The organism is Paenibacillus thailandensis (genome assembly GCF_042685365.1).
GTDB classification, from domain to species: Bacteria; Bacillota; Bacilli; order Paenibacillales; family Paenibacillaceae; genus Paenibacillus_AP; species Paenibacillus_AP thailandensis.
The window spans coordinates 1-57671 of record NZ_JBHUMY010000041.1 but is presented as its reverse complement, the minus strand read 5'-3'; the positions used below and the strand labels follow the sequence as shown (position 1 = coordinate 57671).

Below are 57671 nucleotides of genomic sequence, written 5' to 3'. Positions count from 1 at the left end.
CGGTCGTGCTGTTTTTTATGGCGGTGATTTGGATCGCGCTGACGTACTACAACCAAAAAACCCATGATCAATACAACGCTATTCTTCAGCGCTATTTGGCGATGAACGAAGTGACGACCGCCAGCCAGCAGACGGTTGCGGCTTTAAACAATTATTTGCTTTCGCCCACCTTGCACAATCTGGCGCAAATCGACGCAAGCAAGGAAAACGTCCGCAAGGCGAAAGCCGAGGTGATGGCGCTGAGAAACGGGGAGAACAGCTTTGCGCTTGCCAATTATATGAATCTGATCGACAGCCTCATCGAGACGACGGACCGGTCGCTCATGTTTCGATCGGAGAAGGAAACGGAGGATTCCACGAAAGCGTTCACCGAGGCAACCCGCATCTCCAAGTACATTTCCGAAATGACGCTTTCTTTGCTCGATTCGGAGCTGAAAACGTACGACCGGTTTTACCGCGGCATCATCGAGCAGTCCAAGGAGCTGAAGAAGCTGGGCATATGGCTGCTCCTGCTCATGACGTTTCTGCTGCTTTTGTTCACGTACTGGTTCTCGCTCAGCATTACGCGGCCGGTGCTTAAGCTGACGAAGGCGGCCAAGGAGCTGTCGCGGGGCCGGTTCGATCTGCAAATCGAGGTCGAGTCCAATGACGAAATTTCGTTCCTGGCCAAAATGTTCGATCGGATGCGCATCAACATCAACAACCTGATCTCGGAAATTCAGCAAAAGGCGCAGCTCGAGCACGAGCTTCAGCGGAACAAGCTGCTGCTGCAGGAAAGCCAGCTCCGCAGTCTGCAAAGCCAAATTAATCCGCATTTTCTGTTTAATACGCTGGACACCTTGTCCAAGAAGGCTTATCTGGAAGGAGCCGAAGAGACGAGCGACCTGCTGGTGAACGTCGCGTCGCTGCTCCGCTACAACCTCAAGCGGCTGAACCGCCCGGTTACGCTTTACGAGGAGGCAAATGTGCTTCGCCAATACATCGAAATCCAGAAAACGCGGTTTACCGAGCGCTTGAGCTTTTATGCCGACATCGACGAAGCTTGTTTGCATGTGCAGATACCGGGGCTGACGCTGCAGCCGATTGTCGAGAATGCCGTCATTCACGCGGTCGAGCCGATGGAAGACGGCGGAACGATATGGTTCCGCATTATTGCCGGCGACGATCGGGTGACGGTGGAAATCGAAGACGACGGACCGGGCATGGAGGAATCGAGAATCAAACAAATTTTGGAGGAGGCGCCCGTTGCGGCGGAAGGCCATTCGACCGGGATCGGCCTCGGCAACGTGGTGCGGCGGCTTCGGCTCTTTTACGGCCGCGACGACGTAATCGGCATCGAAAGCGGCGGCGCGGTGCGCGGCACGAAAGTCGTAATGCAAATACCGGCGGCAAGGAGACTGGAATGCGATGACGATAAAAGTTCTGATCGTGGATGACGAGCAGGTGGAGCGGGAAGGGCTGCACGCGATGCTGCGGAAAGGATTTCCCGGCTTGAACATCGCCGAGGCGAAAAACGGACGGATCGCCGTCGAGATGGCCGCGGAGTTCGAGCCCGATCTTATATTAATGGATATCAAGATGCCGGGCATGAGCGGACTGGAGGCGGTCGAACGGATTGGCGCCAAGTATCCCGGAATCAAGTTCATCATGGTGACGGCCTACGATACGTTCGACTATGCGCGCAAAGCGATCAAGCTTGGCGTGAGAGACTATGTGCTGAAGCCTAGCAAGGCCGGCGAAATTACGGCGACGGTCGGCCGGGTGCTGCGGCAGATCGAGGAAGAGCGGCAATCGGCGGAGACGAGCAGAAGGCAGCTGGATACGCTGCAGAAGGCGCTGCCGCTTGTGGAAACCGATGTCGTGACGCAGCTGCTGTTCGATCATGTGCATGAAGTGCATCTGGACGAGCTGATCGGATTGCTCGGCATCCGTCCGGCGAGCGGGATGTTCGTTATGGTCGTGCTGCTGCCGCATGGAGCGGAGAGCAGCTATTCGGCGGTGAAGGACAAAGTGAGGCAGGCGGGAACCGGCTGGGTCGGCGCATTATACGGGCGGCAGCTTCCGATCATCGTATTCCGGGAGACGGGCCGTTCGTTCCGTTCCCAGGCGGCGGCCTTGGCCGGCGGAATCGTTGCCGCGGCAAGACCGGGAGCGCTGCCGGGCTGGTTCGTCGGCATCGGGAACGAATGCGCTTCGCTTGACGGCATCCGGCAATCGTACCAGGAGGCGCTTATCGCTTCGATGGATCCGACACTGCCGGTCAAGTACCGTTTCTATGCCGATACGCCCGTGCCCGGCGCCCGGCAAGGAGGGGCGCTTGCCAAGCAGCGGGAGAAGCGGTTTCTGGACCGGATCCGGCTCGGGCAATGGGAGCAGGTGCGGGCGGATATGATGGAGCTTCTCCAGCATGATGAATCGGAAGGGACGGACCTGCTGCAGGCGCAGCAGCGGGCGCTCGAGCAGCTTTGGATCGTCGCGCGCGTAATGGAGGAGATGGGCATCGAGACAAGTACCCCTGTGTTTTCGTTTCAGGCGCGCGATTACCGTCAGCTTCGCGCCGAATCGGGACAGCTTCTCGACCGCATCGCCCGGCAGCATAAGGAGCACCAAGCCCGCCACGAGCCGGGCGCGATTCAACGGATTAAACAATATATTTTGGAGCATTCCCACAAGGATATGACGCTGGAGTCGATCGGCGCCGCCTTTGATTTAAGCCCGTTCTACATCAGCAAGCTGTTTAAGGAGCAGCTCGGCGTCAATTATATCGATTTTTTGACCGAATGCCGCATCGACAAGGCGAAGAAGCTGATGGCCGACCCGCAGCTCAGTTTGAAGGAAATCGCCTACGGGATCGGATACCACGATCCGAATTATTTCAGCAAAGTATTTAAAAAAACATGCGGCGTTTCGCCCACGGAATACCGCAAAGCGCTGCTGGGCCGCTAAGTTCTTTACTGGCTGGCGTTCAAGCCGAAGGCCATATGGAAGACCGTATGGAAGGCCGTATGCGCGGTATAAGCGAACGCTTATGCCTACGTTGATCAATAAGGGGGCAAGCCCTGTGAAAGCCGGTTTTACATCGATACAATGGATAGTTCTCGTTTTGCTTTTGGGCGTCGTTTCCGCTTGCAGCTTTAGCGAAGGAAGCGGGAACTTGCTGGGGGCGGGTTCCGTTCCTCCCGGAGCTATGTCCGGCAACGCGGTTGAGCGCTCCTCCGGGTTAACAGCCGGCTCATTGAACGGAACGGGCGAAGGCGATTCCTTCGATGGAGGTGCCGCCAAAGGCGTAAGCGAATCCAACGACGACGGCATGCAAGCAGCCGCTTCGTCCGACGCGGATAACCCCATTATCGTCGGCTTCTCCATGGACACGTTTCAGGAGGAGCGCTGGATGAAGGACCGGGATATGTTCAAGGAAGCGGCGCTCGCGCTAGGGGCTCAGGTACGGATTATGGTGGCGGACGGCGACGACGCCAAGCAGATCGAGCAGGCGGAAACGATGATCAGCGAAGGCGTCGACGTGCTTGTCGTCGTTCCCCATAACGCCGAAGCGACCGCGGCGATCGTGCAGAAGGCCCACGCAGCCGGCATCAAGGTCGTTTCATACGACCGCATGATCAAAAACGCCGACGTCGATTTATACGTCTCCTTCGACAACGTCGAGGTCGGAGAATTGCAGGCAAAGGCGATAACGCGGCTCGTTCCGAAAGGCAAATACGTCTATATCGGCGGCGCGGACACGGACAATAACGCTCATATGTTCAAGAAGGGCGTGTTTAATGTTCTTCAGCCGCTTATCGACAAGGGAGATATTACGGTCGTTTACGACCAGTGGTCGAAAGACTGGAGGCCGGCCAACGCTTTAACCAATATGCGCGAGGCGCTAAAGTCCAACGGCAACCGGATCGACGCCGTCATCGCGGCAAACGACGCGACCGCGGGAAGCGTCGTTCAGGCGCTTGCCGAGCAAGGATTGGCCGGCCGTATTCCGGTAGCGGGGCAGGACGCGGATTTAGCCGGCGCCCAGCGGATCGTTGAAGGGACGCAAACGATGACGGTGTACAAACCGATCAAGCGGTTGGCGGAAACGGCGGCGGAGCTGGCGGTCAAGCTGGCTAAAGGCGAGACCGTCGATGCAGACCGGAAAGTCAATAACGGGAAAACCGAAGTGCCTTCCGTGCTTCTGTCGCCAATAGCCGTCGACAAGGAGAACATCGACGATACCGTCATCGCCGACGGCTTCCACGCCCGGGAAGACGTCTACAAGAGCGGTTCCGGCTTCTTTACGACACTCTCCCCGTAGTTCAGGAGCGGTTCCGGCTTCTTTACGACGCTCTCCCCGTAGTTTAGGAGCGGTTCCGGCTTCTTTACGACGCTCTCCCTGTAGTTCAGGAGCGGTTCCGGCTTCTTTACGACGCTCTCCCCGTAGTTCAGGAAGAGTTCCCGGATCATCTTGCCTGACCTTGCGGCGTTGTAAATTAAATGGATTTGACAGGTTCCTGATACCAAAAAAGCGCATAGTCGTTCATGGTCGATGCGTGGCCGAGCTGACGCAACATTGTAGAAATATTGCCCCTGTGATAAGTGCCGTGATTGACCACATGCAGTACGATTTCAGATAAGCGTGTTTGGCGGATTCCGGCGAACGGATTGTCAAGCAGAATCGTTTGCTCCAAATCCGTTTGGCTTCGGAACCAGTCCCCGTATTGCTCCGATAGCCGGGCAAAGATATCGGCGTATTGATCCGCAGAATACAGGCGGCTATCGTTTACCGGCATGCATGCTTGGAACGCCTCTTTCATACCGGTGCCCGTCAATACCAGATACCACATCTTATCCACCGCATAGATATGGCTAAGGGCATGGGCGATAGTGGGAAACGAGCTGTTCACTTCTTGGCTTAGCACAGAGGACGGGAGCTCCTTGATTCTCCCCAGGATCGTTTGGTTCGCCCATGTGTGGTATTTGTACATTTCTGCCGGATGATTCGTCATTCTTATCGTCTCCTTTTAAACTTCATGGATTTGTTTTATTCCTCGGTTGTCATTATAAAAAAAGAAGTATGACAGCAGTCTGTCATACTTCTCAATTAAACCGTCTTTAGATCCCGGGAAGCCGACGTTATCCCATTTCGTCATGCCGGTTAGGTTTTATCGCAACTTCATTCCGCTAAGAATACTAGGTGGTATCTTGTCGAACAAAGTGAAATTATAGACAAGGAGTAGCCCTTGCCTAAGCGGTCAATGAACGGTGGACGGCTTCGTTGCGCCCGGACTCGGCGTGTCGCTGCTGCCGTGGTCGCGGGGCTAATGCTGGACGGCATGCGCTAAATACGCGTAGCCACGCCGGGCTAATTGGCGAACCGGTCAGTCAGAAGAATTCCACAACGATCTTGCCAATCGTTCGTCCCGATTCGACGAGGGCGTGCGCTTGCTTCAAGGTAGACGCGTTGATCGGCGACAACCGCTTCGTCAGCGTTGTGCGCAGCTCGCCGGCGTCGACCCGCCGCGCGACTTCGTTCAGCAGCCGGTGCTGTTCGATCATGTCGGCCGTTTGATAGGTAGACCGCGTGAACATCGTTTCCCAGGCGAATGTGACGCTTTTATTTTTCAGCTTCGTCAAGTCGAGCCGTTCGTCGGTCTCGACAATGGAGCAGATGCGGCCTTGGGGAGCGATGGCTTCCGCCATCTGGTCCCAATGTTGAGCCGTATCGTTTAGGCAAAGAATCAAATCGACGCTCGCGAAACCGATAGCTTGAAGCTGCGGCACAAACGGTTCGAAGTGGTTAATCGTATGCGCGGCACCATGCTCGCGCGCGAAGCGAGCCGATTCCTCGCGGGATGCGGTTCCGATAACGATCAAACCGGCTGCAGCGGCAAGCTGGGTGGCGATCGAGCCAACGCCGCCGGACGATCCGATGACGAGTAAGGTCCGTCCTTCGTTATAACTCCGCTCCTTGGCAATTCCGAGTCGGTCGAACAGGCTTTCCCACGCGGTAATCGCAGTCAGCGGAAGAGCGGCCGCTTCGGCGAAATCCAGCGTCTTAGGCTTGCGGCCTGCGATTCGTTCGTCCACCAGATGGAATTCGCTGTTGCCCCCTGGACGGAATAGGCTGCCGGCATAATACACTTCGTCGCCCGGCTTGAACAGCGCACATTCCTGACCGACGGCCTCGACAACACCCGCGACATCCCATCCCAACACCCGTGGCGGCGATTCCACGCGCTCCTTTGACTTCGGCGCGCGCACTTTCACGTCGACCGGGTTGACCGATACGGCCTTCACGCGAACGAGCAAGTCGCGCCCTCCGGGCACCGGCTTTTCCAGGACCAAATCCATCAAGCTATCCTCATGCTCGATCGGCAAGTACCGTTCGAGCCCTACCGCCTTCATTTTCGGCATAGGTGTCATCCTCCCTTTCGCAACATGGGTTTGATGGAAGTTTACAAGAGCTGTATTCATTTTCGCAAGTACGTACATTTTTGTAGTATAGTATAAAAAATATACGATGAAAGGCGGTCGAGGAAGAGATGCCCCGTAAAAGCCGACACGGCGAAAATCCTGAAGGAGAGGCTTGCCCGGTCGAGTATACGCTCGAAAGGATCGGAGGCAAGTGGAAGGGAATTTTGCTGTATCACCTTTTGGATGGTACCAAGCGGTTCAGCGAGCTTCGAAACATGAGCCCGGCGATTACGCAGCGGATGCTTACGTTGCAGCTTCGGGAATTGGAAGAGGATGGAATCGTCCACCGCGAAGTGTATCAGCAGATACCGCCGAGAGTGGAGTACTCGCTTACGGAGTACGGCCTGACGTTGAAGCCAATCATCATGGCGATGAAGAAGTGGGGGGAAGCGCATAAACAGGGCCATCCGGCTCCCCGCGTTTCCGCGAAAGGAAACGCAGCCATCGACTCGCCGTAAAAGCGGAACGGTGATATTAATTTCATAACTGCACGGTCGTTAAAGATTCTCCACTAGACAATCTAACGCAAGCAAGGTCATCAATCCTCGGAACAAGGAACGATGACCTTGCTGCGTTGAATTGTCTTTCTCAAAGCGCTTGGTGCAATTAAACCAAACCATATTGCGCTTTAATACCATTACATCGGAAGGAACGTGGCTAGTGTCCAAAATTAGGAGGGTAGCCCGTTCCCCGGATCTTTATGCCGTTCTCCCCGCAGCTCAGGGGCCGTTGCAGCATTAAAGTAGCTCTCCCCGAAGTTAAGAGAAGTTTTGTGCTTATCCGTTGCCTTGACGATGAATTTCTGTCCCCTCTGAGCTAAGGGGATACCGGCGAAAAGAAGCGGAAGGATAACCGGACCGGATCACGGGAGAAGCCAAAGGCGGATCCCAACCCGACTTTCTAACTGAGCAGAGGGATATCGGCCAAAGGTGCAAAGCAGCGGTCAAAGTATACCTCGCCAAAAAATTACAGATCATTGCAAAAGAGTGCTATTCGTTAGCGCTTTCAAGCCCCTTGTCCCATGCTATATTTGACCTTGCCGGTAGCCATGCACCATTTTTGGGGAGGGGTATAGAAGTGAAACATAATAAGATCAAAGCGGTTTCAATCATGCTCGTAGCTGTCATGATGGCGGTTCTATTCGCCGCGTGCAGCAACAGCGGAGGCAAAATCAGCGTTGGCATCGTGCTTCCGACGAAAGACGAGTCGAGATGGCTGCAGGATGAAGAGCGCTTCAAGAGCGCGCTTAGCGAGACGAAATATTCGACCGAAATTTTGTTCAGCCAAGGCTCCTCGGCCAAGGAGAAAGAAAACGTAGAGACGCTGATCAACAAAGGCATCGAAGTATTGATTATTTGCCCGCAGGACGGAGATGCGGCGGCCGCGGCGGTCGAAGCCGCGAAGAAGGAAGGCATCACCGTCATTGCCTACGACCGTCTGATAACGAATACGGACGCGGTAGACTATTACGTCACGTTCGACAGCGTCGCCGTAGGGGCCGCTCAAGCGCAGTACCTCGTCGACCATGCGAAGGGCTCCGGCGTGCCGCTGTACCTGTATGCGGGTTCCGCTTCGGACAATAACGCGTACTTATTCTTCCAAGGCTCCTGGCAGGTGCTTCAACCGAAAATCGCCGACGGCACGTTCGTCATCGCGAACTCCAGCGAAGCCGAGGCTTTGAAAGGGAAAGCGGAGCTGTCCCGCGACGAGCTTAGCAAAATTATCGGCCAAGTCACAACGAACTGGGACCCTAACGAAGCGAAAAACAAAGCGCAAACGCATCTGACCGCGGCTTCCGCCGACTTGAAGGGCGATGTCGCCATTCTTGGACCTAACGACGCCACTTCCCGTTCCATCGCCGACGTGTTCGCTACCGACTCCGCCATAACGAGCTATGTCATCACCGGGCAGGACGCCGAGAAAGCGACCGCGCAATACATTATCGACGGCAAGCAATCGATGACCGTGTTCAAAGACGTGCGCACGCTTGTCAAAGACGCCATCGGCATGGCGGTGTCGGTACTCGACGGCAAGACTCCGGAGACGACCGGCTCCTATAACAACGGCAAGATCGACGTCAAGGCGAAGCAGACGAACGTCATTATCGTCGACAAGGACAACGTCAAGAAGGAGCTTGTCGATTCGGGTTATTACCAAGCGAGCGACTTCACCGGCCTGTAAGCGGTAGGAAGCTTGTACCGGCCTGCGCGGAATAGCGGCTCCCGCCGTTATTCCGCCGTTTTTGCTGCGGATGTCCGGAGCGGAGGGGGAGAACGATGAGCGAATATATTTTGGAAATGCGGCAAATATCCAAGACGTTTACCGGCGTCAAGGCGCTGACCGACGTCAATTTCAAAGTAAGAAAGGGCGAAATCCATTGCCTGATCGGCGAGAACGGGGCCGGAAAATCGACGTTGATGAAGGTGCTGAGCGGGGTATATCCTTACGGCACGTATTCGGGCGACATCGTATTCGACGGCAAAGTGCAGACGTTCGGCAACATCAGCGACAGCGTAAACGCGGGGATCGCGATTATTTATCAGGAGCTGGCTTTGTTCCCGGACTTGACCGTTTATGAGAATATTTTTGCCGGCAACGAGGTGAAACGGCGCGGCGGTATCGTCGATTGGAACGAAACGATCGTGCAGGCGAACCGGATGCTGCAGAAGGTGAAGCTGGACGTCAATCCGGAAACGCTGATTAAAGATTTGGGCGTCGGCAAGCAGCAGCTGGTCGAAATCGCCAAAGCGTTGAGCAAAAACGTCAAGCTGCTCATTCTGGACGAGCCGACGGCCGCGCTGAACGAAAACGACAGCGAAAACTTGCTGCAGCTGCTGCGCGAGCTGAAACGGCAAGGCATTACGAGCATCATGATCTCCCATAAGCTGAAGGAGGTCATCTCCATCGCGGATCAAGCGACCGTGCTTCGGGACGGCCGAACGATCTGCACGCTCGACGCGGCGAAAGGCGAAATTTCCGAAAGCGTCATTATTAAAAACATGGTCGGCCGCGAGATCGACGACATTTATCCGAAGCGGCCGCGCCAAGCTTTTGGCGGCAACGTCCTCGAAGTCCGCAACTGGAGCGCGTACGACGCTCAGCTTGGCAGGAAGGTCGCGGACAACGTCAATCTGCATGTCAAAAAAGGCGAAATCGTCGGCATAGCCGGCTTAATGGGCTCCGGCCGGACGGAGCTGGCGCTGAGCATTTTCGGCAATCCGAGGTCCTACAAACTGCAAGGGGAATTGCTGCTGGAGGGCGTTCCCGCCGCGTTCAAGCATACAAGCGACGCGATTCGGGCGGGCATCGCTTACGTAACCGAAGACCGGAAGGGCGACGGCCTGTTCCTTATTCAAGATATCAAAAGCAACGTAACCGCGGCGAATTTACGAGACATTTCTTCGAAACGAGGGGTTATAAACGATAACGAGGAAGTGGCGGTCGCCAACCGTTATAAAGAGTCGCTGTACGTGAAAGCGCCCTCCGTGGCGCAAATCGTCGGCAACTTGAGCGGCGGCAACCAGCAGAAGGTATCGCTCGGCAAGTGGCTGTTCGTCGGGCCCAAGCTGCTTATTCTCGACGAGCCGACGCGCGGAATCGACGTAGGGGCCAAATACGAAATTTATACGATCATGAACGAGCTGATCGGCCAAGGGATGAGCATTCTGATGATTTCATCCGAGCTCGGCGAGGTGCTTGGGATGAGCGATCGCATATACGTGATGGCCGAAGGCAGGATTACGGGCGAGCTGCCGATCGAAGAGGCCGATCAGGAAAAAATCATGCAGCTCGCCACGCAATAGGAGGGGCGTCCCATGAAAGTGTTGAACGAAACGGAAACGAAGCCGCTCGGCATCATCAATCCAAACGAAAAAAGATCGCCGCTTGCGACGTTCAATATACGCGAATACGGCATGTATATCGCTTTGGCCGTTATTATGATCGTCTTTACGATATTGACGGACGGCTTGTTTATGTCATCCCGCAACATTAGCAATTTGCTCGACGCGACCGGCTACATCGCCGTGCTGGCGGTCGGCATGACGCTTGTCATCGTCATTCGCCATATCGATTTGTCCGTCGGGTTCGCGGCCGGATTTATGGGGGCGATTGCCGCCATTTTATTAACCCAGGGCGGTGTTCCGGTCTATTTGACCGTGCCGATTATTCTCGTGCTGGGCGTCGTTATCGGTCTGTTCAACGGCGCGATGGTGGCGGCGCTCGGCATTCCTTCGTTCGTCGCCACGCTTGCGGCGATGCTTATTTTCCGGGGGGCGCTGCTCAGAGTAACGGAGAAGACCGGCACGATCGGCATTAAGGACGAGCATTTCAACGCGATCGGCAACGGCTTTATTCCGGCGATCGCCACCGTCGGCGGGTTGAATTTGCTTTCTCTAATCATCGGCGTTCTGGTGATCCTTCTGTTTATTTACAGCGAAATTTCCAAACGCCGCAACAAGCTGAAATATCAATTCGAGGTCATTTCGAGGGGCATGTTTGCGCTTAAGCTGGCGTTCGTGTCGGCGATTATCGCTTATTTGACTTGGGTGATCGCAGGGTATAACGGCTTTTCGTGGACGGTGGTCATTATGCTGGCCGTCGTGGCGGTTTATCATTTTTTGACGACGAAAACGGTGCTCGGCCGCCATATTTACGCCGTAGGCAGCAACCCGGAAGCTGCGCATTTGAGCGGGATCAACGTGAACAAAATTACGTATATCGTGTTTGGCTCGATGGGCTTGCTTTCGGCATTGTCCGGCATTCTGTTCACTTCCCGCCTGCAGTCGGCGACGACGACGGCCGGCACGCTGTTCGAGCTTGACGCGATTGCGGCCGCTTACGTAGGCGGCGTCTCCGCTGCCGGCGGCGTAGGCAAGGTCACCGGCTCGATTATCGGCGCGATCGTCATGGCTTCGCTTTCCAGCGGCATGAACCTGCTGGGCGTCGGCATTTCGTACCAGTATATGATTCGCGGGGCGGTGCTGGCCGCGGCGGTTATTTTCGATGTGATGACCCGCAAGCGTAGAGGATAATTGGACAACCTGACGGGTATTGAAAGCCACAAGAGGCTTCTCTTGTGGTTTTTTGCTTTTTCGTTATGGCGAATTATCGCATCAATGCTTTGCTGTTGCACCTCTTCGGGGACCTTGTGGCTTTCGCCCCGCCAACATGATATAGTGGACACGAAATCCTTCAGGACGGAGACGGTCGACGATGAAAGAACGTTTGCACCCCGGCAAAGGGGCTAACATACAGAATAAAACAAAACGGGATTCGCGCGGGGCTAACCCGCAAGGTTCGCGCCAAGGCGGAAAGCCCGGCGAAGCTTCGGCTCGCGGCCCGCGCAAAGCGGGAGCGCATGACCTGCGCGGTTATGCTTCGCAAGGTTCGCGCCAAGCCGGAGAGGCCCCGCGCGGCTCCGCGCAGGACAGCGGCGGTTTCCGGGGATCGAAACCGCAACCGCGCCGCGAAGGCCGCGAAGCAGCGCCGCATGGCAAGGCGGCGTCCCAAGGGGCGCGCCATGCGGACGAGCTGCAGGCGGGCGACCGCATCGTCGTGACGATCAAGCGGATCGGCATTAACGGCGAAGGCGTCGGGTATTACAAGCGCAAGGCCGTTTTTATTAACGGGGCGATTCCGGACGAGGTCGTCAAGGCGAAGGTGACGAAGGTCAACCCGGGGTACTTGACCGCCGAGCTTATCGAGGTCGAGAAGAAATCGCCGTTCCGGCAAGCGCCTCCTTGCCCGGTTTACGACGTTTGCGGCGGCTGCCAGCTGCAGCATATGACCTACGAAGCGCAGCTGAAAGCGAAGGAAGAGATCGTGCGGGAGTCGTTCCAGCGTTACGCCGGTTTAAGCGAGCTGCCGCTCCGGCCGATTCTCGGCATGGACGATCCATGGGGCTACCGCAACAAAGCGCAGCTGCAAGCCGGCCTTGCGGGCGAATCGGTCATAACCGGGCTTTATGCGGCGGATTCCCACAAGCTGGTCGACGTAAGCGGCTGCGCGGTGCAGCATCCCGGGGTCAACGAAGCGATCGACCGGGTCAAAACGATCCTCTCGGAGCTGCGCATCCCGATCTACAACGAACGGACGCGCGAAGGCGCGGTTCGCACGATCGTGGCCCGCGTCGGCCAGGCGACAGGCCATGTGCAGCTGACTTTGATTACAGCGACCGACCGGCTGCCGGACTCCCGGCAGCTGGTAAACCGCATCCGGGAGCGGCTGCCGATGGTCGTCACGATCGCGCAGAACGTCAACAAGAGCAAGTCGCCGCTTATATTCGGCGATAAAACGACGGTTCTGTGGGGCAAGGAACGATTGGAGGAGGAGCTTGGAGACGTCAAGTTCTCGCTTTCGCCGAGGGCGTTCTTCCAATTGAATCCGGAGCAGACGGTCAAGCTGTACAATTCGGTTCGGGAAGCGGCGTCCCTTACCGGCAACGAGCTTGTCGTCGACGCGTATTGCGGCACGGGTACGATCGGCTTGTGGCTGGCGCCGCATGCCCGCGAGGTGCGGGGTATCGAACTCATCCCCGAAGCGGTGCAGGACGCGCGGGACAACGCGCGCGCAAGCGGCATCGACAACGCGCGTTTCGTCGAGGGCCGCGCCGAGCAGGTGCTGCCGGAGTGGGTGCGTAACGGCATCCGGCCCGACGTCGTGGTCGTCGACCCGCCCCGCACCGGCTGCGAGCTGCCGCTGCTTCACGCGATAGCCGAAGCGAAGCCGAAGCGGCTGGTCTACGTGTCGTGCAACCCGGCCACCTTGGCCAAAGACTGCAACGTGCTGCTGAACGAAGGTTATCGTCTGGAGTGGGTGCAGCCGGTGGACATGTTCCCGCAGACGAGCCATGTGGAGTGCGTAATATTGATGGAATGGAGGGGCGAGCCTAATTAAAGGCTACGCCCTCTGTTTTAGTGGGTTTTGGAAGTTGTAACTGATTTCGATTGAACCGTCTTCGTGAACGTCCACACGGTTAATCGTCTTTTGAATCATATCCCTCAGGATTTCCTCGTTACTTACGTCTAGCGCGGTAAACTTCATTAACTCCGCCTTAAACGCTGATACACGCGATTCTGTATCGTGTTCGTGGGCGATTTCTACTTGAAGTCGCGCCCCTTGTTCTTCTAGTGCTTGGCGTTCGTTCTTGACCGCCACAGAACAAGCATTAAACATTTCCTTTTCAATATCGCCGCTCGTCCATTTCCTTGTAAGCTGTACAAGTTCCCTATCCAATTTGCTTATTTCGCGTTGAACCTTATCAAGTTCCTTAACGGCGTTGTTTTTCTTGATTCCTGCCCTTTGGATAGTCACATCAACCAATGATTGCATATTCAACGAGTTATCAATTAAATCCTTGAGATGAGCAAGGACAGCCTTTTTTAGAACGTCATGCTTGATGATATGCGAGGAACACTTTTTAACCGTGTTCTTTTGATACGTTGAGCATACATAGGACTGACGGTCATTTTTGAAGTTCATTCCTGCTCCACAATCCGCGCAGAATGCGACCCTCGCAAATAAGGATTTACGCCCCCTGCCCCTGAACACTCGCACAGCTTTTTGCTTCATTTTCTCCTGAACGGCTTCAAACATCTCACGAGTAATAAGCGGTTCATGTTGGTTAGGAATGACTATCCATTCGCTTTCCTCGATTTTATGCCGTTTCTTATAACCCTTCTCTTGAAGAAACTTCTTGCTCTTAACGTCCACCTTGGAACGCCCTTGAACCAAGTCGCCAATATAGTGGCGGTTAGTCAGCACCAAGCGGATAGAGGAGTCATACCACTTCTCTGTATTCTTTCTTGAAGGTAGCACGCCTAATTCGTCATTCAAGTAGTTGGCTATCGCTTGAACGCCCATACCTTTGTTTAGATAGAGGTCGAATATTAACTGCACCGTAGGAGCATGAACAGGGTTCGGAACTAACTTCCCCGGAGGATCATCTAAACCATCTATACGGTATTGAAGTCTCTCCAATGATGATCTCGAACGCGACGAATAAGATCGTCCCACTCATCAAAGAATGGCAGAACCGGCCGCTGCAGAGCATTTACGCGGTCGTCTTTATGGATGCCATTTACTACAAAGTGAAGCAAGACTGTGCCATCGTGAACAAGGCGGCCTATATGGTCATTGGCATCGATTTGGACGGCAACAAGGACGTGCTGGGCATGTGGATTGGGGAGAAGGAGTCCTTCAAGTTCTGGCTCAGCGTCTTGAGCGACCTGTGTAACCGTGGGGTTCAAGACATTCTGATCACTTGTGTGGATAACCTCACAGGCTTCTCTGATGCCATTTTCGCCTGCTATCCGAACACGGAGATCCAGAAGTGCATCATCCACCGAATCCGCAATTCTACCCGTTACGTTTCCTACAAAGATCTGAAGAAGGTAACGGCTGATCTGAAGCCCATTTACAAGGCTGTAACAACAAAAACTGGACAGACCCGTTTTTATTTAAAAGATATTCATTATCAATACGCCATTCGAATTTGCGTGCAATGGCTACGACATCACCTGGATTCGCCATTGAGACAGCACGTTCGTGTGTGATCCGCTGTCAATTCATAACTGTCCACCGAATAATTCTTCTCTCGGAGACAAGCCTCGATATCCACCAGAATCTGTTCTCGATTCTACGAAGGTGGATTGTCAGATGTAACAACCACATAGTCACTGTACTCCGCCGCATAGCCACCCATGATCGGGCGCTTCATCCGGTTGCGGTCGCCACCGCAGCCAGACACTTTGATGATCTGTTTTTCAAGCGAACCCCCGACTGCTTGTAGTAGTTTGTTCAGTCCGTCCAGAGTATGAGCCAAATCAACCAGTAGGGGAATGGTTGCCAATTTGATAAAGGAGAGAGTAGAGAAGTTGAGGATATTAAATTATTTTTTTTTTCATTATTTTCTTTAATGTTATTGAGTGCATGTTCAGTAAATTCGAGCAACGAGATAGCGATAAAGGTAGAGAATGAAGAGATTACTCTATCGGATATTTCAGAAGTATTTGTCGATCAATACTACGACGTAATTGCAGAAAATTTAACAGCTCAAAAACTAATAGAAATTGAGGCAAAGAATTTAGGAGTTAACTTAAAAGATATTAGAAAGTCCGTTGAAAGTGATAAATTAACTTCAAGGCAGGTGCAAGTAGAATATGAGATCGCTCTTACTAAGGCTGTTCTAAAGAGAACTATTGATGAAACCGTTATTGAGGCTTTCTTTAAAGATAATCAAAAATCACTTGTTTCAACTGCCACCAACGTAACCATTTATACAATTGATCATGAATTGGGCTCTAAGCTTTTAACGTTGTACCAAAGAGATAAAAACATTGATATTGCTGAAAGTACTCTAGGAATAAAAGAGAGTTCTAAGAAGAATGAATTGGTTAATAGTGAGAACCCGCTGTATAACCAAATTGCAGATTTGCTTGAAGGCGAAATGACTATGATCATGAATGGAGATTCACATCAAATTGTCTTAGTAAATAGTATTGAGGAAAAATTATCACTTCAATGGCCTAAAGATAAGGAATTAATAACAGAAGAATACTTGGCTGCTAATATGTTCAATGAAAAAATAGCTTTAATAGAATCTCTAAAGAATAAATATAAAATCGATAGAAAAACATACTCAACCTTAACTTTGAATTCATAGAAGTTAATATTCATACCAAAGGACCACCAAATGATTGGAGGATTAAATATGAGAAAATTTGTCGCAGTTTTTTTATATCCTTAATCTGTGCTTTTTTCAATAGCTCCAACAATATTTGCAGCTGGATTATCAGGAGTAAAAGGGACTGCAAGCATTCAATTGATTTTACCTTACTCTGCAGATTTCCCGGTTCCAAGTGAAGAGGAAAAAGAGCAACTGGTTAAAACCGGATGGATTGAAACTAGCGAGGGTTTTGTAAGATATTATCCATTAGTAGGTGCAAGTATTATTGTTGATGAGGAAGTTGCAACTACTACTGATGAAGATGGAAATTTTGTTGTAAATGGATTAGTACAAGGCGAACATAAAATTAGTATTGAGCATAATTCGGTTGAAAATGGCATTACAAAGTTCGAGGTTATTTCTGGGGAAACTGCAAATGTTAGCTTAACTACAAAAGTAAATTTCTTAACATTTATGGATGGATCTGAAGAAAATTCTGATAATAATGAAATCTCGACATCGATGTCTATAACTCCGTTTGCTGAAGTGACTCCTTACTCTGGTGGCAAAAAAGGAGAAACGCTTATACCGCATGATGATCATAATGACGCGACATATTCAGCATATGCTTATGTGACGTGTAATCGATTTAATGGTAAATATGGAGATCAAAAATATTATAAAGAGGAACATCACGCAATTGCAGCAGCAGATAATTTTATAACAAGTGATTGTGATTTAGCAATTGGGGCAGGTGCTCCTTGCTTAAGCCTAACTAATGGTGATTATGCTACCGACGCATCTAAGAGATATTGCAAATCTTGGGCAGTATATCAAAATTATTCGGCAACTTGCTCACAAGATATCGACCACAAATCTTTGTATCACAAACATACAACAACATCTGGGCCAACAGGTTACTAAGCTTATTTTTATATAGGTGTTCCTTTGGATTCTGCATGTTTGGTTTTTACCAAGCATGCTTTATATTTTTAATGTAGCTAGAAGAAAGGAGTTAAAAATGAAAAAACAGTTTGTATACCTTTCAGCGGTTATTCTTGTATTATTAATTGTAGTACTTAGCTATGTATTGATTAATAAAGAGGACTATAAAGAGATAGACCAAAATCAAATATCTGAAATCTTAGGCGTAGAGAACTTAAGGTTGCCTGACTGGGAAGTGTTAAAAGCAAAACAGTATGTAGATGGCTTTACCTCTCCACTTATACAAATTGAGTATGTAAATGGTATAGAAGTAAAAATTTCGAATAGTAAAATTGGTTTAAATCAAGTTCCTGTTGCAAATAAAAAGATTGGCAGTAACAAGGTAAATATATATAAGGACAATAATGAAACTATATACTTACTGGGTAATCAAATATATTACTATTTTAGAATATCAGACCAAAATCAAATTCCTTTAGTTGAAGATTTTATTCTAAATAATTTGCATTAATTCAAGGGCTTTAATTAAACCTGTCTCGTTATTATTCAATATAAATCGCTAATAAAGATACGGTGGAACAAATTGTTCAGTCCTGTGACCTTGAAGGGTTTTACTGCGATGATGAGACCGAGATTTTTTGGAGCTTAACAAAGCCATAATGCCCCGATTTACACACTAAGGAGGATCATTATTTGAATCAAGATGAATCAGTCTTGAACTTTAAACTATAGGTTACGACTTAGTTGAAGTGCTTATAGGAACAAATCTTCAGGATGAAAATGAAAATGGAGAATGGTTGCTTGATGCTATTGATGAAGTTTTAACCGGTAAGGTCAGCAATTCAACAGTTGGGGACGTAAGATACGTTGTTCTTAACCTGAATAAGACCTCTGTGAAGATTACAGACCCATACAGAGTAGGCGATTCACAGCGTGTGATGGAGACAGGTGTATTTAAGAAGTTACTCATTGAATGGCTTCGCAGGAAATACGAGTATTATAAATTAAGGTGAACACTTACCACATCCATTTAGTTATTGTCAATAATGAGTAATCCACATTTGTGGGAGTGCTATGTGTTGTTGGTGAGGAAGGAGAACATTCTTACTTGAAAGGGGAAATTAACATGACAAACAGTAAAATCGGCAATGAAAAAGTTTTATCGCCGGAACAAAGCGAAGGATTGCTCAAAACATTGAAAGCCCGTTTTGAGAAAAACATGAACCGTCATCAAGGTCTTGAATGGGCTAACGTACAAGCAAAGCTCGAAGCCCATACTGAAAAACTGTGGTCGCTCTACGAAATGGAGAGAACCGGCGGCGAACCGGATGTTGTAGATTATGACAATAAGATGGGCGAATATATTTTTTACGATTGTTCGGCGGAAAGTCCTAAAGGCCGCAGAAGCGTTTGTTACGATCGTGAAGCGCTGGAGTCGAGGAAAGAACATAAACCGCAAAATAATGCGATTGAAATGGCGGCTGACATGGGCATTGAGCTTTTAACGGAAGAACAATACCGGGAGCTGCAGAAACTTGGAAACTTCGATTTGAAAACGTCGAGCTGGGTGCAAACGCCTGCTAATATTAGAAAGCTCGGCGGGGCGATCTTTTGCGATCGCAGATACGACACGGTGTTCGTGTACCATAATGGAGCAGAGTCCTACTATGGTGCAAGAGGGTTCCGCGGCTCGCTAAGAGTATAAAGGATGTTGTCTATGTAAGTCATGGTCTCGAGGTCCGGTCCGTATGCTTTGGCGGACTGACCTACTTCAGGCTTGATCGGATCGGATGCGCGGCAGCGGCGCGTACCGATCTTTTTTTGTTGCCCCGATATCGTTTATATAGAAATTTAAGGATAATCTTTAATTCTTCGGGTAAAACGTTCCTGCCTATCCCGTTATGATTGAGGGTGAAAGGAGGATTTCCAAAACGATAATTGTAAGCGTTTTACTAATCAAATATCCTAATCATGGGGGAATTCGACTAATGCGTAGCACATTTAAAAAAGTCCTCTCTATTTTGCTGGCAGCGGCTGTGCTCATCCCTTCAGGCTTGTTCGCGCCGGCAGCGAAAGCTTCGGCAGAGACGGCCGGTACTGTCGTCTTGTCCCAGAGCTTCGAGGACGATCTGACGGGCGGATGGGAATCCGTCTGGGGCGGACCCGGAACAACCGTCGTATCTGCAACCTATGCATCGGAAGGATCCAAGTCGCTCATGTTCACCGGGAGAACCGACAGAGGCAACAGCCCTAGTCTTAACTTGACCGGCTATATGACATCCGGCAAAACCTACGATCTGTCCCTTAAGGTCCGATTAGGCTCGGGCAGCGATACCTTCCATATTGCATCGAAAGTAGACTCGCCGCTGTTGACCAACAAGTATCCTTGGTTGACCGGTAACCAAGCGGTGACCTCCACGGATTGGACCACCTTTGAAGTGAAAGGATACGAGGTGCCGGCTAACACAGCGGAACTCCGCATATGGGTTGAGTCCGTAACATCCTCTGCCTCCACAGCGGACATCTTTATCGACGAAGTGCTGATTAAGGATGTTACTCCGGGCACTACGCCTGACGAAGGCAACCTGGATCAATCCGGCATAAACGCCGCTTTCGAAGAGGGCATCGGTGCTTGGGTTATCCGGGATGGCGCCGGCGGCAGCATCGAAGCCACGACTGACGACAATCATACCGCAAGCGGAACGAAGAGCTTGAAGACTACGGTGTCCACTCAATATAACGGCCCTATCCTCGATGTAATGGGGAAAATGCACAAAGGCCATAAATATCGCTTGTCCGCTTGGGTGAAAATGGCTGCCGGACAGACGCCGACTTCACTTCGGATCAGTGTGCAGAGCGGTGACAGCACCTTCGCGAACGTATCGCCAAACGTGACAGCAACCGACGGCCAATGGGTGGAGTTGGCGGGTGATTTTACGCTGGCTACCACTCCGGCCGTATTGAAAGCTTATGTAGAAACCGCTCAAAAGCCTGAAGCACCCGTAACGTTCTATATGGATGACTTTGTCATTTCTTATCTCGGTGCCGTAGGAGCGCCGAAACCGATTCAGCATTTGATCCCGATTCAAGATGTCTACAAAGACGATTTCTTGATCGGTAACGCGGTTAACTCGACGGAATTTGACGGGGATCTTCGTTACGAGCTTCTGATGAAGCATCACAATGTCGTTACGGCGGAAAACGCGATGAAGCCGGATTATGCCTACGATTCGAACAAAAATTTTGACTTCACCGCGGAAGATGCGCTTGTAAAGCAAATTCAAGATGCAGGCCTTCTGTTGCATGGACACGTGCTCATATGGCATCAGCAGACGCCTGCGTGGTTGACCACGGAAAACGGTTCTCCACTGTCCCGCGAGGCGGCTCTCGCCAATATGCGGAAGCATATTACGACGGTTATGGAGCATTTCGGCGATAAAGTCGTTTCCTGGGACGTCGTCAACGAAGCGATCAACGACGGCATCACCGATCCGAGCGATTACAAAGCGGCTCTTCGCAACTCTCCTTGGAAAATGGCTATCGGAGACGACTACGTCGAGCAAGCCTTCTTGATCGCAAGGGAGGTGCTGGACGCGCATCCCGATTGGAACATTAAGCTTTATTACAACGATTACAACGAAGATAACCAAAATAAGGCGACGGCCATTTACAACATGGTCAAAGACATCAACGACCGATACGCCGCAGCTCACAACGGCAAACTGCTTATCGATGGTGTCGGCATGCAAGCGCACTACAACCTCAATACGAAGCCTGAGAATGTTCAAGCTTCTTTGGAGAAATTCATCTCCTTGGGCGTAACCGTCAGCGTATCGGAGCTTGACGTTCAGGCCGGAAGCGACAGTACGATTACGGAACAGCAAGCAATTGCCCAGGCCTATTTGTACGCGAGATTGTTCCAGATCTATAAAGCGCACGCCGATAAAATCGAGCGCGTAACTTTCTGGGGATTGAACGACGCTTCAAGCTGGAGGAAAGCAAACAACCCGTTGCTATTCGACGGCGACCTGCAAGCGAAACCGGCTTATTACGGCGTAATCGATCCGGCTGCGTTTATTGCGGACCACCCGCCTGCATCTGCAAACGCTCTTCAAGCGAGCGCCAATTACGGTACGCCTGCCGTGGACGGCGAGGTTGATGAGGTTTGGAGCCAAGCGGCCGCACTCCCGGTCAATCGCTATCAATCGGCATGGCAGGGCGCGACCGGCGAGGCCAAAGCGCTGTGGGACGATCAGTATCTGTACGTTCTTATGCAGGTAAGCGACACCCAGCTTGACAAAGCAAGCGTCAACGCATGGGAACAGGATTCCATCGAAGTATTCCTGGACCAGAACAATGACAAATCATTCTCTTACCAAGCGGATGACGGACAGTACAGAGTCAACTTTGACAATGAAACTTCCTTCAATCCGTCAAGCAAAGCAACCGGCTTCGTGTCGGCGACCAAGGTTTCCGGGACCAACTATACGGTTGAATTGAAGATTCCGTTTACCGCGGTTGCGCCGGCAAACGGGACGAAGCTCGGTTTCGACGTTCAGGTCAATGACGCGAAGGACGGTGCCCGTCAAAGCGTTGCCGCATGGAACGATACGACAGGCACCGGTTACCAGGATACCTCCGTGTACGGCATTTTGAATCTTATCGGGAAGAAGCCGGCTGTTCCGACTGGATTGACGGCCGAAACGGTGAACGCAAGCACCGTTAAACTGAGCTGGAATGCGGTCGAAGGAGCTGCCGGCTACAACGTTTACCGTTCCGGTTCGACCAACGGAGAATACGTCAAAGCGAATAGTGCCGTTGTCACGAGCACGCAGTTTTCGAACACGGGCTTGGCGGCTGGCACGGCGTATTCCTTCAAAGTCACGGCCGTGAACGAATCCGGTGAATCGGTCATGTCGGCTGCGGTATCCGCGAAGACAAACAGCGCGGGCGGCAACACCGGGGGTAACACTGACGGCAACGCTGGCGGCAACACCGGCAACAATACCGGAACCAGTCCTTCGGATATCATGGTGAAGCCCGGCGCAGACGGTAACGCTAATGTTCAACTGCAAGCCGGGGATGTGACGGAAGCGCTGGAGAAGGCAACGAACGGCCAGCTTGCGTTTAACGTGAAACCGGAATCCGGCACACTGAAAGGCGTGACGGTCGAAATTCCGGTACAACCGATCCTGTCGAGCGATAAAGTTGATCGAATTGCGGTCAACGTCGGCGGCGTGTCGGTGTCCCTGTCAACCGAATCGACGGGCGGCATGGTGAACTCCGGCTCGCAGAAAGTGTCGCTTTCGATCGCCCAGGTCGATCCTTCGACGCTGCCCGCCGGCGTGAAGGAGCAAGTTCAGGGGTATCCGGTTTACGAATTCAACCTGACGGTCGACGGCCGGAAGGTCAGCGAATTTAAAGGCAACAAGCCGGTCATCGTCGAGATGGACTACCAGCTGAAGCCGGGCGAAAAAGCGAATCAGATCGTCGTCTGCTACATCGGCGATAACGGGGAACTGGTCGTCGTCAAGAACGTGAAGTACGACGCCGGCACCGGCAAGATCACGTTCCGTCCGAAGCATTTCAGCCGTTACGCCGCTGCATATGCCAAGGTTGAATTCGACGACTTGGGCAAGGCGGCATGGGCGCAATCGTTCGTCGAAACTCTCGCTTCCCGTGAGATTATCGAAGGGACCGGAGCCGGGAAGTTCGAACCGGCCCGCGCGATCACCCGCGGCGAGTTCCTCCAGCTTCTCATGTCCGCGCTTGAGCTGATAGAGGAGGGAGCTTCGAGCTCTTTCACGGACGCGAAAGCGGGCGCCTGGTACTACGATGCGGTTGCGACGGCCGAGAAGCTTGGCATCGTCAAAGGGAAGAACGACGGCACCTTCGGCGTTAACGACCGTATTACGAGAGAAGAGATGGCTGTAATGGCTTACCGCGCTGCAACGGTCGCCAAGGTTCTGGGCACGCCGCCGGGCAGCCAGGCAGCATTCACAGACGAAGCCGACATTAGCGCTTACGCCGCGGATGCGGTGAAGGCGATGCGGCAGTCCGGCATCTTGAACGGAGTCGGCGACGGCAGCTTCCATCCGAAAGCCAACGCGTCCCGCGCAGAAGCGGCGGCGATTATGTTCAAACTGTTAGGCTTTAACTAAGCAAGAGAGAGGATCGTTCCGGATCCGGTGTTATTCAAATAGAAGAGGGGCTTACGATTAAGCCCCTCTTTCCAATACCCTGACTGATTAACGACTTGACCGTCTTCCAGAGCGGCGAAAATTTCTCTCGCCTTGCTTCTACCGTAGGATGGATGACAGTCTGAGCCGTATCGCCTGGCTGATGAGACGTGCCAGGAAACGTATCGGAACGATTCTATTTTTACAAAACGAAAATATGAGCAATGTAATATGATGTATCGATGCTCAGAACGGAGGATAACCGTCTTGCGAAGCGAACAGGAAATGATGAAGTTGTTTATCGATTTTGCCGCGAACGACGAGCGTATCCGCTTGGTGACTTTGGAAGGGTCGCGTACGAACCCGAATATCACGCCCGACAAATTCCAGGATTACGACATCTCTTACTTTGTGACGGATATGGAATCGTTCAAGGCCACCGATCAATGGCTCCAAGCTTTTGGGAAACGCGCGATGATGCAAAAACCAGAGGACATGGAGCTTTTTTCGCCGGAGCTCGGGAATTGGTTTTCTTATTTGATTCTTTTTGAGGATGGAAACAAACTGGACCTGACCTTGATTCCGATTGACGAGGTTGACGGGTACTTTGCCGCAAGCGACGGCTTGGTCGAGGTTGTGCTGGATAAGGATAAGCTTATTCGCAATAAGCCGATCGCAAGCGACCGGCAATATTGGATTAAAAAGCCGACCGCAAAAGAGTTCGACGATTGCTGTAACGAGTTCTGGATGGTTTCGACTTACGTCGTAAAAGGTCTGGCGAGAAAGGAAATCCTGTTTGCCATCGATCATCTACACGAGATTGCGCGGCCTAATTTGTTAAGAATGATGGCTTGGCGAATCGGATCCGAGCAAGGCTACACCTTCAGCTTGGGGAAAAATTATAAGTTTATAGACCGCTACCTGCCCGAAGAGGATTGGGAGGAGCTGGTGTCTACCTACACGGAAAACGGTTATCCGGAAATGTGGCAGTCGTTATTTACGTGTTACGGGTTATTTCGAAAATATTCGAAGGCTGTAGCGGAAGCTCTTGGCTACCCGTATCCGGATTACGACGAAGCCGTCACGAACTACACGAACAATGTTTACCGCTCTTTGAGCTAAAAAAGCTGCGGTTGCTCCCCTCTGCGAGAAGCGGAGGGGATTTTTTTGGCCCGTCAAGCATTGTAAGGGGGAAGTAAAGGCAACGGTCGAAGGATAGCTGAATTGTCCCGGTTATTTAGCCGATTCGTTCTAGTTAATAGGTTTCCCAAAAGGGAAAGGTGTTTTTATTTTGGCAATGCTATGACTTCATGCTTATTCATGATAGTTATTTGGATTCACGATATGAGCATTACGGATTATTTTTCAAGTTTACATGCAATTTACGCTTCGCTCCGTTTCATTTAATACTTCAAAGATACATTAATTGCGAAGCGAATACATGGGAGGGGAAACCATGAAACAAAGTATCAAGAAAAATATTGTATCGATGACGGCCGTCTCTGCTGTCGCGCTAGGAATCTTCGCCGGGACCAATATGCCGATTTCAGGTGCGGAAGCCCAATCAAACGCGGAAAACGGAAAAGCCAAAAACGTAATCTTTATGATTCCGGACGGTTTTTCCGCTGCATATGCGACCAATTACCGTTTGTTTAAAGGGGAAGAAACTTTATTGGACTCTATGCTGGTCGGTATGCATCGTACCTATTCCGCAAGCTCCGAGATTACCGATTCGGCCGCTGCCGGTACCGCGTTTGCGACAGGAGTCAAAACGAATAACGGCATGATCAGCACCTCCCCGGACGGCAAAGAGCTGAAAACGATTCTTGAAGCCGCCGAAGAAGAAGGAAAAGCGTCCGGCCTGGTGGCAACTTCCACAATCACTCACGCTACGCCGGCCGTGTTCGCATCGCATGTCGCTTCCCGTTCGGACGAAGCCGATATCGCGCCCCAGCTTATCGCCAATGGCGTGGATGTGCTCCTTGGCGGCGGCAAAAAGTATTTCCCTGAGTCTCTTCTGAACGAGGCGAAGGAAAAGGGATATGACTATATTTCGGACAAAAACGGCTTGGCGGAAGCGGAAGAGTCCGATAAGCTGATCGGCTTATTTGCCGAAGAAGGCATGGCGCCGGAATTGGATCGCGATTCGACCAACGAGCCAAGCCTCAGAGAAATGACGAGAACCGCATTGGACGTTCTTCAAAAGAACAAAGACGGTTTCTTCCTCATGGTTGAAGGAAGCCAAATCGACTGGGCCGGTCATGATCATGACGCGGCATGGGCGATGAAAGATTCGGAAGCTTTCAAGCAGGCATTGGAGGAAGTATTGGAATTTGCAAAGCAGGACAAAAATACTTTGGTGATCGTAGCGGGCGACCACGATACCGGCGGCATGTCGGTTGGCGGCTACGGCCATGGAGACGTGAAGCTGGAAGAGCTCCACAAAGTAACGGCTACCGGCAATTTTATGGCGGCGCAGCTGGATGAAACGCGCAGCAACATCAAAGAAGTCGTCAAACAATATACGACCTTCGATCTTACGGATGCCGAGATTCAAAAAATCAAAGAATCGGAAACTCCGGACATCGCCATTAACGATGTCGTCTCCGAACGCGCTTCCGTAGGCTGGACAAGCACGAATCATACCGGCGTGGACGTTCCGCTTTACGCATACGGCGCAGGCTCCGACTTGTTCGAAGGGTTGCATGAAAACACGGATATTCCCGGATTGATCGCTCAAGCGATGAACATTAAGTTTACGCCGGGAGAATAAGAGAGCGGCTTTAGCGGTAAGTAGGAAAGAGGGGCGAGCGCCCCTCTTTTTTATTATAAAAACATCAACGAGGCGTTTGCGAAGCTGGCGAAGCGCTCCGAATAACAGGTATAATAGAGGCGAAACCATTTTCTCGCTAATTCGAAAAGCCGGTTTCCATTAAACGGCGGGGTGTTGTGCATGATCATCCAATTCATTCGTTTACGTTAATGGAAGGTGCAGTCTAATCCAAGCTCAAGTCATCTTTTAAAATCCAATTTGACCTGGGTTTATTTAGCTGCGCCTTTTTCATTTGACAAAAACGAATGAATGAGGTGTTTTTCGGTGACCGCATGAAGGTTTAAAGCAGCTGATCCATATGACGCCGTTGTCATGGGGAGCTCCGCCCGAGCTGATACAGCGAATGCTGGACAGCTGTCGACAGGAGATTACTTTCGACTTTCTGATCCTGCTAGGGAAGAAAGCCGCTGCCTGATCCGGCTTATTCCACTTGTAACTGAATAGAGGCGTTATCTCTTTGCCGGATGGCGCCTCTTTTTTCAACGATGTCTCTTCAGAACGCTTGTCTCCAGAACGGATGACCGTTTCATTAACCCAATCAACCTCACGCGCTTCAGCATACCGTACAGCTTCATTACGCAGCGAATATGAAGATCACCTTCGGCAAAGCGGACCGCTCATCACCAAGCCGAATAGTCTTGTTCTCCATCCATCAACGAACCAAGGAGTTGGCGCTTGTGAAAACGATCTATGTCGTACGGCATTGCAAGGCCGAAGGGCAAGCTCCGGACGCCCGGTTAACCGGAGAAGGCGTTCGTCAAGCGGAGAAGCTGGCCGAGTTTCTGGCGGCTCGAAACGTGGACTGCATCGTTTCGAGCCCTTTCGAGAGAGCTGTCCGAACGATAAAGCCGCTTGCCGACCGGCTCGGCCTCGAAATCAGATTGAACGAAGCACTAACGGAACGTATCTTGACGGATAAGGATCATCCGGACTGGCGCGAGATGCTTCGCCGCACGTTCGACGATCCGGAGCTGTGTTACGAAGGCGGGGAATCCAGCCGTGCGGCGACGAGCCGTATCGTCCGGACGGCAGCGGAAATACTGCGCAGCGGCTGCAGCAATGCGGTCATCGTTTCGCACGGGAATCTCATTTCGCTTCTTCTGAAACATTACGATCACCGCTTCGGATTCAGGGAGTGGGAGTTTTTGTCCAATCCGGACGTGTATAAGCTGACCTTCGACAACGATACGCCGGCCATCCGGCGGATATGGCCGGGATGACCGGAAGGGCGGAGCCGCCGCGATCGCTGCCGCAAACGCAGACGAGGGGAGCCGCATGGGCGACTCCCCTACTTTTCCTTTACTGCTCTATTTCGTCCTTCCGTATTGCTTGGCATAAGACATAATGGTGCGGTACATGCTTTGGTTGCCCATCCGTTTCAACGGGTAAAATTGGGGTCTCGTATTGACCTCGAGAATCCACGCTTTGCCGCTGCGGTCGAGCGCAACGTCGAGACCCAGCTCGCGAAACCCGCTGCCGTGCCCGTCGAACAACCGTCCGACCGATTCGCCCAGCTTCTTCAGCTCGGCTTCTTTCTTTTCGATTGCGGTCTGGCCAAACCCAGCTTTGGACAACGTTTGCCGGAAGAAGCCAAGCTTGCCGCCCTGGTGATAGTTGGTTGCGACTTTGCCCGGCTTGCCGATTTTAGTGAAAACGGCGGTGTTTTTCCAGACATTGTCGTTTGATTTTTGCACCATGACGCGAATGTCGAAAGGACGGCCGTCCGCGGCGGCAAGCTGGATGCCCTTCTGCAGCAAGTAGGAGCGGTCTTTGGCCTGGTTCTTTAAATATTCGTAAAGAGCGTCTTCGCCGGTAAAATGTTTTCTCGCGGTATTGTGCCGGACTTCATAGCCGTTCTTTGATTTGGTAATACGGAAAATATGAAAACCGCCCGTTCCGCCGGTAGGTTTGAAGAAAACAACCCGATATCGGGAAAGCATATCGCCAAGATTGCTCCGGTTGAAAAGTGAGGTTGGAGGTACGTATTTGCCTATTTCAGCGCTTTTCAGCAGCCATTTCGTTTTGGTCCATTTGCTTTTGACGGACGCGCTTCTATAGCCTATGATTTGCACCTCCCTTCTATAACGCTAGTTTATGAGAAGTAAGGGGAGCTTGCTTAGGCCCTTGTCGACAAGATTTTGCACGGTTCCGTGTCGAAACATACTTTTTGTAAGCGACTTGACAAAATAAATTAATTTATTTATGATTATCATAACATCGAAGAATTTCGGAACTTGGTGGTGTGAACATGGGATTGCTCGACAGGTTATTCGGCAAAAAAGAGACGAAGGAGGAGATTCTGGTGTCTAAATTGAATATCGGTATTATTTTGGGAAGCACGCGCGACGGCCGCGTAAGCCCGCAAGTCGGCGAATGGGTGAAAAAGGTGGCGGACCAGCGGGGCGACGCGAACTACGAGATCGTCGATATTAAGGATTACAAGCTGCCGATGTTCGGCGAAGAGGATGCTTCGGAGCAGGCTGCCGCATGGAACGCCAAGCTTGCCAGCCTCGACGGATTTGTATTTATCGTGCAGGAATACAACCACAGCATTACCGCCGCTTTGAAAAACGCGCTGGATTTCGCCCGCGAAGCATGGAACGATAAAGCGGCCGGCATCGTGAGCTACGGTTCCGTCGGCGGCGCCCGCGCGGCCGAGCATCTGCGCGGCATTCTGGGCGAATTGTCCGTCGCGGACGTGCGCGTTCATGCGGCGCTGTCGCTGTTCACGGATTTCGAGAACGGCGTGTTCAAGCCTGCCGACCTGCATTTGACGAACGTCAACGGTATGCTGGACCAGGTGCTGGCTTGGAGCGGCGCTTTGAAGACGCTCCGTTCGTAATCATTTGCATGCGAAAGCCCTCTCCGAATCGGAGAGGGCTTTTATATTTGTGCCGGCAAGACGCCGCTCTGGGGCTGTTCGCAAGTTTAACTTAGGGATACAATCCTCTTTCCGCAAGGCGCTCCGGATTCCCTTAAGCTCCCGGGTGCACCCTGTACCAATGCCGGTACGCTTCCCGAAAGCCCAGCTTGGCGTACAGCTTCAGGGCCGGCGCATTGTCGGCCACGACGACAAGATAACCGTGCTGCGCTCCGTTCTGGCGCCCCCATGCCAGCAGATTCAACAGGAGCTGTTCCCCGAATCCGCGTTTCCGGTATTGGACGCCGGTTATAATGTCCCACAATCCGATATACCCGCGCTCGACCACGCCGATGCCGCAAGCAACGGCTTGCCCTTCGTGATACAAGGTAACGAAAGCCGCTTTGGTCCGAATATTGGCGAACATTTGCCGCATCGTTGCCCGCTGCCGGTCGTTTGAACCGGACAGCCTGCAATAGTGATCCAGCCACTCGCCGGTTACGGTTTCGTCGATTGCGGCCGTTCGGATGGACGGTTCCTTTACGTCCGCTAACGGCATGCATTGGACGCTTGCAATGTCGACGAGGGCATAGCCTTTCCGTTCGAGCAGATCGTCCAAATCGGCGGGTTGGACGCACGGAGCTATTTTAAAGACCGGCCGCAGCTGCCGGTCCGTATAAATGCGTTCGCACATCGTTATTTTATGTTCCGCGTCAAGCGAGGAAGGGAAAAGCGGCTGGATGGAGTTGGCCCGTTTCGAGTAGCCGTCGGCGAATCTTAATAGCCATCCGTCGAGCAGCATCGTTTGCAAAGCCGGCCAATGGTTAGCTTGCAGCTCTTCCAGCATGCGGGCGGTTTCGGTCGTTGCGTCCATGGGATGATTTCTCCTTGTTACGGTTATGTAAATTCTGCGCTTTATTGTACCTTATGAGGGCCGACGCATAAAGCCGGACATCCGGCTCAGTCGGTTCTTTACGCGATACCAGTACTTATATATCTCCGAGTACCCCAGCTTCGAGTAAAGGCGGAGCGCCGGGGCATTATCGGCGACGACGGCCAGATAGCTGTAGCCGGCTCCGTTTGCTTTTCCCCAATGCAGCAAGTGCAAGATCATTTGCTCCGCAAAGCCGCGGTTCCGGTACCGTTCATCGGTTACGATATCGTACAGGCCGATGTATCCGCGCTCGATAACGCCGAGACCGCAGCTTACCGCCTCGCCATCGGAGAATAACGTTATAAAGCCTTTTGGCGTCCGGATATTGGACAACATCCGTTCCATGACCGGCTTGTAACGAAGATCCATGCGGTTCATTCGGCAAAACAGGCCGATCCAAGCATCCGTCGCCAGTTCGTCGATTTGAACCGTATACGGCTTCGGCTCGGCGAGAGAATCGAGCCGCAACGTTTGAACGCTGGTTATATCGACAACCGAGTAGCCTCTGTTCGCGAGAACGCCGTCCAAATTGCCGGGGCGAACGAACGGCGTTATTTTGTATACCGCGGGAAGCTGATTGGCTGCATAGATTCGCTCGCATTGCTCGATTTTGCCGTCCACATCCCAGGTCGAGTCATGGATCGGGTTAATGGAATTGGCCCGTTTCGTAAACCCTTCGGCAAATCGCAGCACCCACCCGTCATACAGCAGCGTGGATAAAGCCGGCCAATTGTTTAAGGACAACTCTTCAATCTGTCTATGATCCATCGATATCTGCCTCCTTCACGATTGAATTATAATACATTATAATGAATAATTATACAACAACCTGCAAAAAAACCTCCCAGCTTCCAAGATCGAATTTGTGTCGGACTATTTTTGGACAAGGAACGAAACAGACAGACGGCGGTTATGCCATGTTGTTCAAAATTGAACATAATCTATTTATAATGGTTAATTATGTACATAATATTGTGCAGCGGCATATAATCAAGGTAAGCCAATATACGAATATAGGGAGAGAGCAAACGTGGAGACGTTGTTGCGCAACCTGTTTCAAGGCCTGGCCAAAAACCGGTTCGCCAACCGATTGGCCAAAAAGTACGGCCTGCGCTTCGGTGCGAAGCGGTTCGTGGCGGGAATTACCGTCCAAGAAGCGATCGAGGCTGTCCGCCAATTGAATCGCGAAGGCCGCATCGCGACTCTGGATCATTTGGGCGAATTTATATCGACCCGGGAGGAGGCGGTTGAATCGGCGCGGATGTGCCTCAATACGCTCGAAGCGATCGAGGAGAGCGGCGTGGAATCCAACCTGTCGCTCAAATTGACGTCGCTCGGGCTGGACATCGACAAAGCGCTCTGCATGGACAACATGCGAAGCATTTTGCGCCGCGCCCGGGAGCTTAACAATTTCGTGCGCATCGACATGGAGGATTACGCACACTGCCAAGCCTCACTCGATATTTACCGCGAGCTGCGGCGGGAGTTCGACAACGTCGGCATCGTTCTGCAGGCGTATTTGTACCGGACGGAACAGGATATCCGCGACCTTAACGCCTTTAAAGCCAATCTTCGGCTGGTGAAAGGAGCCTACAAGGAATCGCCCAAAGTGGCGTTCCCGGATAAAAAGGACGTCGATGCCAATTATGCGAAGATCATCAAGCTGCATATGTCGAACGGTCATTATACGGCCATCGCCAGCCATGACGAAAACATGATCTCCATCGCTCGCCGGTATGCGGAGGATAACGGGATCCCGCGGACGCAATTCGAGTTCCAGATGCTGTACGGCATTCGCGAGGATTTGCAGAAGCGGCTGGCGGCGGAAGGCTACAAGGTCCGCATTTACGTCCCGTTCGGCCGGGATTGGTTCGGCTATAATATGAGGCGGTTGGCCGAGCGTCCGGCGAATGTGTGGTTCGTCCTCAGAAACTTGTTTAAATAAACCGGAGGCCGTCCGTTCCGGGACAGGAAGCCGTAGCACGAAAGAAGACCGTTATGCAGGTTGTTTAAAACCGCTTGTACAGGAGAGGAGAACAACGCATGACCACGATAGCGATTCCCCCGTTCAAAAACGAGCCGTTCATCGACTTTACGCAGCCGCAGAGCGCGAAAGCGATGGAGGAGGCGATCGCCAAAGCGAAAGCCGACCTGGGACGCGAATATCCGCTCCATATCGGTCCGGAGAAAAGGTTTACGGACGACAAAATCGTATCCGTCAACCCGGGCGATCTGGACATGGTTGTCGGCTATGTCAGCAAAGCGGACCGGGAGCTGGCCGAAGAAGCGATGCAAGCCGCGCTTGCGGCGTTCGAATCGTGGAAGAAGGTCCCCGCGGCGGAGCGCGCGCAATATTTGCTGCGAGCCGCCAAGCTGATGCGCGAGCGCAAGCTTGAATTTTCGGCCGTCATGGTGCTGGAAGCCGGCAAAAATTACGCCGAAGCGGATGTCGAAACGGCGGAAGCGATCGATTTTCTGGAGTTTTACGCGCGCGAGATGATCCGGCTCGACTCGATCAACGAAACGATGCCGCTCGTGCAGCTGGCAGGCGAAACGAACCGGCTGCGCTACATTCCGCTTGGCGTCGGTATCATCATTCCGCCGTGGAACTTCCCGAACGCGATCTGCGTAGGGATGACGGCCGCAGCCATCGTGGCGGGCAATACGGTGCTGCTGAAGCCGGCTTCGACGACCCCGGTTATGGCGCACAAGTTCGTCGAGCTGATGGAGGAGGTCGGACTCCCCGCCGGCGTCCTGAATTTCGTGCCGGGCAGCGGCGCAGAAATCGGGGATTACTTGACATCGCATCCGAAAACGCGTTTTATCAGCTTCACCGGGTCCAAAGACGTTGGTCTTCACATCAGCGAGCTTGCCGCCAAAACCGCAGAAGGGCAAATCTGGATCAAGCGGCTGGTGGCCGAGATGGGCGGCAAGGACGGCATCGTTGTCGACGAGACCGCCGATCTGGACGCGGCGGCGCAAGCGATTGTCACGTCGGCGTTTGGTTTTCAGGGACAGAAGTGCTCCGCCGGCTCCCGCGCCATCATCGTCGAATCGGTCTACGACGCGGCGGTGGAGAAAATAATCCGGCTGACGAACAAACTGCAAATCGGCCTGCCCGAGCGCAATTTTCCGATCGGCCCCGTTATCGACAAAAGCTCGTACGAGAAAATTATGGGCTACATCGAGATCGGCAAGACGGAAGGCAAGCTGCTGACGGGAGGCGGCAAAGCGGGCGGCAACGGCTACTATATTCAGCCGACGGTATTTGCGGACGTGGACGCCAAAGCCCGCATTATGAAGGAAGAAATATTCGGCCCCGTACTGGCAATCTGCAAGGCGAAGGACTACCGGGAAGCGATAGCCGTATACAACGACACGGAATACGGCCTGACCGGCTCGTTCTTCTCGCAAGACGACGAGCGCATCGCCGAAGCGCTGGAAACGATGCATTGCGGCAACTTGTACATTAACCGCAAGTGCACGGGCGCGATGGTCGGAGCGCATCCGTTCGGCGGCTTCAACATGTCGGGAACGGATTCCAAGGCGGGAGGCTACGATTATCTACTGCTCTTTACGCAGGCGAAAGCGACGTCCGTCCGAAAATAGCCGAGAAGCGGCCGGACGTCCGTTTCGCAAGACAAAATCAATCCTCGGTATACTCAAAGATAGAATCGATAATAATCGGCAAATTATCGCGTACGGATACGGCTCCGAATACCGACCTGGCATGAGAGCCTTTTTCAGGACCAAAAACATCAAGCATAAGGTCCGAGCAGCCGTTCAAAACTTTGTGATGCTCGTCGAAATCCGGCGAGGCGTTGACAAAACCTTGGATTTTCACGACCTTTTTGACATGATCCAACGAGCCTAAAGCGGATTTAACGACGGCGAGCACCTCTATACCGGCCAGTCTAGCATATTGGCAGCCTTCCTCGGTTGTGTAGTCGATCCCAAGCTTGCCTCTCGGCTGTCCTGCCGGCCCTTTTCCGGAAACGAACAATAAACCGTTGGCCTTCACATAATTGGCGTAACGGGCCGCAGGTTCGCTAGCGGCGGGCAGTTCAATTCCGAAAGCGGGAAGACGTTCGGCTATACGGTCTATGGACATGGATTAACCTCCCTATTTTTAGTGATATTATAGTATAAATGGATTGGAAGGCATACCCTGTTGTATAAATAGGATGTAGCCGAATCGGCAAGTATGGTACAATAGACAGGTCTGTTTTCGGGGATGGCGGAAGCCTCCGCTTTCCGGAAGCGGAATGTCTTTTTTTTACCGCAAATATGTTCCTCGAGCTCGATGGAGGTTTCTCATTTAATATTTTTTCCGCCGCGGGACGGTTCGATGATTTTTCCGGGTCAGGAAACCGTTTCTGATAGAAAGGGGTTTAAACCGCAGTGCATCATTCGATACCCGCCGATGCCATCATTACGGTGGCCGGCACGGTCGGCGTGGGGAAGTCCACGCTGACGCAAGCGCTGGCTCGCCGGCTTGCCTTCAGGACGTCGATGGAGAAGGTCGACCACAACCCGTATTTGGACAAGTTTTATCAAGATTTTCACCGCTGGAGCTTTCATCTGCAAATATATTTTTTGGCCGAGCGGTTCAAGGAGCATAAACGGATCTTCGACGCCGGAGGAGGCTTCGTGCAGGACCGTTCGATTTACGAGGATACCGGCATATTCGCCAAAATGCATGCCGATCAAGGGACGATGACCGCCGTCGATTACGCTACATATACGAGCTTGTTCGAAGCGATGGTCATGACTCCGTATTTTCCCCATCCGGACGTATTGATCTATCTTGAAGGGAGCTTGCCTTCGATATTGAAACGGATCGAGGAGCGGGGCCGCGATATGGAAATTCAGACGGAACGCTCGTATTGGGAACGGATGCATGTCCGTTACGCCGAATGGATCGACGGGTTTGACGCTTGTCCTGTCCTTAGGCTGAATATCGACGAATATGACGTGCATGATCCGGCTTCGATGGACCGGATCGTAAAGCGGATTGACGAGCTGATCGTGTCGTCCCGCGGTTCCGCAAAGAAGGCGCCGCGGATCGGTTAACGCGGCTGCGGTTAGGCCGCCCCGCAATCAAAAAGGAGCTTGCGTACGATTCCTGCGGGAACGCGGCAAGCTCCTTTTTGATTTCACGTGATGCCGTATTTTCTCATCTTGTTGTATAACGTGCCGCGGGAGACGCCTAGCAGTCTTGCCGCGGTGCTTTTGTTGCCCGAGGTTTTCGCCAGCGCCTCCTCAATCCGTTCGGCTTCCTCGGCTTCGGTCATGCGGGGCTTGAGCCGTTTATCCGGCCCCAACTCGATATCGTCCGGGGCCTTCCCGGCCAACTGCGGCTGCTCCTTCTGCAGCGCTTCGGGGAGAAGATCGAGCGTAATCGAGTCGTCCTCGCTCAGAATGACGCACCGTTCGGTTACCGCCCGCAGCTCGGTCATATTGCCCGGCCAGTCGTAATTGGCGAAGGCCAGCGCCACTTCCGGCTCCACGGCCGGAACCGGCTTCTGGTACAGCAGTGAAAACTCCCGCAAGTAGATTTGAAACAAAGCGGCGATATCTTCCTTGCGGTCGCGCAGCGGCGGCAGCGCAATCGAGATGACGCTAATCGCGTAGTAAAGGTCCGGCCGAAACCGTCCTTCGGCGGCCAGCGTCTCCAGATTCCGGCTCGTAGCGCCAATGATTCGCGGCTGAACCGGTATTTCCGCATGGCCGCCCAGCCTTGTAATCGTGCGGCGTTTAATGGCGTGCAGCAGCTTGTCCTGCAGCTCGGGCGGCAGCTTGTCGATTTCGTTCAGCAGCAGCGTGCCGCCGCTTGCCGTCTCCAGCTTGCCCGCCTTCTTCGTCTCTTGTCCCGAGAACGCGCCTCCCTGGAAGCCGAACAGCTCGCTTTCGAGCATGCCGGCGGGAGCGGCGCCGCAATTGACGGTCATGAACGGACCGTCCGACCTTGCGCTTGCCAGATGAATGACTTCTGCGAGCTGCTCCTTGCCTGTGCCGGCTTCGCCCGTCAGCAGGACGGGGGTGTCGGATTCGGCCACCTTCTTGGCGATCCGCACCACTTTGCCGATGCTTTCGCTTTGGCCGCCCATCAGCGAGAACGGGTCGGCTTTCCCCGCCATCGAATACAGCTTGCTCGCCTGCGCCGAGGATAGCTCTTCGTTCAGCTTGACGAGATGGGTGATGTCCTGTTCGGCGGCAAGTCCGCCGATAATCGCGCCGCCGGCGTCCCGGATCGGGGAAGCGTTGATCAGGACATGCGTCCCTTGGCGCGGCCGATGGTACGTATTGCGGATCGACCGTCCTTCGTCCAAAATCCGCATCACCACAAGCGAATCGGATTCGAAATGCTCGCCGATACGCCTGCCGACAATCTGCCGCCGCGGAATGCCGTAAATCGTCTCCGCGGCTTCGTTCCAGCAGATGACGGAGCCGTTCCGGTCAACCGCCGTCACCGCGTCCGTCACCGTCTCGGCTAGCGTCGCAAAATAAGCTTCGGCATGCCGCTTCAGCCGCCATAGATGCCGCAGCGCTTCGCCGGGCATGCAGAAACCGAGCGTATCGCCTGCCCCATTGCGAAACACGATAGGCCGCCGCAGCCCGGCCGGCAGGTCGGCGATCCAATCCCCGGCTTTGAAAGGCGGCTCCCCGACGACGGCGGGAGAAACGAGGGACGATCGGCCGGACAAGAGGCCGGCCAGCGTTCCGGCGGCCGTCTCGAATAACGAGGCATCCTCCGGCGTAAATAAGTAATCGCGTCCTTCAAAGGCGGCATAAACGGCATGCCCCTTGTCCAGCAGGGCGGCCGCTTCGGAGCATTGCGCTTCCGGGGACAGGACGCGGAAGCCGTCGTTTATCGGAAACTGTTCATAGTTGAACATATGTACCTCTCAGACTTAAAAGTTTAGCTTAAATTTAGCATGGTCGTATCGGCAATTCAACAAGGACGCGCGTCTGGAGCCGATCGGACGGCCGCTTAGGGATGTTCAATATTAAACAAGATAACGCGAGGGAGCCGTTTCCGTTTTTCCAAATGCGTACATAATGCCCCGGTTTTAAGCCAACAATAAAATGTTTGCGTTTGCGGCAGATGTTAACGATAAGATCAGCAAGGAGTGAGCTTTCGATGCGCGGTTTCCGCATTGCGGCGCTGGCTTTCGCTTTATTGCTCGGCCAGCTTGCCGGGGGATCGGCCGTTTCGGCGGAAGGGCCTTATCATTTTGGTTTCGCGAAAGGCTCCGAAGGCCGGCTGCCGTCCATTGATCAAGAAGGGTTCAAAGATTTGTTGAAAAGGTACGGAGCCATATTTACGGGGGACACGAGCCAAAAGGAGCTTTATTTAACGTTCGACAACGGCTACGAGAACGGCTATACGTCCCGTATTTTGGACGTGCTGAAGGAAAAAGGGGTGCCGGCGATCTTTTTCGTGACCGGGCATTACGTCAAGACGCAGCCGGAGCTGCTGAAGCGGATGGCGGCCGAAGGCCATCTCATCGGCAACCATTCCTGGAGCCATCCGGATATGAGCCAAATTTCCGAGGCGCAAATCCGCGAAGAGCTCGACAAGGTGAAGAACGAGGTCGCAACGCTGACCGGCCAGAAGGAGATGCGGTATTTGCGCACGCCGCGCGGCATATTCAACGAGCGTTCGCTGGCCGTCAGCCGCGAAATGGGGTATACGAACGTATTCTGGTCGATCGCGTATAAAGATTGGGACACCAACATGCAGCGGGGAGCCGACTATGCCTACCGCACGGTCATGGCGCAGCTTCATCCGGGAGCGGTGATCCTGCTTCATTCGGTATCGAAGGACAATGCGGCGGCGCTCGGCCGAATCATCGACGATGCCCGGGCAAAGGGCTACGAATTCAAAAGCTTGGACGAGATGAAGACGCACACGCCATCTTAAAAAAAGGGACTGTCTGAAGCGAACCGCCCCGGTTGTGAGAAGCAACCTGACAATGGGAGACGAGTTCGCCGCGGCAGTCCTTTTTCTTTGACATCGCTTATATTGACAGCCTTTTTTACGATATGGTATATATCAATTAACGGGTTTAGCACTCGGTGCACGAGAGTGCTAACATTATATTCGCGAAGGGAGATTTTCCATGGCTGTCATGAAGGAATTTAAGGCCGAGTCGAAACGGCTGCTCGAAATGATGATCAATTCGATCTACACGCAGCGCGAAATCTTTTTGCGCGAGCTGATCTCGAACGCCAGCGACGCGATCGACAAGATGTATTACAAGGCGCTCAGCGAAGAGGGGCTTACTTTTAATAAAGAGGATTACTTCATTAAAATTACGCCGGACAAGGACAAACGGACGCTTACGATTTCCGATACCGGCATCGGCATGACGCAGGAGGAGCTGGAGACGAACCTCGGGGTTATCGCCAAGAGCGGCTCGCTTGCGTTCAAGACGGAAAACGAGCTGAAGGACGGCCACAACATTATCGGCCAGTTCGGCGTCGGCTTCTATTCGGCGTTTATGGTGGCCGACGAAGTGACGGTCATTTCGAAAGCTTGGGGCAGCGATCAGGCTTACAAGTGGCAGTCGAAAGGCGCGGACGGCTACACGATCGAGCCTTGCGAGAAAGAGACGGTCGGCACGGACATTATTTTGCAAATCAAACCGAATACGGAAGAAGACCAATACGACGAATATTTGGAGACGTACCGGCTGCGCGCGATCGTCAAGAAATATTCCGACTTCATCCGTTATCCGATCAAGATGGACATGAAGACAAGCCGTCCGAAGGAAGGCGCCGAAGGCGAGTTCGAGGAAGTGACGGAAGAGCAAACGATCAACAGCATGGTCCCGATCTGGCGCAAAAACAAAAGCGAGCTGACGGAAGAAGACTACAACAACTTCTACTTCGAGAAGCGGTACGGCTTCGACAAGCCGCTGAAGCAAATTCATGTCAGCGCGGACGGCGCCGTCGTGTACAACGCGATTCTGTTCATTCCCGAGCATACGCCGTTCGATTATTATACGAAGGAATTCGAGAAAGGGCTGGAGCTGTATTCGAACGGCGTCCTCATTATGGACAAATGCGGCGATCTGCTCCCGGACTATTTCAGCTTCGTGAAAGGGATGGTCGATTCCGAGGATCTGTCTCTCAACATCTCGCGCGAAATGCTGCAGCATGACCGCCAGCTGAAGCTTATCGCGAAGAACATCAAGAACAAGATCAAGAGCCAGCTGCAAAGCATGCTCAAGGACGAGCGGGAAAACTACGAGAAGTTCTACAAATCGTTTGGCCGCCAATTGAAATTCGGCGTGTACAACGATTACGGCGCGAACAAAGGCGATCTTCAGGACTTGCTGCTGTTCTACTCCTCCAAGGAGAAGAAGCTGGTGAGCTTGGACGAATACGTATCGCGGATGCCGGAAGACCAGAAATATATTTATTACGCGACCGGCGAATCGATCGAACGGATCGAGCGTCTGCCGCAAACCGAGCTTGTCGCGGACAAAGGCTACGAAATGCTGTACTTGACCGAAGATATCGACGAATTCGCAATCAAGATTATCGACAAGTACAAGGACAAAGAGTTCCGTTCGGTGTCGAGCGGCGATTTGGGTATCGAGAGCGAGTCGGACGATAGCGCGGACGCGAACGAAGACAACAACAAGGAGCTGTTCGAACGGATGCAAAGCCTCTTGGACGGCAAGGTGAAAAGCGTCCGCGCTTCGAAACGGCTTAAATCCCATCCGGTCTGCCTGGCGGCCGAAGGCGAGCTGTCGATCGAGATGGAGAAAGTGCTGAGCGCCATGCCGAACGGCCAAGACGTCAAAGCGGATAAGGTGCTCGAAATCAACGTCAACCACGAAGTGTTCCAGGCGCTTAAAAAAGCGGCTGAGCAGGATGAAACGAAGCTTGCGCTTTACACCAACCTGCTGTACAATCAAGCGTTGCTCATCGAAGGGCTTCCGATTCAGAACCCGGTGGCGTTCACGAACGATATTTGCAAAATTATGGCTTAATCCGCCATGCATGCTGCAGCCCCGATTCGATAGAGTCGGGGCTTTTTTTGATTAGATAGAATTAACTCCTTCCAGCCCCGGACTATGAAGCTTGTTTGCAACTAGTAGCAGGTTCGGGGTTCTCATATTCTCTTCGACATGAAGCTTTGTCCGCAGGACAACGCGGGGGTTGGCACGGTTGATTGTCGCAGACGGCCGCGCGGCAGTGACGCCGGTTTGGGGTGTCCAGAGGGGCGAGCCCCTTGGAGCCCCCTCCTCTGGAGGGGGTGGGGGGAGGTTTAAATAATAGGATTGACAGCGCTTTCCATCGCATTTTAAAATAACGATAGGCAAACGCTTTCAAGTCAATTTGTTCCTTTACGAAATGCCGGGAATGGTTTACTTGGGTCTGTTTGTTTTATTTTTTGGCTTATTATGCAAACGTTTGCACAACAATTGCACAAACAAAAGGAGGAGTACCTTCATGACAGCCATGAATCGTTTCAGGAAGCTTGTGTCCGCCCTATTGGTCGCGGCGCTGGTCTGGACGACCGCCGGCATTCCGGCCGCTTGGGCGAACGATGAGCTATCCGGCCAAGCGGTGGAGGCCGAGCCGGCGGCAACCGGGTCCGGCGGCGGGGGAGACGGCGCTTTAGCCGGAACGGAGGCGGCAAGCGAGACGGTAGCGGGCGACACCTATGCGGCGACCGCGGCACAGGAGCAAGCGCCGCGGCTGGTCGGCGATTTGCAATCGGCGCTCGGAGAGCCGAATTGGAGTCCGGCCGACGCCGGCCTGCTGCTCAAGGACGAGGACGGCGACCGCGTATTCGAAGCGGCGGCCGCCCTGCCGAAAGGCCGGTACGAGTACAAGATCGTGCTCGGGACAAGCTGGGAGGCGCCCGCTTATCCGGCTTCGAACGCCGTGCTCGAGCTGTCCGCCGAACGCCGGGTGACGTTCGTTTACGACGCGGATACCCACGAAGTGAGCGCCGTGGTCGATTCGGTTCCGGAGGGGCATCTGCGCATCCATTACAAGCGGACGGACGGCCGATACGAAGGGCTTGGCTTATGGTTATGGAACGACGTCGCTTCGCCGTCCGCCGATTGGCCGGCCGGAGCCGTTCCTTTTGCGACGGACAAGCGGGACAGCTTTGGAGCTTATATGGACGTGCAGCTCGCCGCCGGCGCTTCCAAGGTCGGTTTTCTGGTCGTAAACCGGACGAGCGGCGAGAAGGACGGAGGCGACAAGTCGCTCCAGCTCGCTTCGCCTTCCATGAACGAAGTGTGGATCAAGCAAGGGGACGATACCGTTTATACGAACCCCGACGGCGAGATCGAGAGCGAGCTGAGAAACGCCGAGCTCGTCGCGGACGACCGTTTGCTGCTTGGCTTTAACACGACGGAAGGATTGGACGAAGCGACGCTGCTCAGCACCATTGCGGTCAAAGACCGGAACGGCGCGGCGATTGCGGTGCGTGCCGCAGATATTCAAGAGGACGGCTTGACGGTCGCTCTGCAGCTGTCCGCTAACGTCGATCTGGAGCTGGCGCCGCTTGCCGTCGAATATGGAGGCCGCACGGTTTCGGCGAAGGCGGGATGGCGCCTGATCGACAACAAGTTCGCCTACGGCGGCGACGATCTGGGCGCGACGTACTTGGGCGGCGGCGTGGAGCTGAAGCTATGGGCGCCGAAGGCAAGCGCCGTCCGCGTCAACTTTTACGATAAGGACGATTCGTCGAAGCAGGTCGGGACCGCCGATTTGACATTAGGCGAGTATGGCGTCTGGTCCGCGCGGGTCAACCCGGAAGATTTGGCCGGAGCCGGCGTTACGGATTTGCGCGGCTATTATTATCAATATGAAGTGACGAACGGCGGCGTAACGAAAAAAGTGCTGGACCCGTACGCCAAGTCGATGGCGGAGTTCCGCGTCAACACGAAAGGCGAAGCCGGCCCCGACGGCGATACGGTCGGCAAGGCGGCGATCGTCGACTTGAGCGGGACGGATCCGGAAGGCTTCGGCTACGCCGACATTGAGGGGTACAAGCAGCGGGAGGACGCGATCGTATGGGAGGCGCATATCCGCGATTTTACGTCCGATCCGTCCATCGAAGGCGATCTGCATGCGCGATGGGGCTCCTACAAGGCGTTTATCGACAAGCTGCCGTACATCAAGTCGCTGGGCGTCACCCATATTCAGCTGCTGCCGGTCATGGCGTGGTATTACGGCGACGAGGCCGCCATGGGCGAGCGCGAGACGGAGTACTCCGCCAAGGACAACGAATATAACTGGGGATACGATCCGCACAGCTATTTCTCCCCGGACGGCGCATATTCCGAGAATGCGAAGGATCCCGAGCTGCGGATCAAAGAGCTGAAGCAGCTGATCGATGCGATTCATAAAGCGGGAATGGGCGTCGTGCTTGATGTCGTGTACACGCATATGGCCAAGGTCGATCTGTTGAACGATATCGTCCCGGACTATTACGCGTTCCAGAACGCGAACGGCGATTTTCTCGGCGACTTCGGCAACAATCTGGCGACGAACCGCGCGATGGCCGAGAAGCTGATGATCGATTCGGTGGAATATTGGTTCGACGAGTATAAAATCGACGGCATGCGCTGGGATATGATGGGCGACGCGACGTATCCGGCCGTGCAAAAAGCTTACGACGCGGCGGCGAAGCTGAATCCGAACGCGTTGTTTATCGGCGAGGGCTGGCGCACGTTCAAAGGCGATCAGTCCGACCCGTCGCTGGAAGGCATGGGCGCCGACCAGGACTGGATGGACAAGACGGATAACGTCGCCGTCTTTTCGGACGAAATCCGCAACGAGCTGAAGTCCGGCTACGGCTCCGAAGGCGAACCGCGGTTCATTACGGGCGGGGCGCGCGACATCCGGACGATATTGAACAATATTAAAGGCCAGCCAAGCAATACGGCGGCGGACGATCCGGGCGATATCGTGCCATACATCGAAGCGCACGACAACTTGACGTTGTACGACGTTATTGCGCAATCGATCCGCAAGGACCCGGCGATTCCGGAGAACGATGTTGAAATTCATAAAAGGATCCGGCTCGGCAACCTGCTCGTGTTGACTTCGCAGGGCACCGCTTTCCTTCATACCGGCCAGGAATACGGACGCACGAAGCAATGGCTGGGCGACGGCGTGCCGGAGCAGAAATATCATGCGCTGGCCGACGAATCCGGCCGGGTATTCGGCTATTTCGTGCACGACTCTTACGATTCGTCGGACGCGATCAACCGGTTCGACTGGACGAAAGCGGCCGACGCGGATCAATATCCGGTGAATCATGCGACAAGCGAATATACGAAAGGGCTTATCGAGCTGCGCAGGCATACGGACGCTTTCCGGCTGGGGGACCGGGATCTGGTTAACTCGAACGTGACGCTTATCGAAGCGCCGGAAATCGGAACGCGCGATCTGGTTATCGCCTATAAAAACGCGTCGATGGACGGAACCGGCGATTACTACGTTTTCGTCAACGCGGACAACCGGAGCAGAACGCTGACGCTTCCGCTCGATCTGACGGCCGGAACGGTCGTCGCCGACAACGACGAGGCGGGAGCCGACGCCGTCGCGTCGCCTTCGGGCTTCGAGCTGACCGCGCAATCGATCGCCATCGACCCGCTCAGCGCGGTTATTATCCGCATGGATTCGAAAGCGCAGCAGGTCGTCTCGATTCAGCCGGATTCCGGCGATATTGCGCTCGAGACCGGCGACAACCGTCTGATAACGGTGTACGCCCATTATGACGGCGGCAGCCGGACGAAGGTGAAGAGCGGGGCGAGCTTCTCTTCCAGCCGTCCTTCGGTGGCTGCGGTTGCGGCGGACGGAACCGTTACCGCAATCGGTCCGGGCCAATCGGTCATTACGGTGCAATATCAAGGCTTCACCGCCGAGGTCCGGGTGGAAGTGACCGAGCCGGACCGGCCGAGGGTGCTGCAATTCAACTATATTCGACCGGACGCCGACTACAACGGATGGAACATTTGGGTGTGGGGGACCGGCGTGCGGGACGGCCAAATAGTGTTCGATAAAGTGGAGAACGGGGTCGCCGCCGCGACGATCGAAGTGGCGGACGATGCCGTCGGCGTCGGATTCGTGCTGCGCAAAGGAACGGACTGGAATACCGCCAAGCAGGATATCCCGTACGACCGCATGATCCCGTTAACCGAAGGGGACCGCTACACGAAGGTCAACGTGCGCAGCATGGTCGGCGAGATCGACGTATTTCCGTCCCTTCACGGTCCGTATTTGGAGGACGGGCATGTTACGTTCCGTTATCGGGACGAGACGTTGTTCGCCCAAGGGCTGATGAGCGAAATCGAGCGCGTTCAAGTCCGCATCGGCGGCCGCACGTACGATATGGCGTACGATCCGGCAAAAGAATGGTTCGAGTATACGCTGCGCGACATCGCTCCCGGCAGCTACGAATACAGCTTTCTCGTTGCGAGGGACGGCTCCTTGACCGAGCGGCCCGACCCGGCGAACGCGCAGGACGGTATTTCTACGGTGATGTACCGCAAGCCGGAAGTGAAGATTACCGGCAGCGTTCAACCGGGAGCCGTTGATTATAACGACAACGCCGTACTAAGATTAAGCGCGTCTTCGTCCGAGCCCGTTTCGTTCCGGGAAGGCCGAATGGATTTAAGCGAGCTCGGCGGCCCTTCTTCCGCCGGCTTCAACGTCGAGCTGATGGCGCACACGATTGCGGTGAACGATAGCGTATCGGCCGGCGTCAAGAACATCCCGGTTACGCTTGTCGATCAATACGGCAACGCCCACCGCCATAACGTAAAGGTTACCGTCAAACCGCGTACCGGTGCGGGCGCACTCGATTTCGATTGGGACGAATCCCGCATTTATTTTGTGCTGACGGACCGGTTCAACGACGGCGATCCGTCCAACAACGACAAGGCCGATAAGCAGCATCTTGAAGCGTACCACGGCGGCGATTTCAAGGGGCTGATCGAGAAGCTCGATTATTTGGACGAGCTCGGCATTAACACGTTATGGATTACGCCGATCGTCGACAATATCGATTTCAGCGTAAGCGACTCCTATAAGCATTACGGTTACCACGGTTATTGGGCGAAAGACTTTACGCAGCTCGACGAGCATCTCGGAGATTTGGACACGTTCAAAACGCTGATCGACCAAGCGCACGACCGGGGAATCAAAATTATGGTGGACGTCGTGCTGAACCACACGGGCTACGGCTTAAAGCCCGGCGATAACACGGAAGGCGTTACCGAGGAGGATAAGGCGAGATTTGCCGGAATGCTGCGGACGAACGGCTTGTCGGCGGACGTCAATCCGGTCAAGGGCGAGTTGAGCGGGCTTCCGGATTTGATGACGGAGAACGCCGAGGTGCGCGAGAAGATTATCGCCTGGCAGACGGGCTGGCTGGAACGGGCGAGAACGGATCGCGGCGACACGATCGATTATTTCCGCGTGGATACGGTCAAGCACGTGGATACGACGACATGGGTCGCTTTCAAAAACGAATTGACTGCGATCGACCCGGGCTTCAAGCTGCTAGGCGAATATTTCGGCGGAACGGTCGATGCGGACGGGGGCATGCTGGCGAGCGGCCAGATGGACGCGCTGCTCGATTTCGGCTTCAAGGAACAGGCGAGAGATTTCGCGAACGGCAGCATCGACGCGGTGGACGCCTATTTGCAGGAGCGCGAAGCGAAGCTGTCCAATACGGCAACGATGGCGCAGTTCCTGAGCAGCCATGACGAGAACGGCTTCCTGTCCCATTACGTGAACGGCGACAAAAGCAAATTAATGGTGGCCGCCGCTCTGCAGATAACGGCAAAGGGCATGCCCGTCGTTTATTACGGCGAGGAGCTTGGCCGGTCCGGCCGCAACGCCGGGGACATGGGCAAAGGAGAGTACAGCGAGAACCGGGGCGACATGCCTTGGGACAAGCTCGGGGAAGAGCGGAAGCTGCACGACCATTACAAGAAGCTGCTGAACATCAGAGCCGAATATTCGAAGCTGTACGCGAAAGGCGTGCGGACGAAGCTGGCCGGATCCGACGAGCTTGGATATCTCGCTTTTAACAAAGCATACGGCGGCGAAAATATCGTCACGGTGATCAATACGGCCGAGACGCCCGTTTCCGTTACGCTTTCCGTTCCGTTCTTGGCGGGCACGACGGCGGTGAACGAGTACGGCGGCGAGACGTATACGGTATCGGCCGAGGGGACGATCACCGTGCAGGTGCCGGGCCGCGCAGACGGTGGAACGGCGATCCTAAGCGGCGTATCCGTGAAGCAAGACCCGGACGGCGGCACCGGCGGGGGTCGCGACGGCGGCGGTTCGAGCGAGGCCGGTACCGGGCAATGGCCCGGCGCTGCAGTGATCTCGAGCGGGGCGCTCGAGAGCGGCCTGGACGGTGCGGCGGAGGTCACGCTGCCGGCAGAGACTTTCGCGGCGCTGTTGCCGATCGATGCGGCGAAGCTGCTGGCGGGCCAAGATTTGCAGCTGGCGATGGACGGCGTAACGGTGCGGCTGCCATACGAGACGCTGGCGGATGCGGCGGCATTGCCGTTCGACGAATCGGGCCCGGAAGCGTTTATCCGGTTTGAAGCGATGCCGCTTACGGCAGGAGAGCTGGCGGAAGCTGCGGCCCGGGGCGGCATGGAAGGGCTGACGCTGAAACCGGCATCGGGCGCATACACGTTCAGGCTGACGATCGTGCAGGGCGGCCAAGCCGTTGCCGCGCTGGAGCAGCCCGGGCGGCCGATCGTCGTTTCGATTAAGTTGGATAGGACCGTTAACCCGGACATCGGCGGCATTTACGAGCAAGGCGAAGGCGGATACTTCCTCTATAGGGGCGGCGATCTGCAAGGCGATACGATGGTAGCGGAGCTTAACCGTTTCGGCACTTACGTCGCGCTGGAATACGACCGCCGCTTCCGGGACGTGCCGGATAGCCATTGGGCGGCGGCCGCGGTCCGGTCGCTTGCGGCCAAAGGCGTCGTCGAAGGGGTAAACGGAGACCGTTTTGCGCCGGATGCCGGCGTTACGCGCGCGCAATTCGCGGCGATGCTCGTCCGCGCATTGGGGGCGGATACGACGCCGCAAACGGAAGGTACGTTTGCCGATGTGCAGACGAACGACTGGTTTGCGCCGTATGCGGAAGCCGCTTACCGGCTCGGCCTCGTCAAGGGACGGGACGCCGGAACGTTCGATCCGGACGCCGCCGTCACCCGCGAGGAAATGGCGGTCATGCTGCTGCGGGCGTACCGGTTGACGCAAGAGGCGGAGACAGCCCAAGCTTCGGCAACGGTGTCTGCGGCATATGCCGATGCGGAAGCGGTCAGCGGCTGGGCCGCAGAGGACCTGGCCGAAGCGACGGCGCTCGGGCTGGTGCATGGCCGCGACGGCGGCCGCTTCGAGCCGGAAGCGCTGCTGTCCAGAGCGGAAAGCGCGCAGGCCGTATATAATCTGTTGACGACCGTGCGAAAGTAACATTGCCGCAAAATTCGCGCGTTTGAAATGAATAGGGACAGTCTCGCTCCGCCGCAGGCATAACGGCGGTTCCGGGTGAACGATTCGCCCGGCAAGGAGAGGCTGTCCCTTTTGAATTTTCCGAATCAGTGCAGCCTCCGGAATTGATCCGGCGTCATGCTGGCGCTGCGGCGAAACGTGGCGACGAAATGGCTGGCATCCCGGAAGCCGACCAGCTCGCCGATCTGCCGGACGGGTGCGGACGGCTGCATAACGAGCAGCTCCTTCGCCTTGCGGATGCGAAGGTTGATAAAGTAGGCGTAAGGCGACAAGCCGAAAGTCTGGCGGAACAAACCGTTCAGGTGGCGGGGCGACACGCCCAATACGGCAGCCAGTTCGGGCAGTCCGATGTCCGGGTCGGCCAGATGCCCCTCCATCCATTCGATAAGCGGGCGAAGCTTCTCGACGTTGCGGGAGATCGGAGCGTTATTGTGCAGCTGCCCGTATTTTTTCAGCATGACGAGAAACCGGTAGGCGTCCGCGGACAGTTGAAGGCCGAACACGTCGTCGTCCGTTTCGCTTCGGCGAAGCATCTGCTGCATTTGGCGCGTGAAGGGGGTGTCCGGCTCCCATTTATAATAAGCGGAGCGGTTCATGCCCAGCGATTCCAAAATCGCTTCCGACGCGGACCCGCCGAACGTTAAATAAAACGTTTCCCAGCCGGACCCTTCAACCGCTGCATAGCGGTGCGGAGCGTGGGGAATAAGAAGCACTCCGCTGCCGGGCGGGAGGGATACCGTTTTATCGTCGTATGCGATTCGGCCTTCTCCGCGCTCGGTTTGGATCCAATGGTAAAGCGGATACCCTTGCGGCCGGTCGACTTTTTCCTGGTCGCGGTTATGCCCGAGGCTTTCGACCGTTAACGGCAGAGGCTGCTCTTCCGAAGGCGAAAGGACGAACCGAAGATGGGTCAGCCGTTCCGTCGATTCCATCGCGCCACCTCCTAATTTCGAGTTCCATATTATTATATCGATTTCTCTAGTTTCTTATATTTAAAGCGCATACATCTACAGGTACAATGGATTTATACTTATATCGTAAAGGATGTGCCGATGATGATCAACAGCAAGCTGCCCAAAATCTGGTACGGCGGCGACTACAACCCGGAGCAGTGGGACGATCCGCAAATTTGGGCCGAGGACAACCGCATGTTCAAGCTGGCGGGCATCGACGTCGCTACCGTCAACGTGTTTTCGTGGGCGCTGGCCCAACCTGACGAAGAAACTTACGACTTCGCGTATTTGGACGAAACGATAGACCGGTTATATAAGGACGGCATTTACGTATGCCTCGCAACGAGCACGGGGGCGCACCCGGCATGGATGGCGAAAAAATACCCCGACGTGCTGCGCGTCGATTACCACGGGCGCAAGCGCAAATTCGGCGGGCGCCACAACTCTTGCCCGAACAGCCCGACCTACCGCAAATATTCCGAGCGGATCGCCGAGAAGCTGGCCGAGCGCTACAAGGACCATCCGGCCGTGCTCATCTGGCACGTATCCAACGAATACGGCGGTTACTGCTATTGCGACAATTGCGAAGCCTCTTTCCGCGAGTGGCTGAAAGAACGGTACGGCACGCTGGAGAAGTTGAACAAAGCTTGGAATACCCGGTTCTGGGGACATACGTTCTACGATTGGGACGAAATCGTCGTGCCTAACGAGCTGAGCGAGGAATGGAGCGGCAACCGGACGAATTTCCAAGGCATCTCGCTCGATTACCGCCGTTTCCAATCGGCGAGCATGCTGGAATGCTACAAGCTCGAGTACAACGCGCTCAAAAAGCATACGCCGGACATCCCGGTAACGACGAATTTGATGGGCTTTTATCCGGAGCTGAATTACTTCGAGTGGGCGAAATATATGGATGTCGTGTCGTGGGACAACTATCCGTCGCTTGACACGCCTTACAGCTTTACGGCCATGACGCACGATCTGATGCGCGGCCTTAAGCAAGGCCAGCCGTTCATGCTGATGGAGCAGACGCCAAGCCAGCAGAACTGGCAGCCGTACAACTCGCTGAAGCGCCCGGGCGTCATGCGGCTGTGGAGCCACCAGGCCGTGGCGCGCGGCGCGGACACGGTATTGTTCTTCCAGCTCCGCCGCTCCATCGGCGCCTGCGAGAAATACCACGGGGCGGTTATCGAGCATGTCGGACATGAGCATACGCGCGTCTTCCGCGAATGCGCCGAGCTGGGCGCCGAGCTGCAGAAGCTGGGCGACAAAGTGCTCGATGCCCGCGTGGAAGCGAAGGTTGCGATCGTTTTCGATTGGGAGAACCGCTGGGCGATCGAACTGTCGAGCGGACCGACGGTCGCCTTGAAATACGTCGAAGAGGTTCATAAATATTACGACGCCTTGTTCAATATGAACGTGCAAACGGCTATGATCGGCGTCGAGGAGGACCTGAGCGGTTACGACATCGTGATCGCGCCGGTACTATATATGGTTAAGCCGGGTTACGCGAAGAAAGTCGAGGAATTCGTGGCCGGCGGCGGCACGTTCGTAACGACGTTCTTCAGCGGTATCGTGAATGAAAACGACCTCGTGACGACCGGCGGCTATCCCGGAGAGCTTCGCAAAGTGCTTGGCATCTGGGCGGAGGAAATCGATGCTCTGCTTCCCGGCAGCACGAACCGGATCGTCATGAAGGAGAGCCTCGGTACGCTGGAGGGCTCCTATGAATGCGGCATTCTGTGCGACTTGATCCACACGAAAGGCGCCACGGCCGTTGCGGAATACGGCAGCGATTTCTACAAAGGAATGCCGGCGCTGACCGTCAACAAATTCGGCCAAGGGGAAGCTTGGTACGTCGCATCCAGCCCGGATAAAGCGTTTATGGAAGGTTTCATGGCGAAGCTGGTACAGGACAAAGGCATCCGTCCGCTGGCGCGCGGACCGGTCGGCCTGGAAGCGTCCCGCCGGGCGAAAGACGGCAAGTCTCTGCTTTTCCTGCTGAACCATAACGCGCATGCCGTAACCGCGGAGCTGGAAGCGGGCAAGGCGTATGCCGATGCGGTGTCCGGCCAAGCCGTCTCCGGCAATACGCTGGAAGTACCGGGATACGGCGTCGTTATTTTGGAAGAAGCGAAGTAAAAAGGCAAGACAGCCAACAGGGCAGCCGCCAATCAAACCGGTCCAGCCGCATTGCTCGGCATGGACCGGTTTTTTTTCGGGAAGAGAAGTGTGAGTCGAAATGTTTAGGCTTTATACTCACTAGATTTTTGGTCGTTCTCTCCGCAGCCCAGGATGATTCTCGCGTCTTTTGGCTATTCTCCCGCAGTTCAGGTTGTGTCTCGCTCCTTTTAGGTTGTTCTCCCCGCAGTTCAGGTTGAGTCTCGCTCCTTTTGGTTGTTCTCCCCGCAGTTCAGGTTGAGTCTCGCTCCTTTTGGCTATTCTCCCCGCAAGCTCAGGAAGGTTCCGGCGTCTTTTGGCTATTCTCCCCGCAAGCTCAGTTGAGTCTCGCTCCTTTTGGACGTTCTATCCGCAGCTCAAGAGCATTAACAGTTCTGAGCAGGCGGAATAGCGGTGATAAGGGAGAAAGCAGACCTGACTATATGGGATATCGATAAAAAGGAATCTTCAAGGCCTGAGCAAACGGGATACCGGTACAAAGGAAAACAATAGTTCTGAGCAAACGGGATAACGACGAAAAGGATCTAAGAAGCCTAAGCAGGCATGATAAAGAAAAATTTTGGTAGGATAAAGACTCCTCAGAGCATGACAATATTAATCAGGAAGAAAGCGAAGTAACAAACTGAGCAGACGGGATAGAGATAAAAAGAAGCCAAAAGAGAGCTCTTCCGCACAAAACTTGACGTTCGATTCGCGAATACAGCAACTGCACATAAAAAACCGTCTACTCTTCGAGTAAACGGTTTTTGGAATTACCGGCCTTGCAAAGCGGATGCGACAGCCGCGAGCAGCTGCCGGACGGCCAGGCGCGGCGAAGGAGCGGCCGCGACGGCCGAAATGACCGAGACGCCGTCCGCTCCGGAGCGAATAGCTATAGCCGCGTTGTCCGCGGTCAACCCGCCGATGGCGACAAGCGGCAGCGCAATGCCCGCGTTACGCAGCTCTTCGAGCAAGCGGGTGCCTTGTACGGCACGGGCGTCATCCTTCGAGGACGTCGGGAAGATCGGCCCGATGCCCAGGTAGTCGGCTCCGTCGGCAATCGCTTGGCGCGCTTCTTCGACGGTGTGCGCAGATACGCCGACAATGCGCCCCGCTCCGACGAGGCGCCGGATATCGCCCGCGGGCGCATCCTCCTGACCGACATGGATGCCGTCCGCGTCCAAGGCGATGGCCAGCTCGATATCGTCGTTGACGATAAACGGTATGCCGGCTTCCCGGCAGCAGTCGCGAAGCTGCATGCCAAGCGCCAGCTTCGCTTTTCCTTCGAGGGCGCCGGCTCCTTTTTCCCGGTATTGGAACATCGTCGCTCCGCCCTCGATCGCTGCTCGCAGCACGTCTAGGGGTGAGCTGCAATTAACGCTCCCTGCAATAAAATAAAGTCTCAACGCCCGGCGGACGGCCGCTTCGTTCCACCCTGCCATCAAGCTTCTCCTCCTTGCAGTCGCCGCCTATAGGCAAAGTGGTTCGTCGGCCCGTGGCCGCCGCCGATTCCCAGGTTCTCCTCGATAGCCGCCTGAATAAACGCTTTGGCCGTTTGAACAGCCTCTTCTACGGGCTTGCCTTGAGCGAGCAAGGCGGTTACCGCTGCGGAGTAGGTACAACCGGTTCCGTGAGTATGGCGGGTTTCGATCCGTTTGCTTTCCATATACATAAACTGTCGCCCATCGTATAGCAGGTCGACGACTTGTTCCGTTGCGTAATCGTGTCCGCCTTTCATGACGACGTAACGGGAGCCCATCTGTACGAGACGCTTCGCCGCTTCTTCGCGGTCGGCAAGCGACCGGATGGCCATTCCGGCGAGCAGCTCCGCTTCGGGAACATTGGGCGTCGTAACCAGGGCCAGCGGAATCAGCCGCTTGATCAAGGCGGCGACAGCTTCCCGCTTTAAAAGCGCCGAGCCTCCTTTGGCGACCATAACCGGATCGATGACGAGCTTATCCCAGCCGTATTCCGCCGCCTTGTCGGCTACGATGGAGATAATGGCCGCATCGAACAGCATCCCCGTCTTTACGGCATGGGGCTGAAGATCGTCCCCGATCGCGTCAAGCTGCCGGGCAACCGCTTCTTCCGTTAATGGATACACGCCGTGTACCCCAAGCGTGTTTTGGGCCGTAACGGCGGTTAGGGCGGACATGCCGTAAACGCCGAGCTCCTGGAACGTTTTAAGATCGGCTTGAATGCCTGCTCCTCCGCCGCTATCCGAACCGGCAATCGTTAGGGCCAGGCGAATGGTTTCGTTCATGCGGTCAAACTCCTCTCCACTCAGGTGCTTTGTTTCCATGGGCGGACGATTTTCCGTTCGTTGACGGTCTCCGGAGAAACCGAAGCCAATTGATTGATAAACTCGATTTGGAAGCTCCCCGGCCCTTGTCCGGCCGTCCGTTCGAAGGCGTTCTCCGCAGCGATGCCGTAGAAGGCAAGCGCCTCCGTTACGGCGTCCAGCTTGGATTCCCCGCCAACGGCGAGAAAGGCGGCAACAACCGAACTAAGAAGGCATCCGGCTCCGGTCACTTTGGCGAGCAGCGGGTGGCCGTTGCCGATCAAGGCGACGGCAGTGCCGTCCGTCACAATATCCTCCTTGCCGGTCGCGGCTACGATGCAGCCTAATTTCAAGGCAGCCCGCCGGGCAATCTCCAGCGCGTCCCCGCTGCCTTCGCCGGCATCGACACCTTTAATATCCCAGCGTTCGCCTGCGGTATTGGCGATTTCGGCCATATTGCCGCGCAGAACGTCTACCTTGACCTGCTTCATCACCGTTTGCGCCGTCTCCGTCCGATAAGGAGTCGCCCCGGCTCCCACCGGGTCGAATACGACAGGCACTCCGTTGGCGTTTGCGGACCGTCCCGCCAGCAGGATGGATTGCACGACATTTTCGTCAAGCGTTCCGATATTGAACATGACTGCGTCTGCGATACGGGCGACGTCCTCCACCTCCTCGTGCGCATACGCCATGAAGGGCGAAGCGCCCAAGGTGAGCAAGCCGTTGGCGGTAAAGTTGGCCACCACAAGGTTCGTAATATTATGGACTAGCGGATTGCGTTCGCGCACCCTTTTCAAATAAGACATCGTAAGCATCCTCCTTCAATAAGCACAAAACCCGCCCCTTCCGAAAGGAAGGAGCGGGTTCCCGAATCAAGCCGCAAATACGCGCGGACCATTATGACAGGCTGTCTCCACTTCCCTCCGCTGGTACGAACCAGATCAGGTTCCAAGGGTCCGGAGTCAAGAAAGCTCCGTCTCAGCCAAACGGCTCCCCTAGTGAATAAAATAGGTAGTATTCGATTGTTTTCTACTATAGCATAAGCTGCCGCGCCGTTGCCATCCCTTCTCATAAGTTCTACAATATTCATAAATCATTTTCCAAGGGAGCAGCCGTCACCATGAAAAAGATAAGCTTTATACAGCCGGATGCCGCCGGTTGGCTTCAAAAATTTCAATTTTCGATTCCGATTAAAGTGCGTTATTGCGAAACGGATATGTTGGGACACGTAAACAATGTCAGCTATTTTATGTATTTTGAACAGGGACGCGTCGATTATTTCGATCATCTCGGGCTGACGGCCGCGCTTTTCGGGGACAGGTTCGTCGCCGTGACGGCCGATCTGGAATGTCAGTACTTGGAGCAAGTTTACTTGAAGGATCCTCTGCAGCTGTACGTCCGGACGGCTCGTATCGGCCGTTCCTCCGTGGACATTCAATACGCGTTGGTCGCAAACGGGCGATTGAAAGCGGCAGGCAGAGGGGCGCTCGTGCTTATCGATAAGGAAAGCGGCAAAAGCGCGCCGTTACCCGATTTTGCCCGCGAAACGATTCGGAATTACGAAGGGGACAGACTCGAGGAGTAACGGTTAAGCCCGGCGCGCCAAGTGTCGTTTAAAACACGAAATAGAGGCTGACCCTAAGCCTGGTCGCAGTTATACGAAGTCGGAGGGGATGCAGCTTGTTTGATCCAACGGTATTCGACAATTTAAAAGTCGCATTCGAGAACACGATTTACGACCTGAACAATTTGGACCGGCGAATCGCCGTGACGAGCCGCAAAGACGTCCTGGACATGGCGGTGATGGGAAGAAGGTTTTCCATCGGCTTTCAGCTCACGGACGGCGGGACGGCTTATGCCGAGATCGAGCTGTCGGCTTCGCTGAAGGAGCTCGCGGCGGAGCTGTTGGAGCAGGAAGGGACGAACCCCGGCTGCGAGCTGAACGTCTATTTTCACGTTTCGATGGACGAAATTGACGAGAACTGCCGGCAGATCCGGGAAGCGCTGCACGAAATATGGGAGCCGGAGCAGCCCGTTAGCCAAACGATAGGCTTTATTTACGGCAGTACGCCGCTTGTTTATCGGAACCGGATCGGCATTCCGTTCAATCGCAAAATTAACGAGGATCAGATGGAGGACATTGCGAACCTGGTCGATTTTACGATCAAAACGTTGGAGAGGCTCCGTGCCATGGGTTGGTAAGCGGCGGGATCGAGTCCCGACTGCCGGATGGCCATCCGTTATAACGGAAGGGCGCTTTTTTCGAATGGCCCCCGCCTTTTTGGGACATAGTAGGGATGAACGGGGGGATCGAGATGAGCATGGAACCGGACCATGGCCCTGACAAACGGATAACGTTGCACGGCTTCAATAATTTGACGAAGTCGCTAAGCTTCAATATGTATGATATTTGCTATACGAAGACGAAGGAAGAACGGGAAGCCTATATCGCATACATTGACGAGCAATATAATTCCGAACGGTTGACGGGCATTTTGAATACGGTGTCCGAAATGATCGGTGCGCATGTGTTGAACGTCGCGAAGCAGGATTACGTGCCGCAGGGGGCAAGCGTAACGCTGCTCGTATCGGAAGGACCGGTCGTGGAGGCGCCGCCGCATATGTTCGACGAATCGCCGGGGCCGATGCCGGACAACGTCGTCATGCAGCTGGATAAAAGTCATATTACCGTCCATACGTATCCCGAATATCATCCGAGCGAAGGCATCAGCACGTTCCGCGCCGACATCGACGTTTCAACCTGCGGCGAAATTTCGCCGCTGAAGGCGCTCAGCTACTTAATCGGCTCCTTCGAAACCGACGTTATGACGATCGATTATCGGGTACGGGGATTTACGCGGGACATTTACGGCAACAAGTTGTTTATCGATCACGACATCACCTCGATCCAGAACTACATCCCGGACGACATTATCTCGTCTTACGACATGATCGACGTAAACGTCTATCAGGAGCATATATTCCATACAAAATGTAAGTTGAACCGCTTCGATTTAAACAACTATCTGTTCGGTTACACAAAGGACAAGCTTAGCCCGAAGGAGCAGAAGGAGATGGAAGCGAGGCTGAGGGAGGAAATGGACGAAATTTTTTACGGCAAAAATTTGTCCTAACCGCTTTCCATAAGCCGTTGTCGCCTCTCTCCGTTCATAAGCTCGAAATAAAGCCCGCCGGTATGGTATGCACCGGCGGGCTGATGGTTTAGCCCGGCGTCAGCCTCTGACGATTTTGACATAAAATCTTCTCGTCCGAGGGCCGTCAAATTCGCAAAAGTAGATCCCTTGCCATGTCCCCAGCACCAGGCGGCCGTTATCGATGAGCACCGTTTGACTCGTTCCGGTCGTTATCGCCTTCAGATGGGCAGCCGTATTTCCTTCGGCGTGACGGTCCTTGGGATGCTCCCAAGGAAATACCTCGTCGAAGCGGCGGAGCACGTCCCGGACGACGTCGGGATCGGCGTTTTCATTAATCGCGATGCCTGCCGTCGTATGCGGGCAGTAAACGATGGCGTATCCTTCCGATACGCCGCTTTCTTTGACGGCTTGCCGGACCTGCGCCGTCACCTCCACCATTTCATCGCGGCCTCGGGTCGAAATTTCAAAGCTATACATGCCTTGATTCCTCCTTAATGACATTCTTCGATACCTATTCTATACGATCATAACGCGTTCGGGCGGATGGAAGAAAGCCGGTTTCGCATTTCGTCTCTTGATATGGAAAATAAAGGATGTAAATTTGAATAATTGAGTTTTATCGATCGGTTTTTGCGATCTTTTTTATTATTATCCGACTATACAGGTTGGAATATCTGATTTAAAATAACGATATATCTATTGTTATTGAATCGAACGAATATTCGCTGACATGCAGCTGCCGGAGCGTATGGATAGAATCGGGATATACATACTTTATATAAACGGGGGATTTAACGTTTGACAAAGCCATTACCCGATCAACACTTCATTCTTTCCGCCTGCAAAGCTTTGGACGAGGCAATAAGCTATGTGACCTTCGATCAGCTTGAAAAGGCGCAGGAAATTATGAAGGAGACGGCAGACACGTTGCTTTCCGCTTCGCTTTACTATGAGGACAGCGAGCTTTACGATACGGCTCTTCAACTATATAATCTGGCCAATGTCGCAGTATGGAATTAAACGAAGGCCGCTTTTTCGTTGCGCCAGAACAATTGGGGAGGAGTGTGAACCGATGATTAACGTGGCCGCGGCGATTATAGAAGACGGCCAGGGCCGGCTGCTGATCGCAAGGCGCCGGCAGGGAAAATCGCAAGGAGGCTTGTGGGAATTTCCCGGAGGCAAAATCGAAGCGGGGGAATCGCCCGAGGAATGCTTGCGAAGAGAATTGGCGGAAGAGATGGATATCGACATACGTCCATATGCTTATTTCGGGACTAGCGACTACAGTTACGATACGTTGTCGGTTAGGCTCATCGCTTATAAAGCGGCTTATGCCGGCGGAACGATCAGACTTACGGATCATGATGCGTACCGCTGGGTACAAGCGGCGGAGCTTTCGGAATTCGATTTCGCTCCTGCCGACAAGCCGTTTGTCGACAAGCTTGCCGGCCTTGGTTGAAGTGTATTCGAACACGCGAGGCATAAGTAATAATAAGAATAAACAATAAAATCAAAAGAAATTTTAAAAAAACACTTGCAATATATATAGAAGTCGTGTTATATTCTAATTCCGGTCGCGAGAAACGCGGCGGACAAGCTTAAATAATCAATAACGGCAAACGAAAGTTGGTCGAAATTGGTTGAAAAAAAAGCTTGCACGAGCGAAACGGATGTGATAAGATAACATTCGTTGTCGCGAGAAAAACG

The 57671-nt window shown here is 53.9% G+C and carries 45 protein-coding genes, 1 pseudogene and 1 riboswitch (1 of these 47 running past the window's edge); of the genes and pseudogenes, 31 read left to right on the top strand and 15 right to left on the bottom strand.

Annotated features, from left to right (window positions below; all coding sequences use genetic code 11):
• The 3 genes from ACFSW5_RS24000 to xylF all read left to right on the top strand — a co-directional run.
• On the top strand, positions 1-1436 hold the 3' portion of the coding sequence (locus tag ACFSW5_RS24000; protein ID WP_379279056.1) for a sensor histidine kinase. 37 nt of this gene lie to the left of the window's left edge; only the last 1436 of its 1473 coding nucleotides appear in the window; its start codon lies off the left edge, out of view; it ends in the stop codon at positions 1434-1436.
• Positions 1408-2946, top strand: a complete 1539-nt coding sequence (locus tag ACFSW5_RS23995) for a response regulator (protein ID WP_379279053.1) — start codon at positions 1408-1410, stop codon at positions 2944-2946. Before ACFSW5_RS24000 ends, ACFSW5_RS23995 begins: the two co-directional genes overlap by 29 nt.
• A 115-nt stretch (positions 2947-3061) precedes the next feature.
• Positions 3062-4303, top strand: a complete 1242-nt coding sequence (gene xylF, locus ACFSW5_RS23990; RefSeq protein WP_379279051.1) for a D-xylose ABC transporter substrate-binding protein — start codon at positions 3062-3064, stop codon at positions 4301-4303.
• On the opposite strand, the gene ACFSW5_RS23985 is transcribed toward xylF, so the two are convergent.
• The 3 genes from ACFSW5_RS23985 to ACFSW5_RS23975 all read right to left on the bottom strand — a co-directional run bounded on the left by ACFSW5_RS23985 (position 4261) and on the right by ACFSW5_RS23975 (position 6402).
• Positions 4261-4452: a hypothetical protein gene (locus tag ACFSW5_RS23985; RefSeq protein WP_379279049.1), complete on the bottom strand. Its 192-nt coding sequence runs from the start codon at positions 4450-4452 to the stop codon at positions 4261-4263. The genes xylF and ACFSW5_RS23985 overlap by 43 nt on opposite strands.
• Positions 4453-4478: 26 nt before the next feature.
• Positions 4479-4994 carry a DinB family protein gene (locus ACFSW5_RS23980; protein ID WP_379279047.1) on the bottom strand — a complete coding sequence of 172 codons (516 nt, stop codon included), beginning with the start codon at positions 4992-4994 and terminating at the stop codon, positions 4479-4481.
• Between the two features lie 376 nt (positions 4995-5370).
• Positions 5371-6402: a zinc-binding alcohol dehydrogenase family protein gene (locus ACFSW5_RS23975; RefSeq protein ID WP_379279045.1), complete on the bottom strand. Its 1032-nt coding sequence runs from the start codon at positions 6400-6402 to the stop codon at positions 5371-5373.
• Positions 6403-6530: 128 nt separating this feature from the next.
• Here ACFSW5_RS23975 and ACFSW5_RS23970 point away from each other — a divergent pair, with 128 nt between their 5' ends.
• The 5 genes from ACFSW5_RS23970 (at position 6531) to rlmD (ending at position 13359) form a co-directional block, all read left to right on the top strand.
• Positions 6531-6920 (top strand): winged helix-turn-helix transcriptional regulator, encoded by a 390-nt coding sequence (locus ACFSW5_RS23970; RefSeq protein WP_379279042.1) that lies wholly within the window; start codon positions 6531-6533, stop codon positions 6918-6920.
• A gap of 652 nt (positions 6921-7572) precedes the next feature.
• Positions 7573-8643, top strand: coding sequence for a sugar ABC transporter substrate-binding protein (locus tag ACFSW5_RS23965; RefSeq protein WP_379279168.1), 1071 nt, complete (start codon positions 7573-7575; stop codon positions 8641-8643).
• A gap of 95 nt (positions 8644-8738) precedes the next feature.
• A complete protein-coding gene (locus tag ACFSW5_RS23960; protein ID WP_379279040.1) occupies positions 8739-10265 on the top strand; it encodes an ATP-binding cassette domain-containing protein in 1527 nt (508 codons plus the stop codon).
• A 111-nt stretch (positions 10266-10376) separates the two neighbouring features.
• A complete protein-coding gene (locus ACFSW5_RS23955) occupies positions 10377-11495 on the top strand; it encodes a sugar ABC transporter permease (protein WP_379279166.1) in 1119 nt (372 codons plus the stop codon).
• Positions 11496-11676: 181 nt separating this feature from the next.
• Positions 11677-13359, top strand: coding sequence for a 23S rRNA (uracil(1939)-C(5))-methyltransferase RlmD (gene rlmD, locus ACFSW5_RS23950; protein ID WP_379279038.1), 1683 nt, complete (start codon positions 11677-11679; stop codon positions 13357-13359).
• A gap of 3 nt (positions 13360-13362) precedes the next feature.
• On the opposite strand, the gene ACFSW5_RS23945 is transcribed toward rlmD, so the two are convergent.
• Positions 13363-14478, bottom strand: a complete 1116-nt coding sequence (locus tag ACFSW5_RS23945; RefSeq protein ID WP_379279036.1) for a recombinase family protein — start codon at positions 14476-14478, stop codon at positions 13363-13365.
• Between ACFSW5_RS23945 and ACFSW5_RS23940 the strand changes: the two are divergent.
• A pseudogene (locus ACFSW5_RS23940) lies at positions 14400-14894 on the top strand (IS256 family transposase); the annotation flags it as partial. The gene ACFSW5_RS23945 and the pseudogene ACFSW5_RS23940 sit on opposite strands and share 79 nt — an antisense overlap.
• Before the next feature lie 206 nt (positions 14895-15100).
• Here the strand turns inward: ACFSW5_RS23940 and ACFSW5_RS23935 are convergent.
• On the bottom strand, positions 15101-15313 hold the full coding sequence (locus ACFSW5_RS23935) for a glutamate ligase domain-containing protein (protein ID WP_379279034.1): 213 nt from the start codon (positions 15311-15313) through the stop codon (positions 15101-15103).
• Positions 15314-15379: 66 nt separating this feature from the next.
• Here ACFSW5_RS23935 and ACFSW5_RS23930 point away from each other — a divergent pair, with 66 nt between their 5' ends.
• The 9 genes from ACFSW5_RS23930 to ACFSW5_RS23890 all read left to right on the top strand — a co-directional run bounded on the left by ACFSW5_RS23930 (position 15380) and on the right by ACFSW5_RS23890 (position 27306).
• Complete coding sequence (locus ACFSW5_RS23930) at positions 15380-16126, top strand: hypothetical protein (protein ID WP_379279025.1); 747 nt, start codon at positions 15380-15382, stop codon at positions 16124-16126.
• A gap of 159 nt (positions 16127-16285) precedes the next feature.
• Positions 16286-17053, top strand: a complete 768-nt coding sequence (locus ACFSW5_RS23925; RefSeq protein ID WP_379279023.1) for a carboxypeptidase-like regulatory domain-containing protein — start codon at positions 16286-16288, stop codon at positions 17051-17053.
• A gap of 97 nt (positions 17054-17150) precedes the next feature.
• Positions 17151-17585, top strand: coding sequence for a hypothetical protein (locus ACFSW5_RS23920; RefSeq protein WP_379279021.1), 435 nt, complete (start codon positions 17151-17153; stop codon positions 17583-17585).
• A 238-nt stretch (positions 17586-17823) separates the two neighbouring features.
• Positions 17824-18087 (top strand): hypothetical protein, encoded by a 264-nt coding sequence (locus ACFSW5_RS23915; protein WP_379279018.1) that lies wholly within the window; start codon positions 17824-17826, stop codon positions 18085-18087.
• Positions 18088-18200: 113 nt separating this feature from the next.
• Positions 18201-18779, top strand: coding sequence for a DUF4256 domain-containing protein (locus ACFSW5_RS23910; protein ID WP_379279164.1), 579 nt, complete (start codon positions 18201-18203; stop codon positions 18777-18779).
• Positions 18780-19062: 283 nt separating this feature from the next.
• A complete protein-coding gene (locus tag ACFSW5_RS23905; RefSeq protein WP_379279016.1) occupies positions 19063-23235 on the top strand; it encodes an endo-1,4-beta-xylanase in 4173 nt (1390 codons plus the stop codon).
• 285 nt (positions 23236-23520) lie between these two features.
• The gene (ant(6), locus tag ACFSW5_RS23900) at positions 23521-24375 is read left to right on the top strand and encodes an aminoglycoside 6-adenylyltransferase (protein ID WP_379279014.1); all 855 of its coding nucleotides are present in this window, start codon (positions 23521-23523) and stop codon (positions 24373-24375) included.
• Positions 24376-24709: 334 nt separating this feature from the next.
• Positions 24710-26026, top strand: coding sequence for an alkaline phosphatase (locus ACFSW5_RS23895; protein ID WP_379279012.1), 1317 nt, complete (start codon positions 24710-24712; stop codon positions 26024-26026).
• Positions 26027-26763: 737 nt separating this feature from the next.
• Positions 26764-27306 carry a histidine phosphatase family protein gene (locus tag ACFSW5_RS23890; RefSeq protein WP_379279010.1) on the top strand — a complete coding sequence of 181 codons (543 nt, stop codon included), beginning with the start codon at positions 26764-26766 and terminating at the stop codon, positions 27304-27306.
• A gap of 87 nt (positions 27307-27393) precedes the next feature.
• Here ACFSW5_RS23890 and ACFSW5_RS23885 read toward each other — a convergent pair whose 3' ends face one another.
• Positions 27394-28158, bottom strand: a complete 765-nt coding sequence (locus tag ACFSW5_RS23885; protein ID WP_379279008.1) for a YheC/YheD family protein — start codon at positions 28156-28158, stop codon at positions 27394-27396.
• Positions 28159-28388: 230 nt separating this feature from the next.
• Between ACFSW5_RS23885 and ACFSW5_RS23880 the strand changes: the two genes are divergently transcribed.
• On the top strand, positions 28389-28928 hold the full coding sequence (locus ACFSW5_RS23880) for an NADPH-dependent FMN reductase (RefSeq protein ID WP_379279005.1): 540 nt from the start codon (positions 28389-28391) through the stop codon (positions 28926-28928).
• A 133-nt stretch (positions 28929-29061) separates the two neighbouring features.
• On the opposite strand, the gene ACFSW5_RS23875 is transcribed toward ACFSW5_RS23880, so the two are convergent.
• Both ACFSW5_RS23875 and ACFSW5_RS23870 read right to left on the bottom strand, forming a co-directional pair.
• Complete coding sequence (locus ACFSW5_RS23875) at positions 29062-29820, bottom strand: GNAT family N-acetyltransferase (RefSeq protein WP_379279003.1); 759 nt, start codon at positions 29818-29820, stop codon at positions 29062-29064.
• Between the two features lie 51 nt (positions 29821-29871).
• Positions 29872-30648 carry a GNAT family N-acetyltransferase gene (locus ACFSW5_RS23870; protein ID WP_379279000.1) on the bottom strand — a complete coding sequence of 259 codons (777 nt, stop codon included), beginning with the start codon at positions 30646-30648 and terminating at the stop codon, positions 29872-29874.
• Positions 30649-30910: 262 nt separating this feature from the next.
• On the opposite strand from ACFSW5_RS23870, the gene ACFSW5_RS23865 reads away from it, so the two are divergent.
• A complete protein-coding gene (locus ACFSW5_RS23865; protein ID WP_379278997.1) occupies positions 30911-31825 on the top strand; it encodes a proline dehydrogenase family protein in 915 nt (304 codons plus the stop codon).
• Positions 31826-31923: 98 nt separating this feature from the next.
• Complete coding sequence (pruA, locus tag ACFSW5_RS23860) at positions 31924-33489, top strand: L-glutamate gamma-semialdehyde dehydrogenase (protein ID WP_379278995.1); 1566 nt, start codon at positions 31924-31926, stop codon at positions 33487-33489.
• Positions 33490-33526: 37 nt separating this feature from the next.
• Here pruA and ACFSW5_RS23855 read toward each other — a convergent pair whose 3' ends face one another.
• Positions 33527-33991, bottom strand: a complete 465-nt coding sequence (locus ACFSW5_RS23855; protein ID WP_379278993.1) for a RidA family protein — start codon at positions 33989-33991, stop codon at positions 33527-33529.
• Positions 33992-34281: 290 nt separating this feature from the next.
• Here ACFSW5_RS23855 and ACFSW5_RS23850 point away from each other — a divergent pair, with 290 nt between their 5' ends.
• Positions 34282-34953, top strand: coding sequence for a deoxynucleoside kinase (locus tag ACFSW5_RS23850; RefSeq protein WP_379278991.1), 672 nt, complete (start codon positions 34282-34284; stop codon positions 34951-34953).
• Between the two features lie 83 nt (positions 34954-35036).
• Here ACFSW5_RS23850 and ACFSW5_RS23845 read toward each other — a convergent pair whose 3' ends face one another.
• A complete protein-coding gene (locus ACFSW5_RS23845; RefSeq protein ID WP_379278989.1) occupies positions 35037-36779 on the bottom strand; it encodes a sigma-54 interaction domain-containing protein in 1743 nt (580 codons plus the stop codon).
• A 245-nt stretch (positions 36780-37024) separates the two neighbouring features.
• On the opposite strand from ACFSW5_RS23845, the gene pdaA reads away from it, so the two are divergent.
• The 3 genes from pdaA to ACFSW5_RS23830 all read left to right on the top strand — a co-directional run bounded on the left by pdaA (position 37025) and on the right by ACFSW5_RS23830 (position 47376).
• Entirely contained in the window at positions 37025-37807 is a 783-nt protein-coding gene (gene pdaA / locus ACFSW5_RS23840; RefSeq protein ID WP_379278987.1) for a delta-lactam-biosynthetic de-N-acetylase, read from the top strand.
• 199 nt (positions 37808-38006) lie between these two features.
• Complete coding sequence (htpG, locus tag ACFSW5_RS23835; RefSeq protein ID WP_379278984.1) at positions 38007-39887, top strand: molecular chaperone HtpG; 1881 nt, start codon at positions 38007-38009, stop codon at positions 39885-39887.
• Positions 39888-40350: 463 nt separating this feature from the next.
• Entirely contained in the window at positions 40351-47376 is a 7026-nt protein-coding gene (locus ACFSW5_RS23830; RefSeq protein WP_379278982.1) for an alpha-amylase family glycosyl hydrolase, read from the top strand.
• Between the two features lie 125 nt (positions 47377-47501).
• On the opposite strand, the gene ACFSW5_RS23825 is transcribed toward ACFSW5_RS23830, so the two are convergent.
• Positions 47502-48347 (bottom strand): AraC family transcriptional regulator, encoded by an 846-nt coding sequence (locus ACFSW5_RS23825; protein WP_379278979.1) that lies wholly within the window; start codon positions 48345-48347, stop codon positions 47502-47504.
• Between the two features lie 123 nt (positions 48348-48470).
• Between ACFSW5_RS23825 and ACFSW5_RS23820 the strand changes: the two genes are divergently transcribed.
• Entirely contained in the window at positions 48471-50510 is a 2040-nt protein-coding gene (locus tag ACFSW5_RS23820; RefSeq protein WP_379278975.1) for a beta-galactosidase, read from the top strand.
• Between the two features lie 791 nt (positions 50511-51301).
• Here ACFSW5_RS23820 and thiE read toward each other — a convergent pair.
• The 3 genes from thiE to thiM are packed head-to-tail and all read right to left on the bottom strand — an operon-like array spanning position 51302 to position 53615.
• On the bottom strand, positions 51302-51970 hold the full coding sequence (gene thiE / locus ACFSW5_RS23815) for a thiamine phosphate synthase (protein WP_379278972.1): 669 nt from the start codon (positions 51968-51970) through the stop codon (positions 51302-51304).
• Positions 51970-52791, bottom strand: coding sequence for a bifunctional hydroxymethylpyrimidine kinase/phosphomethylpyrimidine kinase (gene thiD, locus ACFSW5_RS23810; RefSeq protein ID WP_379278970.1), 822 nt, complete (start codon positions 52789-52791; stop codon positions 51970-51972). The genes thiE and thiD overlap by 1 nt, the downstream gene beginning before the upstream one ends.
• 20 nt (positions 52792-52811) lie before the next feature.
• Positions 52812-53615: a hydroxyethylthiazole kinase gene (gene thiM, locus ACFSW5_RS23805; protein WP_379278967.1), complete on the bottom strand. Its 804-nt coding sequence runs from the start codon at positions 53613-53615 to the stop codon at positions 52812-52814.
• A 95-nt stretch (positions 53616-53710) separates the two neighbouring features.
• Positions 53711-53816, bottom strand: a riboswitch (TPP riboswitch).
• 113 nt (positions 53817-53929) lie between these two features.
• Between thiM and ACFSW5_RS23800 the strand changes: the two genes are divergently transcribed.
• From ACFSW5_RS23800 to speD, 3 genes are all read left to right on the top strand, one after another.
• Positions 53930-54394 carry an acyl-CoA thioesterase gene (locus tag ACFSW5_RS23800; RefSeq protein WP_379278965.1) on the top strand — a complete coding sequence of 155 codons (465 nt, stop codon included), beginning with the start codon at positions 53930-53932 and terminating at the stop codon, positions 54392-54394.
• A 95-nt stretch (positions 54395-54489) separates the two neighbouring features.
• A complete protein-coding gene (locus ACFSW5_RS23795; protein WP_379278963.1) occupies positions 54490-55011 on the top strand; it encodes a hypothetical protein in 522 nt (173 codons plus the stop codon).
• A 113-nt stretch (positions 55012-55124) separates the two neighbouring features.
• On the top strand, positions 55125-55943 hold the full coding sequence (speD, locus tag ACFSW5_RS23790; RefSeq protein WP_379278961.1) for an adenosylmethionine decarboxylase: 819 nt from the start codon (positions 55125-55127) through the stop codon (positions 55941-55943).
• A gap of 99 nt (positions 55944-56042) precedes the next feature.
• On the opposite strand, the gene ACFSW5_RS23785 is transcribed toward speD, so the two are convergent.
• Positions 56043-56441, bottom strand: coding sequence for a secondary thiamine-phosphate synthase enzyme YjbQ (locus ACFSW5_RS23785; protein ID WP_379278958.1), 399 nt, complete (start codon positions 56439-56441; stop codon positions 56043-56045).
• Positions 56442-56762: 321 nt separating this feature from the next.
• Between ACFSW5_RS23785 and ACFSW5_RS23780 the strand changes: the two genes are divergently transcribed.
• On the top strand, positions 56763-56984 hold the full coding sequence (locus tag ACFSW5_RS23780) for a hypothetical protein (RefSeq protein WP_379278956.1): 222 nt from the start codon (positions 56763-56765) through the stop codon (positions 56982-56984).
• Positions 56985-57036: 52 nt separating this feature from the next.
• Complete coding sequence (locus ACFSW5_RS23775) at positions 57037-57423, top strand: (deoxy)nucleoside triphosphate pyrophosphohydrolase (RefSeq protein ID WP_379278954.1); 387 nt, start codon at positions 57037-57039, stop codon at positions 57421-57423.
• Positions 57424-57671: the final 248 nt, after the last annotated feature.

What these genes read in the sequence shown, in the direction of transcription:
- thiM (WP_379278967.1), bottom strand. Translation starts at nt 53,615, where the DNA reads ATGTCTTATTTGAAAAGGGTGCGCGAACGCAATCCGCTAGTCCATAAT.
- ACFSW5_RS23985 (WP_379279049.1), bottom strand. Translation starts at nt 4,452, where the DNA reads ATGATCCGGGAACTCTTCCTGAACTACGGGGAGAGCGTCGTAAAGAAG.
- ACFSW5_RS23875 (WP_379279003.1), bottom strand. Translation starts at nt 29,820, where the DNA reads ATGGACGCAACGACCGAAACCGCCCGCATGCTGGAAGAGCTGCAAGCT.
- ACFSW5_RS23970 (WP_379279042.1), top strand. Translation starts at nt 6,531, where the DNA reads ATGCCCCGTAAAAGCCGACACGGCGAAAATCCTGAAGGAGAGGCTTGC.
- ACFSW5_RS23775 (WP_379278954.1), top strand. Translation starts at nt 57,037, where the DNA reads ATGATTAACGTGGCCGCGGCGATTATAGAAGACGGCCAGGGCCGGCTG.
- rlmD (WP_379279038.1), top strand. Translation starts at nt 11,677, where the DNA reads ATGAAAGAACGTTTGCACCCCGGCAAAGGGGCTAACATACAGAATAAA.
- speD (WP_379278961.1), top strand. Translation starts at nt 55,125, where the DNA reads ATGAGCATGGAACCGGACCATGGCCCTGACAAACGGATAACGTTGCAC.
- ACFSW5_RS23785 (WP_379278958.1), bottom strand. Translation starts at nt 56,441, where the DNA reads ATGTATAGCTTTGAAATTTCGACCCGAGGCCGCGATGAAATGGTGGAG.
- ACFSW5_RS23830 (WP_379278982.1), top strand. Translation starts at nt 40,351, where the DNA reads ATGACAGCCATGAATCGTTTCAGGAAGCTTGTGTCCGCCCTATTGGTC.
- pruA (WP_379278995.1), top strand. Translation starts at nt 31,924, where the DNA reads ATGACCACGATAGCGATTCCCCCGTTCAAAAACGAGCCGTTCATCGAC.
- ACFSW5_RS23825 (WP_379278979.1), bottom strand. Translation starts at nt 48,347, where the DNA reads ATGGAATCGACGGAACGGCTGACCCATCTTCGGTTCGTCCTTTCGCCT.
- ACFSW5_RS23920 (WP_379279021.1), top strand. Translation starts at nt 17,151, where the DNA reads ATGAAAAAACAGTTTGTATACCTTTCAGCGGTTATTCTTGTATTATTA.
- ACFSW5_RS23980 (WP_379279047.1), bottom strand. Translation starts at nt 4,994, where the DNA reads ATGACGAATCATCCGGCAGAAATGTACAAATACCACACATGGGCGAAC.
- ACFSW5_RS23870 (WP_379279000.1), bottom strand. Translation starts at nt 30,648, where the DNA reads ATGGATCATAGACAGATTGAAGAGTTGTCCTTAAACAATTGGCCGGCT.
- ACFSW5_RS23955 (WP_379279166.1), top strand. Translation starts at nt 10,377, where the DNA reads ATGTATATCGCTTTGGCCGTTATTATGATCGTCTTTACGATATTGACG.
- pdaA (WP_379278987.1), top strand. Translation starts at nt 37,025, where the DNA reads ATGCGCGGTTTCCGCATTGCGGCGCTGGCTTTCGCTTTATTGCTCGGC.
- htpG (WP_379278984.1), top strand. Translation starts at nt 38,007, where the DNA reads ATGGCTGTCATGAAGGAATTTAAGGCCGAGTCGAAACGGCTGCTCGAA.
- thiE (WP_379278972.1), bottom strand. Translation starts at nt 51,970, where the DNA reads ATGGCAGGGTGGAACGAAGCGGCCGTCCGCCGGGCGTTGAGACTTTAT.
- ACFSW5_RS23855 (WP_379278993.1), bottom strand. Translation starts at nt 33,991, where the DNA reads ATGTCCATAGACCGTATAGCCGAACGTCTTCCCGCTTTCGGAATTGAA.
- ACFSW5_RS23905 (WP_379279016.1), top strand. Translation starts at nt 19,063, where the DNA reads ATGCGTAGCACATTTAAAAAAGTCCTCTCTATTTTGCTGGCAGCGGCT.
- ACFSW5_RS23995 (WP_379279053.1), top strand. Translation starts at nt 1,408, where the DNA reads ATGACGATAAAAGTTCTGATCGTGGATGACGAGCAGGTGGAGCGGGAA.
- ACFSW5_RS23800 (WP_379278965.1), top strand. Translation starts at nt 53,930, where the DNA reads ATGAAAAAGATAAGCTTTATACAGCCGGATGCCGCCGGTTGGCTTCAA.
- thiD (WP_379278970.1), bottom strand. Translation starts at nt 52,791, where the DNA reads ATGAACGAAACCATTCGCCTGGCCCTAACGATTGCCGGTTCGGATAGC.
- ACFSW5_RS23820 (WP_379278975.1), top strand. Translation starts at nt 48,471, where the DNA reads ATGATCAACAGCAAGCTGCCCAAAATCTGGTACGGCGGCGACTACAAC.
- ACFSW5_RS23910 (WP_379279164.1), top strand. Translation starts at nt 18,201, where the DNA reads ATGACAAACAGTAAAATCGGCAATGAAAAAGTTTTATCGCCGGAACAA.
- ACFSW5_RS23960 (WP_379279040.1), top strand. Translation starts at nt 8,739, where the DNA reads ATGAGCGAATATATTTTGGAAATGCGGCAAATATCCAAGACGTTTACC.
- ACFSW5_RS23845 (WP_379278989.1), bottom strand. Translation starts at nt 36,779, where the DNA reads ATGTTCAACTATGAACAGTTTCCGATAAACGACGGCTTCCGCGTCCTG.
- ACFSW5_RS23975 (WP_379279045.1), bottom strand. Translation starts at nt 6,402, where the DNA reads ATGCCGAAAATGAAGGCGGTAGGGCTCGAACGGTACTTGCCGATCGAG.
- ACFSW5_RS23965 (WP_379279168.1), top strand. Translation starts at nt 7,573, where the DNA reads ATGCTCGTAGCTGTCATGATGGCGGTTCTATTCGCCGCGTGCAGCAAC.
- ACFSW5_RS23930 (WP_379279025.1), top strand. Translation starts at nt 15,380, where the DNA reads ATGTTATTGAGTGCATGTTCAGTAAATTCGAGCAACGAGATAGCGATA.
- ACFSW5_RS23895 (WP_379279012.1), top strand. Translation starts at nt 24,710, where the DNA reads ATGAAACAAAGTATCAAGAAAAATATTGTATCGATGACGGCCGTCTCT.